52 protein-coding genes and 1 tRNA gene (1 of these 53 running past the window's edge) are annotated in these 57,671 nt (G+C 44.9%); 30 read left to right on the top strand and 23 right to left on the bottom strand.

Annotated features, from left to right (window positions below; translation table 11 throughout):
• Positions 1 to 499, top strand: partial view of a sensor histidine kinase gene (locus J7529_RS07840; RefSeq protein ID WP_318728525.1) — the final stretch only. Its footprint begins 1,757 nt before the window's first position; only the last 499 of its 2,256 coding nucleotides appear in the window; its start codon lies beyond the left edge, outside the window; its stop codon occupies positions 497 to 499.
• On the opposite strand, the gene J7529_RS07835 is transcribed toward J7529_RS07840, so the two are convergent.
• Positions 489 to 674 (bottom strand): hypothetical protein, encoded by a 186-nt coding sequence (locus J7529_RS07835; RefSeq protein WP_318728524.1) that lies wholly within the window; start codon positions 672 to 674, stop codon positions 489 to 491. The genes J7529_RS07840 and J7529_RS07835 overlap by 11 nt on opposite strands.
• A 68-nt stretch (positions 675 to 742) precedes the next feature.
• On the opposite strand from J7529_RS07835, the gene J7529_RS07830 reads away from it, so the two are divergent.
• Positions 743 to 1,579 carry a DUF2993 domain-containing protein gene (locus J7529_RS07830; protein WP_318728523.1) on the top strand — a complete coding sequence of 279 codons (837 nt, stop codon included), beginning with the start codon at positions 743 to 745 and terminating at the stop codon, positions 1,577 to 1,579.
• Positions 1,580 to 1,710: 131 nt separating this feature from the next.
• Positions 1,711 to 2,307: a GerMN domain-containing protein gene (locus J7529_RS07825; protein ID WP_318728522.1), complete on the top strand. Its 597-nt coding sequence runs from the start codon at positions 1,711 to 1,713 to the stop codon at positions 2,305 to 2,307.
• Here J7529_RS07825 and J7529_RS07820 read toward each other — a convergent pair.
• Positions 2,304 to 2,663 (bottom strand): ArsR/SmtB family transcription factor, encoded by a 360-nt coding sequence (locus tag J7529_RS07820; protein WP_271944434.1) that lies wholly within the window; start codon positions 2,661 to 2,663, stop codon positions 2,304 to 2,306. The genes J7529_RS07825 and J7529_RS07820 overlap by 4 nt on opposite strands.
• 108 nt (positions 2,664 to 2,771) lie before the next feature.
• Between J7529_RS07820 and J7529_RS24650 the strand changes: the two genes are divergently transcribed.
• The gene (locus J7529_RS24650) at positions 2,772 to 3,119 is read left to right on the top strand and encodes a hypothetical protein (RefSeq protein WP_413038836.1); all 348 of its coding nucleotides are present in this window, start codon (positions 2,772 to 2,774) and stop codon (positions 3,117 to 3,119) included.
• A 55-nt stretch (positions 3,120 to 3,174) separates the two neighbouring features.
• Here J7529_RS24650 and J7529_RS07815 read toward each other — a convergent pair whose 3' ends face one another.
• Positions 3,175 to 5,283 (bottom strand): TIGR00300 family protein, encoded by a 2,109-nt coding sequence (locus J7529_RS07815; RefSeq protein WP_318728521.1) that lies wholly within the window; start codon positions 5,281 to 5,283, stop codon positions 3,175 to 3,177.
• A 287-nt stretch (positions 5,284 to 5,570) separates the two neighbouring features.
• Here J7529_RS07815 and J7529_RS07810 point away from each other — a divergent pair, with 287 nt between their 5' ends.
• Positions 5,571 to 6,692 (top strand): saccharopine dehydrogenase family protein, encoded by a 1,122-nt coding sequence (locus tag J7529_RS07810; protein ID WP_318728520.1) that lies wholly within the window; start codon positions 5,571 to 5,573, stop codon positions 6,690 to 6,692.
• Between the two features lie 72 nt (positions 6,693 to 6,764).
• On the opposite strand, the gene J7529_RS07805 is transcribed toward J7529_RS07810, so the two are convergent.
• On the bottom strand, positions 6,765 to 7,664 hold the full coding sequence (locus tag J7529_RS07805; protein ID WP_318728519.1) for an HpsJ family protein: 900 nt from the start codon (positions 7,662 to 7,664) through the stop codon (positions 6,765 to 6,767).
• A gap of 89 nt (positions 7,665 to 7,753) precedes the next feature.
• On the opposite strand from J7529_RS07805, the gene J7529_RS07800 reads away from it, so the two are divergent.
• The gene (locus tag J7529_RS07800; RefSeq protein ID WP_318728518.1) at positions 7,754 to 9,148 is read left to right on the top strand and encodes an adenylate/guanylate cyclase domain-containing protein; all 1,395 of its coding nucleotides are present in this window, start codon (positions 7,754 to 7,756) and stop codon (positions 9,146 to 9,148) included.
• Between the two features lie 42 nt (positions 9,149 to 9,190).
• Here J7529_RS07800 and J7529_RS07795 read toward each other — a convergent pair whose 3' ends face one another.
• A complete protein-coding gene (locus J7529_RS07795; protein ID WP_318728517.1) occupies positions 9,191 to 10,015 on the bottom strand; it encodes a hypothetical protein in 825 nt (274 codons plus the stop codon).
• A 212-nt stretch (positions 10,016 to 10,227) separates the two neighbouring features.
• Entirely contained in the window at positions 10,228 to 10,617 is a 390-nt protein-coding gene (locus tag J7529_RS07790) for a hypothetical protein (RefSeq protein ID WP_271944527.1), read from the bottom strand.
• Positions 10,618 to 10,814: 197 nt separating this feature from the next.
• On the opposite strand from J7529_RS07790, the gene queA reads away from it, so the two are divergent.
• Both queA and J7529_RS07780 read left to right on the top strand, forming a co-directional pair.
• The gene (gene queA, locus J7529_RS07785) at positions 10,815 to 11,939 is read left to right on the top strand and encodes a tRNA preQ1(34) S-adenosylmethionine ribosyltransferase-isomerase QueA (RefSeq protein WP_318728516.1); all 1,125 of its coding nucleotides are present in this window, start codon (positions 10,815 to 10,817) and stop codon (positions 11,937 to 11,939) included.
• Positions 11,940 to 11,987: 48 nt separating this feature from the next.
• On the top strand, positions 11,988 to 12,650 hold the full coding sequence (locus J7529_RS07780) for a tetratricopeptide repeat protein (RefSeq protein ID WP_318728515.1): 663 nt from the start codon (positions 11,988 to 11,990) through the stop codon (positions 12,648 to 12,650).
• Here J7529_RS07780 and J7529_RS07775 read toward each other — a convergent pair whose 3' ends face one another.
• The gene (locus J7529_RS07775) at positions 12,651 to 14,645 is read right to left on the bottom strand and encodes a response regulator (protein WP_318728514.1); all 1,995 of its coding nucleotides are present in this window, start codon (positions 14,643 to 14,645) and stop codon (positions 12,651 to 12,653) included.
• A gap of 496 nt (positions 14,646 to 15,141) precedes the next feature.
• On the opposite strand from J7529_RS07775, the gene J7529_RS07770 reads away from it, so the two are divergent.
• The 7 genes from J7529_RS07770 (at position 15,142) to J7529_RS24645 (ending at position 22,031) form a co-directional block, all read left to right on the top strand.
• On the top strand, positions 15,142 to 17,205 hold the full coding sequence (locus tag J7529_RS07770; protein WP_318728513.1) for an adenylate/guanylate cyclase domain-containing protein: 2,064 nt from the start codon (positions 15,142 to 15,144) through the stop codon (positions 17,203 to 17,205).
• A 26-nt stretch (positions 17,206 to 17,231) separates the two neighbouring features.
• Positions 17,232 to 17,918, top strand: coding sequence for a DUF3386 domain-containing protein (locus tag J7529_RS07765; RefSeq protein ID WP_313898688.1), 687 nt, complete (start codon positions 17,232 to 17,234; stop codon positions 17,916 to 17,918).
• Between the two features lie 74 nt (positions 17,919 to 17,992).
• The gene (locus J7529_RS07760; protein ID WP_271944454.1) at positions 17,993 to 18,247 is read left to right on the top strand and encodes a NifU family protein; all 255 of its coding nucleotides are present in this window, start codon (positions 17,993 to 17,995) and stop codon (positions 18,245 to 18,247) included.
• Positions 18,248 to 18,555: 308 nt separating this feature from the next.
• A complete protein-coding gene (locus tag J7529_RS07755) occupies positions 18,556 to 19,191 on the top strand; it encodes a MerR family transcriptional regulator (RefSeq protein WP_318728512.1) in 636 nt (211 codons plus the stop codon).
• 5 nt (positions 19,192 to 19,196) lie between these two features.
• Positions 19,197 to 21,020, top strand: coding sequence for a macro domain-containing protein (locus J7529_RS07750; protein ID WP_318728511.1), 1,824 nt, complete (start codon positions 19,197 to 19,199; stop codon positions 21,018 to 21,020).
• Between the two features lie 218 nt (positions 21,021 to 21,238).
• Positions 21,239 to 21,835: a Uma2 family endonuclease gene (locus J7529_RS07745; protein WP_318728510.1), complete on the top strand. Its 597-nt coding sequence runs from the start codon at positions 21,239 to 21,241 to the stop codon at positions 21,833 to 21,835.
• Between the two features lie 85 nt (positions 21,836 to 21,920).
• Positions 21,921 to 22,031, top strand: a complete 111-nt coding sequence (locus J7529_RS24645) for a hypothetical protein (RefSeq protein WP_413038835.1) — start codon at positions 21,921 to 21,923, stop codon at positions 22,029 to 22,031.
• 425 nt (positions 22,032 to 22,456) lie between these two features.
• On the opposite strand, the gene J7529_RS07740 is transcribed toward J7529_RS24645, so the two are convergent.
• From J7529_RS07740 to J7529_RS07725, 4 genes are all read right to left on the bottom strand, one after another.
• Positions 22,457 to 22,750 (bottom strand): hypothetical protein, encoded by a 294-nt coding sequence (locus tag J7529_RS07740; RefSeq protein WP_318728509.1) that lies wholly within the window; start codon positions 22,748 to 22,750, stop codon positions 22,457 to 22,459.
• A gap of 56 nt (positions 22,751 to 22,806) precedes the next feature.
• Positions 22,807 to 23,265 (bottom strand): hypothetical protein, encoded by a 459-nt coding sequence (locus J7529_RS07735; RefSeq protein ID WP_318728508.1) that lies wholly within the window; start codon positions 23,263 to 23,265, stop codon positions 22,807 to 22,809.
• Positions 23,266 to 23,440: 175 nt separating this feature from the next.
• Positions 23,441 to 24,514, bottom strand: a complete 1,074-nt coding sequence (gene rfbB, locus J7529_RS07730) for a dTDP-glucose 4,6-dehydratase (RefSeq protein ID WP_318728507.1) — start codon at positions 24,512 to 24,514, stop codon at positions 23,441 to 23,443.
• A gap of 183 nt (positions 24,515 to 24,697) precedes the next feature.
• Entirely contained in the window at positions 24,698 to 25,762 is a 1,065-nt protein-coding gene (locus tag J7529_RS07725; RefSeq protein ID WP_318728506.1) for a bifunctional heptose 7-phosphate kinase/heptose 1-phosphate adenyltransferase, read from the bottom strand.
• A gap of 244 nt (positions 25,763 to 26,006) precedes the next feature.
• Between J7529_RS07725 and J7529_RS07720 the strand changes: the two genes are divergently transcribed.
• On the top strand, positions 26,007 to 27,107 hold the full coding sequence (locus J7529_RS07720) for a peptidylprolyl isomerase (protein WP_318728505.1): 1,101 nt from the start codon (positions 26,007 to 26,009) through the stop codon (positions 27,105 to 27,107).
• A gap of 37 nt (positions 27,108 to 27,144) precedes the next feature.
• Here J7529_RS07720 and J7529_RS07715 read toward each other — a convergent pair whose 3' ends face one another.
• On the bottom strand, positions 27,145 to 27,981 hold the full coding sequence (locus tag J7529_RS07715; RefSeq protein ID WP_413038837.1) for a prephenate/arogenate dehydrogenase: 837 nt from the start codon (positions 27,979 to 27,981) through the stop codon (positions 27,145 to 27,147).
• Between the two features lie 79 nt (positions 27,982 to 28,060).
• Between J7529_RS07715 and J7529_RS07710 the strand changes: the two genes are divergently transcribed.
• Both J7529_RS07710 and J7529_RS07705 read left to right on the top strand, forming a co-directional pair.
• On the top strand, positions 28,061 to 29,638 hold the full coding sequence (locus J7529_RS07710) for a pentapeptide repeat-containing protein (protein WP_271944478.1): 1,578 nt from the start codon (positions 28,061 to 28,063) through the stop codon (positions 29,636 to 29,638).
• Position 29,639: 1 nt separating this feature from the next.
• Complete coding sequence (locus J7529_RS07705) at positions 29,640 to 29,990, top strand: translation initiation factor (RefSeq protein ID WP_318728503.1); 351 nt, start codon at positions 29,640 to 29,642, stop codon at positions 29,988 to 29,990.
• Here J7529_RS07705 and J7529_RS07700 read toward each other — a convergent pair.
• Complete coding sequence (locus J7529_RS07700; protein ID WP_318728502.1) at positions 29,971 to 30,660, bottom strand: HEAT repeat domain-containing protein; 690 nt, start codon at positions 30,658 to 30,660, stop codon at positions 29,971 to 29,973. The genes J7529_RS07705 and J7529_RS07700 overlap by 20 nt on opposite strands.
• 264 nt (positions 30,661 to 30,924) lie before the next feature.
• On the opposite strand from J7529_RS07700, the gene J7529_RS07695 reads away from it, so the two are divergent.
• The 3 genes from J7529_RS07695 to J7529_RS07685 all read left to right on the top strand — a co-directional run bounded on the left by J7529_RS07695 (position 30,925) and on the right by J7529_RS07685 (position 32,615).
• Positions 30,925 to 31,527 (top strand): DUF3011 domain-containing protein, encoded by a 603-nt coding sequence (locus J7529_RS07695; protein ID WP_318728501.1) that lies wholly within the window; start codon positions 30,925 to 30,927, stop codon positions 31,525 to 31,527.
• 15 nt (positions 31,528 to 31,542) lie between these two features.
• A complete protein-coding gene (gene surE, locus J7529_RS07690) occupies positions 31,543 to 32,229 on the top strand; it encodes a 5'/3'-nucleotidase SurE (RefSeq protein ID WP_318728500.1) in 687 nt (228 codons plus the stop codon).
• 185 nt (positions 32,230 to 32,414) lie between these two features.
• Positions 32,415 to 32,615, top strand: a complete 201-nt coding sequence (locus J7529_RS07685) for a hypothetical protein (RefSeq protein ID WP_318700612.1) — start codon at positions 32,415 to 32,417, stop codon at positions 32,613 to 32,615.
• On the opposite strand, the gene J7529_RS07680 is transcribed toward J7529_RS07685, so the two are convergent.
• Entirely contained in the window at positions 32,605 to 34,533 is a 1,929-nt protein-coding gene (locus J7529_RS07680; protein ID WP_318728499.1) for a serine/threonine-protein kinase, read from the bottom strand. The two genes, J7529_RS07685 and J7529_RS07680, sit on opposite strands and share 11 nt — an antisense overlap.
• 289 nt (positions 34,534 to 34,822) lie before the next feature.
• On the opposite strand from J7529_RS07680, the gene gvpA reads away from it, so the two are divergent.
• The 4 genes from gvpA (at position 34,823) to J7529_RS07660 (ending at position 37,731) form a co-directional block, all read left to right on the top strand.
• A complete protein-coding gene (gvpA, locus tag J7529_RS07675; RefSeq protein WP_271944488.1) occupies positions 34,823 to 35,041 on the top strand; it encodes a gas vesicle structural protein GvpA in 219 nt (72 codons plus the stop codon).
• 131 nt (positions 35,042 to 35,172) lie between these two features.
• Entirely contained in the window at positions 35,173 to 36,186 is a 1,014-nt protein-coding gene (locus tag J7529_RS07670; protein WP_318728498.1) for a hypothetical protein, read from the top strand.
• A gap of 11 nt (positions 36,187 to 36,197) precedes the next feature.
• Entirely contained in the window at positions 36,198 to 37,295 is a 1,098-nt protein-coding gene (gene gvpN, locus J7529_RS07665) for a gas vesicle protein GvpN (protein WP_318728497.1), read from the top strand.
• A gap of 97 nt (positions 37,296 to 37,392) precedes the next feature.
• Positions 37,393 to 37,731 (top strand): gas vesicle protein, encoded by a 339-nt coding sequence (locus tag J7529_RS07660; protein ID WP_271944494.1) that lies wholly within the window; start codon positions 37,393 to 37,395, stop codon positions 37,729 to 37,731.
• A gap of 105 nt (positions 37,732 to 37,836) precedes the next feature.
• Here the strand turns inward: J7529_RS07660 and J7529_RS07655 are convergent, their stop codons facing one another.
• The 8 genes from J7529_RS07655 to J7529_RS07620 form a co-directional block, all read right to left on the bottom strand.
• Positions 37,837 to 40,494 carry an ATP-binding protein gene (locus J7529_RS07655; protein WP_318728496.1) on the bottom strand — a complete coding sequence of 886 codons (2,658 nt, stop codon included), beginning with the start codon at positions 40,492 to 40,494 and terminating at the stop codon, positions 37,837 to 37,839.
• A 116-nt stretch (positions 40,495 to 40,610) separates the two neighbouring features.
• On the bottom strand, positions 40,611 to 41,780 hold the full coding sequence (locus J7529_RS07650; RefSeq protein ID WP_318728495.1) for an ABC transporter substrate-binding protein: 1,170 nt from the start codon (positions 41,778 to 41,780) through the stop codon (positions 40,611 to 40,613).
• A gap of 142 nt (positions 41,781 to 41,922) precedes the next feature.
• A complete protein-coding gene (locus J7529_RS07645; RefSeq protein WP_318728494.1) occupies positions 41,923 to 44,379 on the bottom strand; it encodes an ATP-binding protein in 2,457 nt (818 codons plus the stop codon).
• The gene (locus J7529_RS07640; RefSeq protein WP_318728493.1) at positions 44,376 to 47,072 is read right to left on the bottom strand and encodes an ATP-binding protein; all 2,697 of its coding nucleotides are present in this window, start codon (positions 47,070 to 47,072) and stop codon (positions 44,376 to 44,378) included. Before J7529_RS07640 ends, J7529_RS07645 begins: the two co-directional genes overlap by 4 nt.
• A gap of 104 nt (positions 47,073 to 47,176) precedes the next feature.
• Positions 47,177 to 48,631: an ABC transporter substrate-binding protein gene (locus J7529_RS07635; RefSeq protein WP_318728492.1), complete on the bottom strand. Its 1,455-nt coding sequence runs from the start codon at positions 48,629 to 48,631 to the stop codon at positions 47,177 to 47,179.
• A gap of 135 nt (positions 48,632 to 48,766) precedes the next feature.
• Positions 48,767 to 50,020 (bottom strand): hybrid sensor histidine kinase/response regulator, encoded by a 1,254-nt coding sequence (locus tag J7529_RS07630; RefSeq protein ID WP_318728491.1) that lies wholly within the window; start codon positions 50,018 to 50,020, stop codon positions 48,767 to 48,769.
• A gap of 25 nt (positions 50,021 to 50,045) precedes the next feature.
• Positions 50,046 to 50,807 carry a response regulator gene (locus tag J7529_RS07625; RefSeq protein ID WP_318728490.1) on the bottom strand — a complete coding sequence of 254 codons (762 nt, stop codon included), beginning with the start codon at positions 50,805 to 50,807 and terminating at the stop codon, positions 50,046 to 50,048.
• A 10-nt stretch (positions 50,808 to 50,817) separates the two neighbouring features.
• The gene (locus J7529_RS07620) at positions 50,818 to 51,246 is read right to left on the bottom strand and encodes an esterase-like activity of phytase family protein (protein ID WP_318728541.1); all 429 of its coding nucleotides are present in this window, start codon (positions 51,244 to 51,246) and stop codon (positions 50,818 to 50,820) included.
• Between the two features lie 471 nt (positions 51,247 to 51,717).
• Between J7529_RS07620 and J7529_RS07615 the strand changes: the two genes are divergently transcribed.
• Entirely contained in the window at positions 51,718 to 52,860 is a 1,143-nt protein-coding gene (locus J7529_RS07615; protein WP_318728489.1) for an AbrB family transcriptional regulator, read from the top strand.
• A gap of 49 nt (positions 52,861 to 52,909) precedes the next feature.
• The gene (locus tag J7529_RS07610) at positions 52,910 to 53,422 is read left to right on the top strand and encodes a hypothetical protein (protein ID WP_318728488.1); all 513 of its coding nucleotides are present in this window, start codon (positions 52,910 to 52,912) and stop codon (positions 53,420 to 53,422) included.
• Positions 53,423 to 53,515: 93 nt separating this feature from the next.
• Here J7529_RS07610 and J7529_RS07605 read toward each other — a convergent pair.
• Positions 53,516 to 53,588, bottom strand: a tRNA-Met gene (locus J7529_RS07605).
• Positions 53,589 to 53,802: 214 nt separating this feature from the next.
• On the opposite strand from J7529_RS07605, the gene J7529_RS07600 reads away from it, so the two are divergent.
• From J7529_RS07600 to J7529_RS07590, 3 genes are all read left to right on the top strand, one after another.
• A complete protein-coding gene (locus J7529_RS07600; protein WP_318728487.1) occupies positions 53,803 to 54,489 on the top strand; it encodes a hypothetical protein in 687 nt (228 codons plus the stop codon).
• Positions 54,490 to 55,905 carry a hemolysin family protein gene (locus tag J7529_RS07595; protein WP_318728486.1) on the top strand — a complete coding sequence of 472 codons (1,416 nt, stop codon included), beginning with the start codon at positions 54,490 to 54,492 and terminating at the stop codon, positions 55,903 to 55,905.
• A 508-nt stretch (positions 55,906 to 56,413) separates the two neighbouring features.
• Entirely contained in the window at positions 56,414 to 57,658 is a 1,245-nt protein-coding gene (locus J7529_RS07590; RefSeq protein ID WP_318728485.1) for a hypothetical protein, read from the top strand.
• Positions 57,659 to 57,671 lie beyond the last annotated feature (13 nt).

Here is a 57,671-nt window from a genome sequence, read left to right as displayed (position 1 = left end):
ACCTGAAGAACTAGATCATTTATTTGAACCTTTTTCACGTCATGTTAAGACGGGAGACTTTCAAGAAGGAATGGGATTAGGCTTACCTATATGCCAGAAGTTAGTTAAGCAAATGGGCGGCCAAATTCAGCTTGAGAGTCAGGTGGATATAGGAACAACGGCAACCGTTATTCTACCCTTCCAAAAGCTGGAAGAAAGTGCTCAGATGCAACTTAACACTCAAGAAGAAAAGCAAGAACAACAACCCAGTAACCATTTCATTCGCAGTTCTGTGGACTCTTGGGAAAAATTGAGGGAATTCATGCAGTCTATATCGGTGACTTGGCTGGAAAAAATGTATAAAGCCTGTTGTGAAGCTGACGATCAAAAAGTGCTAGAGCTGCTGGATGAATTACCTGAATCTGAAGTAGAAATTAAAGATCAAATCGGCGAACTCGCTCACAATTATCGGTTAGATAAAATTCTGGATCTAATTGAACCTTTGTTACTTAAGGATTAGGCGGTTTTCGACGATCGCGCCCTGCTTGAAACCCCAACTCAACTAATCCTCCGATCGCTGCTCCCCAGACTAACATAGACCAGTTGGCTTGAGTCCAAAAACTCATCGACCCATAAGCTAAAAACGCTGTAATCACCGCATTCCGAAGAATCCGAGTCCAATCTAAAGTTTTCATCAAGACCGTGATAAAACCCTGTTATAGCATTGTATAACATCAAGGAACCTCTTACTGAAGATGCAGTCATGGAAGGCCTAACCCTTATCTTATCGAGTTTATTCCTAGTGGGATCGCCTTCTGGACTATTGGTCGATCAAATCACCCAATCTCTGCTTAAATCTACCTTTGATAGGGCAGAAACTTGGCATGTGCGAGTCGATAATGCTCCCGTTCATCGACTGCTACAAGGTCAAGCGGAACAGGTAAGGATTGCTGGCAGAGGGATTTGGCTCACTGACGACTTACAAATGGCTAAACTAGAAATAGAAACCGATGCCATTGATTTAAATCTAGACGATTTGAGAAATCGCCCCAGCTTTTCCCTCCTAGAGCAACCCTTACAAGCGGGAATTAACATTGGCTTCACAGATGCAGCGCTCAACGAGTGGTTAAACTCACCCCAAATGAGTGACTTTCTGCGTCAACTGGGAATTTCTTCCCTCCCTCGCCTGGCAGCCGCCCAACTGGAGCGCTATCATATCGTTAACCCAGAAATCACCTTTTTAGACAACCGGATACGGCTTCAAGTCCAACTCCAGCAAATCCCCAACTCGGACACTGAATCCTCCTCCCAACCCTTTGAACTTGAGCTTGCTGTTGAATCCGGTTTCACTATCATAAAAGGGTGGGGTTTAGAACTCGTCGATCTGGAGGTCACCGTCAACCAAGAACCGGTTCCTCCCCTAATCACAAACCTGATTCAACGGGGAGTTCGCGAACAAGTTGACCTCCGGACCCTCGAATCAAACTCCGTAATCCTGCGCCTATTGCAGATGCACATTACTCCAGGTCAACTGGAAATCGCTGGATTTCTTAGAATTCAGCCCTTTGAGCCTTCAGACAATCCTGATTTAGAGGAGTAGACCTCGATCCATATCATATGTTGGTAATGGGCAGAAGGGAAAACCTGGTTTACCCTATTTCCTATTCCCTATTCCCTATTACCTATTCCCTCGTGTATTCAACATCGCGCAACTCAATAAGGACGGTAATTATGGAACAACCCAAACAAAATCGCGGTATTCATATTGGCCTAGTCGTCGGACTATCGGCCTTAATTCTAGGGTCTGGAGGGGGTACAGCCTGGTGGATGATTAATTCTATGCAGGCCCCTAACAGTTCATCTTCGATCCTAGAAGAAGTCAAACCTATCCCATCGGACAATAATATCCCTCGAGCCTATTGGCTTAAAGATACGGGGAATAGTTTAGAGTTGGTCTCTACACCTGTGCAGATGAAAACAATTGGGTCATCCGAAGAGCAGTTGACCCTGGCCTTGAAAACGGTTTTAGAAGCTCCTGCCGGTCCGGAAATGTCGAGTACTATTCCCCCAGGCACAACTGTGTTAAGTTTAGAGCAGAAATCTGATGGTATTCACCTGGATTTTTCCCGGGAATTTACCACAGGAGGCGGCAGCGCCTCAATGACAGGACGATTAGGGCAAATTTTGTATACAGCCACCAGTTTAGACCCAGATGCCCAAATTTGGCTGTCTGTTGAAGGTGAACCCTTGGAGTATTTAGGGGGTGGAGGCTTGGAAATTCAGCAACCCATGACTCGCGCAGTCTATGACCAAGAGTTTGCCCTTTAGGAGATCAGTTGTTTGCCCGTCATACTAAAACTTCGGAAGTGACGGGCTTGTTGTTCAATCCGACTGGCGATGCGATCGCAGACTAAATTACACAATTCAAAGATTAATTCGTCTTTAACGCTATAGTAAGCAGATGTTCCTTCCGATCGTCGTTTCAGAATTCCTGCTTGTAACATCAGTTTGAGGTGCTTGGAGACGTTCGCTTGACTGGTTTGGGTGGCTTCGACTAATTCTTGTACACAATGCTCGCGATCGCGCAATAAGTTTAAAAGCTTTAAGCGCATCGGTTCTGAGAGAATACTGAAATATTCAGCCACTTGATCGACGACTTCTTGGGGAACCTGTTGGGATGCCATGTTGATTAAAGTCTTAATGACAATGAATGGGCAGTTGTTCCTCAAATTGTAGCAATTTATTGATCAATGGCAATAGGGTCATGAAGTAAGGGCATTAAGGCTAAACCGATGCAAAACTTCCAGTCAGTATCAGACCATCAGCTAGAAGGAATGGTTTTGATGATTCCGACAAAATATGGTGGTAGAAAGGCCTACGTTTACTCTGGCTACCGAGGCCAGTTCTTCTGGCAAATCAACAACGAGTCATGTACAGATTGGCTGGCACGATTCTACTTTGAGAATGATCCTCTCAAACCAGGTGAATCCAGCAATGTGAAAATTCAGCTTGCGGGGACAATAATGGAATTGGGCAGGAAGACGGGTATGCCCGCAGGGAGACAGTTTGGCCTACGAGAAGGATCGAGGATAATTGGAGTAGGGGTTATCACTGCTTCCCTATACCCAGCTCCCCAATGAAAAAAACCTTCTTTTGTCAAGTGGTAGGGTGGGCAGCCCACCCTACTGGCTTAGGCTACGAAACGGTTTGATAAACGGTGGTTAGTTTATGGAGTTGGTTCACGAGCAGACTCAGGAATAAGCCGACATCAGTAACCACACCAATCGATTCTAACGAACCGCGATCGCTTAATTTGGTCACGACGGCTGGACTAATATCCACGCAAACCATTTTTACACCCGCAGGAGTCATATTGCCGACACCGATGGAATGGAGCATGGATGAGAGCATCAGCACCATATCCGCACCTTGTAGGAGTTGGGCATACTCTTGTTGGGCCGCGATCATATTCATTTGGGTATCGGGTAAGGGACCATCATCGCGGATGGAACCCGCTAAGACAAAGGGTACTTGATTCTGGACACATTCATACATCACCCCTTTGGTTAAGACTCCAGATTCTACCGCTTGGGCAATGCTGCCACAGCGACGAATCTTATTAATCACCTTCAGATGATGACGATGCCCTCCTTGTACGGCTACGCCTTGATTCATATCCACACCCAAGGACGTTCCCATTAGTGCTTGTTCAATATCATGGACGGCGATCGCATTTCCACCCAGTAGCACTTGTATATAGCCTTCCCGGATCAGCGTCGCTAAGTGCTGTCCGCCACCAGTATGAATAACCACCGGGCCAGCCGTTACCACGACTTTACCGCCTTGATCGCGAATATGGCGCAACTCCCAAGCCACCTGCTCAACCATTAATTCTACGCGGCGCTCGCTGGAGACACCACCACTCATAAAGCTAAATTCTTGAGGGGCTTTTTGATCCCGGTTTTCCACCTTATGCAGTGTACGAATGCCACGAGTACCGACAATTACATCTTCACCGATGACCAGGTCTCGTATTAATTTACATTGAGCCACTGGTCCTTCATCCGTATAGGTGACGGCGATCGAAGCATCCATGCGTTGTTTTTGTACCTTCACCCAAGTACCATTTATCCGCACTTCTGTGGGATAGATGGTACTGACATAGAAATCATCTGGTGCAGTTCCGGGTTGGGGAACCGGTTCGCGTCGCGATTCTTGCTCGTCTTCAGATGCTGGTATTGCCCCCAAGTCAATCAATTGGGACATAATATCATCAAGCACTTCAGCCGAAGGAGCAGACACTTTCACATCCGCTTCGGAAGGACTTTGCCGTTGTTCGCCCAAATTGAAGTTCAAAACCTTGAAGCTACCGCCACCATCCACGATCAAATCTAACGCCCGGTTCATTAATCCTGCATCGAGTAAATGGCCGACCATGTGAATGGTACGGGTATCAATTTGCGTGGTAGCGTGGAGTTCCGTGCGTACCGGTTCCGTAATTCGCAGGGTGAGACATTTCGATGCGCCCCCAGCTTTCAAAAATTCCGTTAACGGGGTTTCAATGACTCGGAAACCGGCAGCTTCTAAGCGATTTCTTAAATCTTGACTGGCTTTATTGAGAATGACAATATCGTTAATATTGACCGCATTGCAAGCAAAAGTAACGGCATCGGGTTCACTAATGGCAATCCGTTTTTCGGCCGGAACCCGCATTTCAATCAGGCGATTAGAATATCCATCAAAGGCAGGTGGGTAGTAGAGCAGATAGCCACCGCTTAAGGGACAGAAACAGGTATCGAGATGGTAGAAGCGCTCATCCATTAACCGTAAGGAAAGAACTTCCACATCTAACCATTCAGCGATCGCCGGATGAGCATCCAATTCAGACCGGAATCCATACCCAGCCCACAACCATCTTCCTTCCCGGTCAAATAAAGCATCACCTGCTCCTTCAAAAGGTACATCTTTCGGTAATTCATAGACAGTAAATCCTTGAGATTCAAACCAGGTCTTAAAATGAGGTTCTTCTCCTTGTCGTTCAGGGTGATAAAATCGGCTAAGAACAACCGTCTTACCCAGTACTAAACCTGCATTAGCGGTAAACACCATATCCGGCCATCCCTGTTCCGGTTTGACCAATTCTACGATGGCATGTTCTTTAATAATATGGTGAAGTTTGGTCCATTGTTCTACAGCTATAGAACGAGAGGATTTGTGAATATTTCCTTCCATCCAAGGATTAATGACATAATCCACATCATAGTGTTCAGGATCACACATTAAAAAGCGAATTTGATCGGTCATAATTCAATTTAAGATAGGGTAGACGCGAAGGGTAACCAGTCAAGGAAGGAGGCAAGAGGCAAAAGGCAAAAGGCAATGCAAGAAAACGGGATTCCACACTTTCCTTGAATAGCCTATATAAGCGTCTCATTCAATTGCTTTACCCCCATTTGAGTCTATCGGTTTTCTGTTTTTTAGGCTGAAAACGGTTAAGATGGTTAAGCCTTATGCCAACCCAATATCTTATCATAGTTAAAACCATTTCTTGGGAAAGAGTCAGGATTTCATAACGAATTGAGGTAAAGACGTTGGCTAAAGATCAAATCTTAATTGTGGGAGGAACCGGAAGAATTGGTCATCATGTGGCCCAAGATTTACAAGGGCGTATGGGGGCAAAGATTGTAGTTACAGGTCGTCAGCGTCCGAGGCATGATTGGGATTTCATTGGGCAATTTTTGGCTCTTGATTTAGGGAACCGGGAGCAGCTCAAAGAGGCGATCGCCGAAAGTCAACTGGTAATTCATTGCGCTGGGCCGTTTCACCATCGGGACGCTAGGGTTCTCAAGAATTGTATTGAGCAAGGGGTGGATTATCTGGATGTTAGCGATCATCGCTCATTTACCCAAAAAGCATTGGCCTTAGCCCCCGCAGCTCAAGAAGCGGGAATTACTGCCATTGTCAATACGGGAGTTTTTCCGGGCATTTCTAATGGCATGGTACGGCAAGCGGTAGACCCATTTGATCGAGTAGAAACGATTCGCCTATATTATGCCGTAGGAGGGTCTGGAGGCGCAGGAATAACGGTGATGCGAACAACATTTTTAGGCCTGCAACATCCGTTTTTAGCCTGGATAGGGGGACAATGGCAAACGATCGCCCCCTACAGCGATCGCCAAATTATTGACTTTGGTCCCCCATTCGATCGCCTGGGAGTCTATTGGTACGATGTCCCCGAAGCTTGGACATTAGCGGAAAGTTTCCCCGTAAAGAATGTGATTACTAAATTCGGCTCTGCACCCGATATTTACAACCGTTTAACGGCTCTGATGACTAAATTACCCGAATCTTGGATTAATCATCCTTGGGTCATTGAAGGACTCTCCCAAATTAGTTATCGCATGACCCAAGTTAGCGATCGCTTCTCTGGTGTCGGTATTGTCATGATTGTCGAAGTGGAAGGAGAGCGCCAGGGTAAACCGGCCCAATATCAAAGCCGATTTTACCATCCTCATACAGCGATCGCTGCCGGATGGGGCACAGGAACCTTAGCTGAATGGATTTGGCAGGGAAAACTGAAAAAACCAGGGGTTTGGCCCGTTGAACAAGCCATCAGCTCAGACGACTTCGTCGAGATGATGCGATCGCGAAGTGAAACGGAGTTTTATCGCGCTAGCAATCTAGATTTCCAAAACACTTGGAGAGATCTTTAGAGCATTTTATCAACTGTAGGGGCAAAAATTTTTTTGCCCCTACAAATCATTCTTTTAGACCCATTACCCATTTCAACGCAATCGCACATGACGGCTCCAACGAGTCTTATTCCAAAGCCACAAAAATGCCACCCCCCCTACAATTGCCCCCAAATTCCACTTAACCGACTTTTTCATCAGTGTCAACCGTTGTGCTCTCCTCTGACTTCTCAATTGCCCCTCCCATGCCCGTTGGGTTTGTACCAAATCCTGCTGTAATTGTTTCTTAAATTCTTGGGGATTATCACGGATAGGCAAGACCCGATTCGGAAATATCCAAACCCTTAATTCATTTAAATCTTCGATGGATTGGCTTTGTTGAAGACGCTCCTGAGCATCGGCAAAAACCTGATGGTGTTCAAGGAGTTGGGACTGTAACTGAGCCTGATTCATCCCCTCGATTTTCCAAGTTTGACGAATTCCCACAGGAACCATCAATAAATAACCCAAACCCACCAACAACATCATCCGAGATAAAAAACGCCATAACCTTAACTCCCAACGATCCACATAACCCCAGCGACCATAAAGAATACACACCAATCCCAATAAAGGAAACCAGCATCCCTCAACCAAATGTCCCATCGTCTCCAATACCCAAACCGGATTGAAGGGTTGGAAAGGAATAAACAGAATAATTGTATTAATCACTGTTAAACCCAAGAGCGTGTACCCTACCATAGGAAGTAGCACAAGCGTGCGGTTAAAAACAGCTTCAGAAAGAAACAATCCTGAATCCTTGGGATGGAGAGGATCTTGGAACCAGGGAGGAGCTAATTTCTGAGTTGGGGGATTGGGCTTGGGTTGTTGCTCTAGCATAGGAATAGCAATGGATGACTGAGGGTGAAAGGCTTCTAGAACCGATAAGATACACTGAGGTTGCTCTAGACTTATGGTAGCTGATCCTGAATTCTCCTCTACATCTGCATCCATTCAGCAGTCATTTAACTTTGGGTGACATCATGATAAATAAGGATCTCTGATGTAGAGATCTCTGAGCTTGTACTCTTAGGATCTGATGGATGTCTATTCAGTTTTCCACCCTAGTCAACCTATTGAGCGCCCAGTTATCCCGTAAGATTGCGGGTTGGGTGTTTGTAAGTTTAATGGCGATCGAAGGGCTTATTTTAATTCCGTCCTATTCTCGGCAAGAACAACAGGAGTTAATGCAACTTGAAGAAGTCTCTTCAGCGGTTATTGATTCTATTGTCCGTTTAAGCTCACTGGGAATGGATAACGATCCAGAGTTTTATCAAAAGCTAAAAACGATAACAGAAGATTCGATTATTGTGGGAGTTACCATTTACGATCGCACTGGAAAAGCCATTTCTGAGTTTGGCGAGTCACCCGAAATTTCCTTTAAGCAAACCCAACAGGCGGACATTGTCCGCGATCGTAACTGGAATGGACTGCGCTATGATGTGGCTTGGTCTGGAGACTATTTAGGCATTGAGTATACTTTGGTTGCTCGCCACAATGCTGAACGGATTCAACCCTTGCTCAATGCCTATAAATGGCGAATCCTGGGATTAGTGATCATTATCGCGATCGTAGTCACATCCTCAACCTTATTGGTTTTAGGGATAACTGTCATTATTCCTATTCTACGCCTGAGAGATGATTTGATTGCCGCAGGAGAAGCCTTATCGAATCCGGATCATCACCCTGTTAATCTTCAATTTTATTCTTTTTCTTCTAGCCAACGCTCTGATGAATTAGGCGCAGTCATGCAAGCCTTTCATCAAATGTTTGTTCGAGTGTATCAGGAGCAAGAAAAATCAGAGCGCTTATTGCTCAACATTTTACCCCAGGCGATCGCCTCTGAATTGAGAAATGGCCACTCGACTATTGCCAATGGTTTTGCTGAAGTTACCATCCTGTTTGCTGACTTAGTGGGGTTTACCCAACTGGCCGAGCGGTTTTCACCGTCTGAATTAGTCGGGTTTCTCAATCAAATTTTTTCTCAGTTCGATGCTCTGACTCAAAAGTATCATCTAGAGAAAATAAAGACTATCGGTGATGCTTACATGGTCGCTGGGGGAATTCCCATAGAGCGATCCGATCATGCAGAGGCTATTGCTAATATGGCCTTAGAGATGCAAGAGGCGATCAAGCAATTTAATCACCAATCTCAAGAACAATTTAAGATCCGCATTGGCATCAATACTGGGCCAGTTGTTGCTGGAGTGATCGGTACAAAAAAATTTAGTTATGACTTGTGGGGAGATGCTGTCAATACAGCGAGTCGTATGGAATCCCATGGTCTTCCTGGCATGATTCAGGTCAGTCAATCTACCTATGAAAAACTCCAGGGAAAATATCATTTTCAAGAGCGGGGAGAAATTCCTATCAAAGGCAAAGGTGCACTGAAAACCTATTTTTTAATCGGTAAACTGCAACAAAAAGGGCTACCCTAAATTAATAGGATAGCCGCTGACAAAAATTAAATTAGGGAATAATTAGACTGTGCCATCAACAAAGCGGCCAAAGAAATCAGATCCCAGATTTCGCTGGAATGGAGTGAGTGTCTGGACATCAAACCTATCGACACCCAAATTATAGTCTTGAAGGACTGCCAGAACCTGGTTGTTCAAGTTGTTGAAAATAATTGTATCGTTAGCGGTTCCTCCAACAATGTTCTGGCCGGTATCGAATCTCAAGTTAGCATAGACTAGACCACTGTCTAGACCTATCTTATCTTGTTGAGGATTGAAATCAGTAATCACATCAGCATTCAGGGGGTTAGCTGGATCGACTGTGCTGTTGGGCACTCCTCCAATCACTGTATCAAATCCATTGCTACGAATAACAAAAGTATCGGACCCTGCTCCTCCGGTTAACTGATCTCTACCAAAGTCACCGAAAAGCCAGTCGTCACCAGCACCACCATTAAGCTCGTCATTTCCTCGACCACCTCGTAGGGTATCCTCATCTTGATTCCCCGACAGGTTATCGTTACCTAGATTGCCGAGAAGCAAGTCTCTACCAGAAGCACCAATTAGACGGTCATTTCCTTGGCCACCAGCAAGTTTATCTTGATTATTGCCGCCATTAAGCCAATCATTGCCTGCGTTCCCTAGAATTCGTTGGTTACCGACACCACCAATCACGGTATCATTTCCATTAAGCATCCAGAGTCCACCAGGACCGGTGGCAAAATTAGCCCCCAGACTCACAAAATCATTCACTGGTTGTGTATTTGTACCGAAAGGGGTCGCAACAGTTCGAGATAAACCATTAACTCCAAAAGGGTCGTTGGTTAATACAGTAGGTATGATTCCCATAATCAATCACTCCTCACGTTAAATAGCTATGGTTATGGCGTACGCCTAGAAGATTATAGCAGTAGTCTCCCTGAAGTGTGTCAATCCCTCTCACGAATCTCTTAAAATTGCTTCTAGGTAAATGATTCGGAGGACAGATCCAAAATAATCAATCAGGTCTTCTTCATCGCTGGCTGCATTATAGCTTGACGAGGTTATTGATAGGTTAGGAATTAGGCTAAAGTTTCTGGACAGTATCCTAGTCCCATCACAAATTGTTTGCGAAAAGTTTCTATTTCGATGCGATTGGGTCTTCCATGGGATACGACTGCTACTTGGTAGCGACGCATGACATGGGTGGGGGATTGACCGGTTTCTAGACTCCATAGGGCCATTTGCACACGAATCTCTGGTTGATATGCAAATCCTAATTCGTTCAGGACGGCACGGAAGTTACCCGCTTCTTGTGAATTGAGTTCTCGGGCCAGCTTGATCCGGACGACCCAACCATCAATTTGATGAATAACGGTAACAAAATCGACCTGAAATTGAGGTAAAAGGTTTAGATATTCAATAATCCGGAGGGTTAAGCTGGCATTCGCGAGGTAGTAAAGATAGTCCATAAATTTTCCTTCAGTCACCTGGCAAATGCTACAGTTCCATTGTCTCTGGATAGCGGAGATCATGAGTAGGGGAAGGTTCCCCGATATGATCTGGGTAGATTCCCCCAATTTTGGTGGGGGAGTGGGGAGATGGGGGACACTGGGCACGGAGACACGGAGAATGGGGTATCTTGAAGAGTGTTGATTGGAATTGAGTGATGGATCGAGAGCGCGAATTAAGGGATGATCAGGATTATGATTTGGATGCGTATGATTACGTTCTCCCAGAGGAGTGTATTGCCCAAAATCCAGTTACTCCTAGAGATAGTTCGCGGTTGTTGGTGGTAGATTCATCCGCAGGATGTCATCATGGAGTGTTTCGCGAGTTGCCCCAATGGTTGCGGCGCGAGGATTTATTGGTAATGAATGATACTCGTGTGATTCCGGCGCGGTTGTATGGGTATAAGTCTACGGGGATGGAGATGGAGGCGCTGCTGCTGGAGAGAGTGGAGCGTCATGTATGGTTGGCACTGGTGAAGCCGGGACGACGGTTGAAACCGGGGGCTGTGGTTGAGTTTTCTGCCCATGGCGGTGAAGATTTGCCCCCATTAAAGGCAAAGATTCGAGGGACGGATGAGGCGACTGGGGGGCGGTTTTTGGAGTTTGAGTTATCTGGAGATCAAGAGTTACAGGATCTGTTGGATGATTATGGTCATGTGCCGTTTCCCCCTTATGTGACGGATACGCAGGCAGAGGCGGATCAGTATCAGACGGTGTATGCACAGGCAGCAGGTTCGGTGGCTGCGCCGACTGCGGGGCTACATTTTACGCCTCGGCTCTTGGAGGAGTTGGAGGATTTGGGAATTGAGCGGGCAATGGTGACGTTGCATGTGGGGGTAGGGACGTTTCGCCCGGTGGAGGTGAAAGATATTCGCACCCATGAGATGCATCAGGAGTGGTTGGAGGTCTCTGGGGAGACTTGGCAGAAAGTACGGGAGACTCAAAAGCGGGGTGGACGAGTCATTTCGGTGGGCACAACCTCAGTGAGAGCGTTGGAAGGAGCGGCTCATTGGTGGAAGTCCCAGGATTCGCTAGATCCGAATTCCGTAGGAGCGGGATTTTATGGCAAGACGGATTTATTTATTTATCCAGGGTATGAGTGGCAGGTGGTTGAGGGATTAATTACAAATTTCCATTTGCCTCGTTCGAGTTTGTTGATGCTGGTGAGTGCTTTGGTGGGCCGATCGCGACTAATACAGTTGTATCAGGAGGCGATCGCCGAGGACTATCGCTTTTATTCATTTGGCGATGCGATGCTGATCTTACCGGAAGCTCGGTTCTGAGCCTGAACAAGAACATCAGTTCAGTTCAAATTGGAGAGCAATATAATAATGAATACTAATGGTGTGGTTTGGGGAACGGTAGTGGCGATCGCCCTGGTTATGGGTTTTCCAGCGCTCTCATCCGCCGAGGAGCCGAGCGCAGATGAGTTTTATCGCTTTGGGGTGGTCTTGCAGCAAGAGGGGTTATTGGAGGAAGCGATCGCCCAATATCGGGAGGCTTTGCGCTTAAATCCCCAGTTGGCCCAGGTGTATGTGAATTTGGGGGTTGCCTTGACAGATCTCGGAGATCGAGAGGAGGCGATCTCCGCCTATCAGCAGGCGTTGCGGGTCGATCCGGGGTTGGGGGAGGCTTATTTTAATTGGGGTAATGTTTTGATTGGTCAAAATCAGATTAACCAAGCGATTGAGAAGTATGAACGGGCGGTTCAAGTGCAGCCCAATTATGACAAAGCGTATTACAATCTGGCCAATGCTTTGGCGTTGGTTGAGGAGTTTGAGGGGGCGATCGCTGCGTGGAATCAGGCAATTCGGATCAATCCAGAGTTTGCCCAAGCGTATGCCAATTTGGGGGTAGTCTTGCATCAGCAAGAGCAAATTCCTCAAGCTCTGGCAAGTTTGGAGAGGGCCTATACATTGTTTCAACAACAGGGGAATTTAGGGCAAGCGGAGAGGATTGAGGGATATTTACAGCATTTACCCAATAATGAGTGATTAATGGTCTGAGTTGGCGATCGCCTCGGTAACTTCAGTAATGGTCTCGAAGTCAAAGTTCTTGACTAGAGTCGTTAAAGTATGAGCGAGAGGGCGATCTCCTTCTTCAATTTCAGTAATTAAAGCCAGGAGCAAGTCGCTGTCTGCTTCAGTGGCGGCTTGATGTAGGCGATCGAGCCAGGATTTAGGCAGGGGGGTGAGGCGATCGGGGGTAAGGGCGATCGCTTCTCTAGCTAACCGTAAATCATCCTCACCGATCCCTTTTTCTTCTTCATAAACATACTCAATATCAAGATAACGAGCCATCTTTTCCAGCAACTCTACTTCATCAAACGGTTTACTCAAATAATCATCACAACCACTGGCTAACATCTTTTCTTTATCCTGGACAAAAGCATGCGCACTTAAGGCAATAATCACCGTTGATTTCCCCCCTGGAAACGACTTAATTTTTTCAGTTGCTTCATATCCATCCATCACCGGCATTCGCATATCCATCCAGATCAAATCCGAATGCCTAGTTTTCCAAATCTCAATAGCTTCGAGTCCATTCACCGCTTCCTGGACTTCAAACCCAACTCGTTTTAATAAATTTACGAGCAATATCCGATTCGGCCAATGATCCTCAACCACCAAAATCTTATACATGGGTTGGCCTTTAGCAATACCGATGATTTTTCGATTTTTCTGGAGTGAACTTTGACTTTCAGGATCAGCAACTTTGACTGGAATATAAAACTCAAATACGGTTCCTTCACCCAAGGCGCTACTTACCCAAATATCTCCACCCATCAACTTTATAAATTCACGAGTAATCGGTAAACCTAGTCCTGTACCTTGATTCAGTTTTATACTCTGATTAACCTGAAAAAATACATCAAACAAATTTTCTAGATCATCTGGAGAAATTCCTATACCAGTATCTTGTATTTTAAACATCAGACACCTATTTTCTTGCTCACTTTCTGGGTCTTCATCTGGACAGTATTGGTCAACTTCCACTTTAATCCACCCTTGTTCTGTAAACTTAATCGAATTATCAATTAAATTAATCAAGATCTGTCTTAGTTTTCCTTCATCAGTCTTCAAAAATTGATCGACATTATCCAGAGGAGCAAATATTAAATTCAAGTGTTTCGATCGAGCCTTGAGAGACAACATTTTATCAATACTTTTAAGGAATTTATATAAGTCAATGTTGACCTCATAAATTTCTGATTTCCCTGCTTCAATTCTAGATAATTCCAGAATATCATTAATCAACTTCAACAATTGTTGACCACTGTGAAGAATTACCTCTAAATATTGATTGCGATCTTCAGACGTTATATTTTCTTTTTTTAAAATCTGTGCGAACCCTAGAATGGCATTGAGTGGAGTCCTTAGTTCATGGCTCATACGGGCTAAGAATTCACTTTTAGCACAATTGGCTTGTTCGGCCTCTTCTTTAGCAATTTGCAATTCCAAGGTGCGAGAGTGAACTCGACTTTCAAGTTCTTCTGTAATTTTTTTTAAAGCGACTTCTGCCAGCCTCCTTTCTTCAATCTCATGGTAAAGCTGTTGGTTTTTTTTCACTAAACTCTGATTTAATAATCGTAGTTTTAGATGAACTTTAATCCGAGCCAATACTTCTTCTTGACGAAAAGGTTTCGTGATATAATCCACTGCACCCAGAGCAAAACCCTGCATCTTATCCTCAATTTCTCCTAATGCAGTCGTAAAAATAATAGGAATATCTTGAGTTGAAGGAGAAGACTTAAGGCGACGACAGGTTTCAAAACCATCAATGCCTGGCATCATCACATCTAAAAGAATTAAATCAGGCTTGGCATATTCCACTTGTTCAATCGCACTTTCTCCATCAACGGCTACTAAAATTTCCCATCCTAAATCTTTGAGAGTATCCGATAAAACTTTTAAGTTCGTTGGATTATCATCTACAATTAGAATAACGATCTCTTGTAAAGCATTGTGACTATGGGGAAAGAAATGCATTAGAGTATATCAATCTTGTCTAAACTCACGATATCAAGACTATATCTAAATATTAGGTCAAAACAGATATGATCACAACAGTCAATCACTATGGTTCTGCTCCCCCGTGTACAGGGTTGAGAGATGAGTCTGATACTTTATAATACATGAAAAATAGATTGACTACTCCGTTCATCATACTCTATCTATCTGTATATATTGTTGTATAAAGGACTGTGCTTTAGCGATTGATACTGGTTATTCGTAAAAATCCTGGTGTTGACTCACGTGATTCATTAAACTTGTAAAGTTTTATGACACTGAATCCAAAAGGTTCAAAATGGACAGTTAGTCACTAGGATAATATTAGGTCGGATAAGGGAAAGCGTTATAATAAGAGTTAGACTACTCTCTACCCATGGGTAGAGAGTGACACTGAGGGTTCATCAAGCTTACAATTATTAACCATTATCAATAATCCATGGTGGAGACCAATCTCAAGCTGAAGGACACAAGTATGACAGAGATTGAAGAGAATGAATCCTTACAAAATAAGTCGTTAGATCCTGAAAGAAATAGTGAAATTTCTAGACTTCAATCGCTGAATTGCTCTCAAGATATTCCCCTGAGATTACTCTTAGTCATTCCCTTTATTGTACAAATTGTGGGAGCAGTGGGATTAACGGGATGGTTATCTTTACGCAATGGTCAACAAGCGGTGCGGGCAGTGACATTACAACTTCGAGATGAAGCCAGTGCTAGGATTAGGCAACATTTGGATGATTATCTAGAAGTGCCTCGGATCGTTGCCCAAGTGAATACAAACAGCTTAGAATTAGGACAATTAGATACACAAGATCCATCTCGTTTAACTCGTACCTTTTGGCGACAGAGAAATTTGTTCGATCCGATTGAAGTTTCAGCGATTTATTTTGGCACAGTAGAGGGAGCATTCACGGGTTTAGGATTTCAGAACGATCAAACTTGGCAAGTGGGAATATCTGGTGAAGAGACAGATTTTCATTTTTATAGTTATGCGACAGATGATCGAGGAAATCCAACTGAACTTCTAGAAAAGGGAAATACTTACGATCCGAGGGTGCGTCCTTGGTACAAAAAAGCAGTAGAGGCTCAGGAGGCAACTTGGAGTGATATTTATGCCGATTTTAAGGAACCGAGGTTGAAAATAACCCTAGCTGAACCGGTATTTCAAGAGTCGGGAGAATTGTGGGGAGTGTTAGGGGTAGACTTTGTGTTATCGCATATTCGTAATTTTTTGCAAGCGATTAGAATTGGTGAATCGGGAAAAACGTTTATCATGGATCGTTCTGGTTTTTTGGTGGCAACTTCTACTGAAGATCTACCTTTTATGATTAAACCAGATACGGTAGAGCGATTGCCAGCCGTTGAGATAGAGAATAGGGTAATTCAAAAAACAGCCCTATATTTGTATGATCGTTTTGGAGATTTTGAGAAAATCAAAGAGGCGTTTAATTTAGAGTTTAATCTTGATAGAGAGCGTTATTTTTTACAAGTTGTTCCCTTTAGTCAAGGACAGAATCTAGATTGGTTAATTGTGGTCATAGTTCCAGAATCTGATTTTATGGGACAAATCAAAAAGAACACTCAACGGACGATCGCCCTCTGTCTGGTTGCTCTATTCGTGGCGACCTGCTTTGGATGGATAACGGCGAAGTGGATCACCGATCCGATTATGCAGTTAAGTGATGGGAGTCGTCGGTTAGCGAGTGCGGCTCTGACACGCTGGACTCATGAAAGTTTAGCTCAAAATGTAGCGGTGAAAGGTGTAGCTGAATTGAAAATTTTAGCTGAATCGTTTAATCAAATGGCTAATCAGCTCCAAGAGTCGTTTACAGCTCTAGAAAAGAGTAATGAGGAATTGGAGTTACGGGTAGAAGAGAGAACTGCTGATTTACGTCGAGAGCAGGAAAAATCGGAAACGCTGTTGTTGAATATTCTGCCAGAGGCGATCGCCAAACAGCTCAAGCAAGAAGCTCAGGCGATCGCTGAACATTTTGAATCGGTGACGATCCTATTTTCTGATATTGTCGGCTTTACCTCTTTATCTTCCCGCATGGCTCCCATTAACTTGGTCACTTGGCTCAATGAACTGTTCTCTAGCTTTGATTATTTAGTCGAAAAACATGGATTAGAAAAAATTAAAACCATTGGTGATGCGTATATGGTGGTTGGAGGTCTACCTGTTCCCCAACGTGAGCATCAAGCAGCGATGGCAGCGATGGCCTTAGAAATGCAGGAGAGTATGCAACAATTTTGTTTAGAGAATGGAGAATGTCTACAAATTCGTATTGGTCTTCATACCGGCCCAGTGGTTGCAGGAGTGATTGGTGTGCGCAAGTTTAGTTATGATTTATGGGGCGATACGGTGAATGTGGCTTCACGGATGGAGTCTTCGGGGATGCCGGGAAAAATTCAAGTCAGTGAGCAATTTTATCAGAGTCTTAAAGACCAGTTTGAGTTTGAAGAACGGGGAATCATTTCGGTCAAAGGCAAGGGGAAGATGAAAACCTATTGGTTGGAAGGAGTCGGGAGAATCTGAGCCATTAGGGATTAAGATCGGGATATGTGCAAAATTACGATACGAATCAAATTGTAGCGAAAATGACTCAAACCACCAACGCTCGTGACCTTTTCCAAAGCGCTTATGAAAATCGTTATACCTGGGATGACGAGTTTCCGGGAATGAGTGCTGAGATTGATATTGAACAAGGCAATGAAATCTATAGTGGTTCCATTCAGATTAACCAAGATCTAACTATTGAAATCTCTGGTATTGAGAATGAGATGGTGAAAAAATCGGTAGAAACCCAACTTAAGGATGTGGTTACTCACCGTAAGCGTAGAGCTTTTGAGGAGACCCATGGGAAAAATAGCTTTACTCTGGGTGAAACGGATGATTGCGGTGCAGTAGGAATCCAGGTTTCTGGTGCAGCGATGGGTTCAGAATATAGAGTGCGCGATCGCGTGATTTGCTATGTGCAACGGGTGGTCGGTCAAATGACGTTTTATATTGATACCCATGAAACTTTGGATACGGGAGAGGGATATCTACCCACCCGCTATGAGGCCGTGTTCCGTAATACGGAGACAGAGGAGATGATCCAGCAGGTGCAGTTTGAAGACCGCTATCAACTGGTTGGGGATTATTTTTTGCTTACCCATCAAACTTTGCATACGGAACGCCCAGATGAAAAAGTGACTACCCAGTTTACGTACTCTAAGATTAAACTGTTAGAGCCAAGTGTGGTTTAGGGCGATCGCTGAATTGCAAGAATCGAGTTAAGATAATTTAAGGAATTTTATGTCCATTGTGGTGAATCAAACCTATGTCTAGCACTTTAACCCCTCCCCTGGAATTAACCCCGGACAATGTAGAAGCTGTTTTAGATGACCTCCGTCCTTACCTGATGGCTGATGGGGGGAATGTAGCGCTCGAAGAAATTGATGGCCCCATTGTGAAACTGCGTTTACAAGGTGCTTGTGGATCTTGTCCGAGTTCGGCAATGACCCTGAAAATGGGAATTGAGCGTCGTTTGCGCGAATTTATTCCAGAAATTGCTGAAGTTGAACAGGTTCTCTAGCGCACTGCGCTGGTAATGGGTTATTGGAGGTTATCAACCTCTGTGCAAGTCAATTTCAGCCATTACTGACCATCGATAACCTAACTTATACCTGAGCTGCTACTGCTTGCTCTATATTCCGAAGATGGGTTGGCCAAGGGGCTAACCCATTTTTTCACACTCCAGTAAGTGAGAGCACTGTGTGCTGTTATGGAGTATAGCGCTGCGCGCTAGGGAATAGGTCAGGGGCAAAGGGCTTAAGCCCCTTGTTTATTTTTGCATTTTATTTTGATATTGACAATTTTGATTGTAATTGTTAGACTTGAACTATGAAAACATTGCAACAGCTTTCACGAGAGCAGCCCCTCTGGTCTCTGGAGGAATTTGCTCAGGTGTTAAATGAGTTGTTGCCTCAATTCTTACCAGATCAAAAATCCCAGTCTCGGCGATCGCGTGAAGAGGTCAACCCTCGTTTAGTACGTCATTATGCCAGCCAAGGATTACTGGATGAGCCATTAAAACAGGGGAGGAGAGCCAGCTATACTTACCGCCATCTGTTACAGATGTTGTTAATCAGACGATTACTCAGTGAGGGATTCGGCATTAGTGCCATGCAATCGTTTGTAGTAGCAAAAACAAATACTGAGTTAGAGTCCCTGTTACAGGGAGGAATTCAACTATCCTTAGAACCAGCAAATCCGGCTTTAGCCTTTCTGCAACAAGTGAAAGAGCGATCGCCAGAAGCCTCCCCTCCGAACCAACGGAACCTCAGTCCCCCTAGTCAAAAAATCACACGGGTTTCCGAGGCAACACAATCAGCCCCAGAAGACTGGAAACACCTAGAAATTTTACCGGGTTTAGAAATTCATCTGCGCTCAGATGTCACCTTACCCACCAGCCCCCAAGAGCAGGAAAACCTGGTGCAGGCGATCGCCCAGGCCCTCTTAGCTCTGCGTTACCCCTAATTGCTTTGGAGAGAGTTTTTATGCAACCGGCGATCGAATTTATCCCCCTACGTGCAGCTTTATGCACAGAAATCCCCACCACCTTAGATGTTTTAATCCGCCTTACCCCTCCTGCCCCCCAAGTGACCTCCGAACGGCCCCCCATCAATCTCAGCTTAGTGCTAGATCGCTCCGGTTCCATGGCAGATCGGAACAAAATCACCTTCACCAAACAAGCGGCTGCCTATGCCGTCAATCAATTGCAATCGAGCGATCGCGTTAGTGTTGTTACCTTTCAGAGCCACATCAACACCCCCGTTCGCAGTCAACTCGTACAAAACAAACGCTATATCCTGCAACAAATCGAACAAATTAATGTCGGGGGAGGAACAGCCCTTCATGCCGGTTGGATTGAAGGAGGCGTACAGGTCAGTCAACATCTCAAACCCAATTCCCTCAACCGGGTGATTTTGCTCTCAGACGGCATTGCTAACGTGGGCGAAACCAACCCCGATGTGATTTCCACCGATGTCCATGGACTCGCCCAGAGAGGAGTCAGTACAACAACAATGGGCGTGGGCGATGACTATAATGAAAGTTTATTAGAGGCGATCGCTGCCAGTGGCGATGGCAACTATTACTACATCGAAAGTCCCGACCAACTGCCCGACATTTTCGCCATGGAATTGCAAGGCCTGATGGCAACCCTGGGCAAAAACGTCACTTTAAGCTTCACTCTCCCCTCCCAAGTACAACTGCTCGATATCTTCAACGACTTTGCAACCCTTCCCAACGGCCAATATCAACTGCCTAACCTCATTGCTGGCAATCCCTTTACCCTTGCCCTGCGGCTCAAAGTTCCCGCCCAAACCCTCCCCTCAATCCTCACCCTGCACCTTTCCTGGGATGATATTGAAACCAGTACACGCCAACAAATCGATCAATCCCTCAGCTTACCCTGGATTAACCGTCAAAGCTTAAACGAATTTCCCTTTAACCCAGAAGTACAACAAGAAGTTGCAGCTCTCCTCGCCGCTCGTGCCAAAAACGAAGCCGCCGAGCAAGCCAGACTGGGCCAATATGACCTCGCCGAACAAACCATCGCCAAAGGAATGGAACTCATTCAGGCAGCTCCTGCATCCACCGCGATGAGTCAAGAATCAGAGTCCTTACAATCCTTAAGTACCAACTTGAAACGGCGGGAATACGAGCAATTTCAAAAGCGCAGTCATTTTGAATCCCATAGTCGCTCTCGGGCGTGGGGACAGTCCCGCTATGAAGAATATCAACAAGAGCGCCAAAAGAGAGTAGGGACTTCAGGACAGGCAGCAAAACCTTGGCAACAGATCCAAGGACGAATTAAAGTTGTTAAAGGAGACATTACCCAAATTGCAGTCGATGCCATAGTCAATGCCACCAATCCTCTGATGACCGGCACATTTGGGGTAGATTCCGCCATTCACCGAGCCGCCGGGGCAGAATTACGCCAAGCCTGTAACGCCCTCGTGACCTGTGATGTGGGAGAAGCTAAAATTACTCCCGCCTTTAATCTTCCTGCCCAAGTTATCATTCACACAGTTGGCCCTGGTTGGCAAAACGGGCGCGCTCAGGAAGAAGAACGGCTGACTAACTGTTACCGCAATTCTCTCAATTTAGTCGTACAAAAGGGATTAAAAACTGTCTCTTTCCCTTCCATTGCCACTGGTGCGTTAGGATGTCCCCCAGACTGGGCTGCCTCTATCGCCCTACGGACTATTAGCCAAGTCTTGCAACAACAGTCCTCAATCGAGCAAGTCATTATTGTCTGTTGGGACGATCGCAATTACCAATGTTATCAAGCCATTTTGTAATCTATAGTACTGGGCGCTAGGGAAGAGGGAATAGTGAACACGCGGTTGTTCCTATTCCCTCTTCCTTCTTACTTGTTTATGTCCGCAAAGCAGAAAGCACTATAAAATAGAGCCACAAGCAACGGGTGCCGATCGCAGACATGATTTTTAAACAGTCTAATGAGCTAAATGAACTCTGCCTTAATGATTTTGAGGGAAAGCTAACCCAGACTATAGTTTTGTCCCCTATTAGTTGGTCAACCTATCAAGCCATGCTTAGGGATATGGGACAAAACCGGACAATTCGCACTGCCTATAGTCAAGGTATTCTCTCCCTAAAAAGTCCTTCTAGAGTGCATGAAAAGATTAATCGCTTATTAGCTGCCATTGTCCAAATCTTAAGCAAAGAACTCCATTGCCAAGGACACAATTTAGGCTTGAAAACCATAGAATGTCCAGACATGGCTCAAGCTATTGATCCAGATAGTGGATTCTATTTCAATTCTTCCGTCCCCGAAACTTCAGAGGGTGGGGAAGAGAAAACCGGACTGCCAGATTTAGTCATTGAAATTGATCTGACCAGCCCCTCAACCCAACGAATGGATATTTATTCTGCTTTAGAGATACCCGAAGTTTGGCGCTATAGCAAACGTCGAGGTTTAGTAATTTGTCAGCATCAGACCTTCGAGTATATCGAATCAGAACTTAGTCACATTTTCCCTAAGGTAACTGCCACTCGATTAAATAATTTTCTTATTTTGCGCCAAACTCAACCTCACAATCGAGTGATTCGAGCCGTGCAAAACTGGAGTTGGAAATTGGAGCAGCGAAAATGATTCTGAAGACTTAGAAAAAAAGAAATACATCTACGCTCAATCTGGTATTCAAGAATACTGGATTTGCAATCTCCAAAATCAGCAATTGTATGTCTTTTTCAACTTAGCGCAAGGTGATTATCAAACTACCTTGAAATTCGATCAGGGAACCGTTTCACTCCAATGTTTTCCAGACATTTCCATTGATATTCGATGACTTTTGAGTTAAATCAGCTACGGTTCGGTTGTTCTTGGAGTATTTTCCTGGACAAAAATAGCTAATACCATTTCTCTTTAAGTTTGCAACTCATGATTTCTATTGAGGCAATTGTCTGAGAGTATTCATTAAGCGTAATATCATGGAGAAATGGGATAACCCTCTTCTATCAAACTGGGAAAACACTTGTCTTGACTGAATTCTAGAACTCTTACAGTATCGGCGATCGCGACAGTTTTTCCTAACAGAAACTCGAAAATCCAGTCAGATCAGTACATGTCTCTCTCCATAAGGGATACAGCGATCGCGATTTCCGAAAGTGATAGAAGAGGGATAACTCCTGCCAGTTTCAGTTGGTCAGGCACATCGAATTTTGTTGACACACCCCTGAGTTTAGCTGAGGCAAGTTTCTCCAGTCTATGTAATCAATCATTCTCCAACAAGTTTAGATATTCAGGGATACTAAAAGATTTGTTACCATTCATCCACGCTTTCCTAAATGCATTGTAAACCCGATCTCTTGTGATCTCATCTTTAAAATTATCCAACATTTCGATTTCATTTACTTCCATGCATTCACTGGATTTATCTACACCCATACCTCTTATGCGCCGAGCATGGATTGCATAGGTTCCACCTTCATAAAGTGAAAAACCTCTATAAACACAATCGAATCGGTTTAAATTAAAAAGATCAAGATCTTGATTTTCTACAATCATTTTATTCTCCTCTCTTGTTGATACTGTACTTATAATATTCCCTTCGTATTATTAGTTTAGACAATATCCGATAAATCGACCTTGGTATGGTTGTTGAGTTTCAAAATTTTATCGTCTTCTACGCGATGGAGGGAATAGTAAGACTCACCATCTAATGTAACTTCTACGATTTTTGTTTCGATACCTTTCTGACGATAGGGTTCAATCGAATCTTCTACCAGTTGACGGTCTTTGACCACTTTCAATTCATTATTGTCTAAAACTCGTTCAATGGCGCTTTTATATTCTAGACCGCAGATATAATTAAGTCCCGAAACTACGACATCTAAATCACATCCGGCATCAAGGAGCTTGGCTAAGTTTCTTTTCTTTAGGACTTTCCTGAGTTCACGCAATTCTTCTTCAATTCTTTGGGTCTGATTTTCTAATAAAACCCAATAGGCTTCATCCTTGGGAGAAACTGGAGATTTTCCCGCTTTTTGATTCCATAAGGCGATTCTTTCGTAGGGAGTCATGGGTGTTATAGCGCTTCGCGCTAGGGAATAGATTCTAGTCGTCTTGATGTGTAGGTTGGTTATCCAAACGTGCATATCTGCTGGTTGAAAATCTAACGTATTTGTTGGATTTACGGTAGGCTTGACGGCGTTCAACCCAACCTACAGGAAAATAGCGAAGGTCTGTAAAAGTAGCTTACCCTTCGTAAACTTTGCGGTAATAGTCCTGATATTCTTGGGATAAGAGAGGCTGCCACCACTCTTGATTGTCTAAGTACCATTTTAGGGTTTGACGCAATCCTTCCTCGACGGTAACGGAGGGTTGCCAACCGAGTTCGGTTTTAATTTTAGTGGCATCGATCGCGTAGCGGCGATCGTGGCCGAGTCTATCTTTAACAAAGGTAATCAGGTTGCGACAGGGACGAACGGGAAGCTGGGGCGCGAGTTCATCCATGACATCACATAAAATGGTCACCAAGTCAATATTTTTGACTTCATTATTCCCCCCCACATTGTACGTTTCTCCTGGTTTCCCTTGATGAATAACCACATCTAAGGCACTGCAATGGTCAATCACATAGAGCCAGTCTCGGATATTTTGCCCATCTCCATAAACGGGTAGATTTTTGCCGATTAAAGTATTGATCGCCATTAAGGGAATCAGTTTTTCTGGGAACTGATAGGGCCCATAATTATTGGAGCAATTGGTAATAATAGTCGGTAAATTATAGGTATGATAATAGGCACGAACTAAGTGATCGCTCCCTGCTTTCGAGGCAGAATAGGGACTGTTGGGAGCATAGGGCGTGGTTTCTTGAAACGCTGGATCGTTGGACCCCAAAGACCCGTAGACTTCATCGGTAGAAACATGCAAAAATAGCCCTTTTTGGTCAGGTAGGGTAGGATAATGCTGGCGGAAGGCTTCTAGGAGGGTAAAGGTGCCGATGACATTGGTTTGCACAAACGCCCCTGGGCCAAGGATGGAGCGGTCTACATGGGATTCGGCGGCAAAATGGGCAACGGTATCAATGCTCTCTTCGGCTAAGAGTTGGTCAATCAGGGAGCGATCGCCGATATCCCCTTGTACAAATCGAAACTGAGGATGCTCCTTAACTGGCTCTAAATTCGCCAAATTCCCCGCATAGGTAAGTGCATCTAATACAACTATGTGGTCTTCCGGGTAGCGATCGCACCAATATTGGACAAAATTCGAGCCAATAAACCCCGCACCACCAGTGACCAAAAGACGACGAGGATTACGATTTTCCATACGATTGAATATCCTTAAATTTACCGCTTATATGGGGCACATTGGGGCGGATTTATCTCTAGTTTCCAGGATAACGCTTTTAACAATTGGCTCTAAGCCCCTTGCCCCGTTGCCGGTTACCTAGATCTGGGACAACCCGCCCCTACACCCCCGATCACTATAGCAACCACAGGGATCTATTCCCTATTCCCTATCAGCCGCTTCATTGTCCAGCATATCCGCTAAAGCCTGTTTCATCTCTTCACCCTGAGTAGTTGCCGTTCCAAACTGGCGCACGACCAAAGAAGCCGCCAAATTACCCAAAACCGTTGCCTCCCAGAACGAAGCGCCCACACACAACGCCAGAGATACGGCTGCAATTACCGTATCCCCAGCCCCAGTTACATCAAACACCTGGCGACGATTAAACGCGGGAATATGAACCATCGTTTTTTGGGGCGTAAACAAGCTCATGCCTTCATCCCCGCGAGTAATCAAGAGATGACTAGCTTGAGTCATTTGTAACAAATCTTTCCCCGCTTGGATTAACTGCTCATGAGAATTAATCGCATAACCCACCGCCTGTTCTGCCTCCGGTAAATTGGGAGTAAATAAAGTCACCCCTTGATAGCGCGGCAAATCCTTCTGTGCATCTACCATCACCCGCTGGTGGCCTAACACGGCTGGAATTACAGGAGAGAGCGTCCCATCAGGTTGAGTCCGAAAGACTCCATCGCCATAGTCCGAACAAATCACCCCATCGACTTGGTCTAACTGAGATTGGATATACTGAGCTAATGCTTGTTGTAAAGGCAAGTCTAGCAACCGATCCGATTTGCGATCGATGCGCACAATTTGCTGCGTTACAGACTGACGAGCATGGCCAGAAATGCGAGTTTTGGTCACCGTTGGCCGGGTTTCATCGACTACAATTCCTTGGGTATTAATGCTCACCTCCTCAAAAATCCCCCGTAGGGCCTGGCCTTGGTCATCTTTCCCCACGATACCCACTGCCTTAACTTGACCCCCCAATTTCGCCAAATTATAGACGGCGTTGGCTCCCCCTCCAGGAATTTGGCGGGTTTCCTCATGGCGCAAAATCACCACAGGGGCTTCTCTCGAGAGCCGTTCTACTTGACCCGTGAGAAATTCATCTAGGGTCAAATCACCAACAACTAGCACTTTCGCTTGGCTGAAGCGATCGATAAGATCGGTTAAACGGGTTTGGCTCTGTTTGAATTGCCTAATGAGGTCGGCGGGTAAGGTCATATCAATAGGGGTTGAACGTTCAACCTTACATTACTCTACGATCGCCTCGGCAAACTCCCGTAACTCGGAGATCGGGGTAACTGGGGACATCTTTTGACGCATTTTTAATTTTTAATTTTTATATTGATCTGGGGCTTTGTTGTAGACTCTGATCGTACACAGCCCAAGTTCTCGATCAAAAGCTTGAGGGTGAACCCAGAGCTGATAATTGTGACGCGATCGCCATAAGATAGATAAAATTTCCATGATCCATATCCTAAAGTCCTTATTCAAGACCACCTTGCTGTTTTTCCTCGTCCTAACCTGTTGGGTAGGACTGAGTACCCCTACCCAAGCGGCTCCTGACCGAGAAAGTCGCCTCCCTGGAGGAGATGCCATTACCGAGGGCGATGCCATTCTGCGCTATGCTCTGCCCATTGATAATGACACCATTTTCAAGATCCAAGGGGATATTGAATCGATTATTGCTCCGATTCGGGGAAGACGCTGGAGTGCAGCGACTTCTAGCCTCAGTGAAGCCAACTTTTTGTTATCAACCCGTAGTGAAAAGATTTTAGCCAGCATTGCCGAAGATCGCCGCTCTGAAGCTCAAGAAGCTCTAGAACAATTGAGCACCGATCTCAATATCCTTCGGGAGCAAGTCGCGGAACAAGACAAAACCGCCGCCTTTGAGACCCAAAAAAGTTGCCTCTCTGAGGTGGAAACTCTAGAAAATCTGATGGTGCAAGGGTTTCCCTATGAAGTCCCCTCTGAATATAGTGCCCTACCTCAATTGAAAGGACGAGCAACGGTAGAAATTGAAACTGAAAAAGGAAGCTTAACGGTTGTCGTTGATGGTTATAATGCACCGGTAACGGCTGGAAACTTTGTGGATCTGGTGTCTAGGGGATTTTATGATGGTTTACCCATTACCCGGGCGGACGAATTCTATGTGTTGCAACTTGGCGATCCTCCTGGCCCAGAAAATGGGTTTGTAGACCCTGCAACTGGAGAGGAACGCACAATTCCTTTAGAAATTAGAGTTAAAAGTGAAGTTGAACCGATCTATGAGTTTACGTTAGAAGAAATTGGACTCTACCGTGAAGAGCCAGTTTTACCCTTCTCTGCCTATGGAACCCTAGGTATGGCTCGCCCAGATAACGATCCGAATGGAGGTTCGTCTCAGTTTTTCTTCTTCCTCTTTGAACCGGAATTAACCCCTGCGGGCTTAAATCTCTTGGATGGTGAGTATGCAGTATTTGGCTATGTTGTTGACGGTGAGGACGTGTTACCTGAACTGAAAAAAGGCGATCGCATTACTTCAATGAAAGTGATTGAAGGCATGGAGAATTTCCTACCTGGATAGGGAGATAGGGAATCTCCCTATTCCCCATTCCTCATTCCTACAAAAAACTGGGTCGCTCTTGTTGAGTTTTGTGTAAATACTCATCAATGGCGGCCCAATTTTCGTCTTCAATCCAAGTGAGAACTCGATCTAAATTTTGGCGATAACTTAAGAGAGATTCCCTCAGAGCATCTCGGTTGTATTCTGCCATCATTCGACCTAACTCTGGATTGCCTCCTCCTACCCGACTGGTATCAGCAAAGCCGGAACTGGCGAGTTTTTGGGCTAAATCTCGCACAGTGTCCAAAGATGGATCGCTACAAGTCGTAATTAATCCAGCACTGGCGAAAACGGGTAAATGGGAAATCAAAGCCACTGCGCGATCGTGTTGTTGGGGAGAACAATGATAGACTCTCGATCGCAGCGATCGCACAATTTCCGTCACCTGCCCCAAAGACTCTGGTGGGGTAGTTGGAGTCGGAGTAAGAACATAGGGACGATCTTCAAATAACCCGAACTGGGCTGCTCCTAACCCTTGTTCGGCGGTTCCTGCCATGGGATGACCACCCACAAAATTGGGCCAAATTGGGGCAAGGGACTCAACAATTGGGGTTTTAACCGACCCGACATCCGTTACAATTGTGGCCGGAGAGAGCAAAGGAACCAATTGTTGAGCAATCGGTACAATCAGACCGATAGGAGTACAAATAAAAATAATCTCCGCTGGGCTGACTTGGCTCAACTCAACGCTAGCTTGATCCACAACCCCTTGTGCCACGGCTGCCTCACAGGTACGCGGATTACGACTAGTACCCAAAACTTCCCAACCGAGCGATCGCAAAGCTAATCCTAACGACCCACCAATTAACCCTAAACCAATAATGCCTACTTTCATCACCCTAATGCAGCTATCATAACGAATGGGAAACGTATACCAACGCCAGTTTAACTCAACCAATCTCTAGGAAAAAGCCATGGATGAAGAGGAAGTGCTTAATCGGTACGAAACCGGAGAAAGAGATTTCATGGGCATCTTGCTCACGGAAGCGAACCTGAGTGGGGTTAATTTGAGCGATGCCAACTTTAGTGGTGCTAACCTCTGTGTGGCTAACCTCAGTGGCGCTAACCTGCAAAGTGCCGATCTGAGCAAAGCTAAACTGAATGTTGCTCGGCTCAGTGGTTGTAATCTGACCAAAGCCAATTTCAACCGGGCTATCCTTAATGTAGCGAATTTAGTACGTGCCGATCTCAGTGGGGCAAGTTTAGTTCAAGCGGGACTGATTCGAGCCGAACTGATTCGCGCTCAACTGAGTAACGCGAACCTCAGTAGAGCCAACCTAACTGGAGCGGATTTGCGAGAAGCCACCCTACGTCAAGCCAATCTCAGTGGTGCGAATCTGAGTGAAGTGGATTTGCGTGGCACATCCATGATTGCAGCGAATCTCGAAGGGGCAAATCTCCATGGAACTGATCTAGGACGGGCTGATTTAAGTGGTTCAGACTTGCGTGATGCCGATTTACGCCATGCTAACCTTAGCCGGGCGAATTTAAGTGGTGCAAATTTAAGTGGTGCGAATCTGCGCTGGGTGGATTTGAGTGGAACCAATCTCAGTTGGGCTGATTTGAGTGAAGCGAAGTTGAGTGGAACGAATTTAATTGGCGCGGATTTAAGCAATGCGAATTTGGTCAATTCTAGTTTGGTTCATGCAGATTTGACCCAATCGAATTTGATTCAAGTCGAATGGAGTGGCGCAGATTTGAGCGGCGCGACTTTAACCGGGGCAAAGCTTCATGGGGTATCCCGATTTGGCTTAAAAACCGATGGTATGGCCTGCGAATGGGTGGATTTGAGTCCGGATGGAGATCATACCCAGGTTTATCATTTTACGTCTGAAGAATTTAAGCAGTTTTTCAACCCTACTCCGCCTACAGTCAGTATTACGGTAGATGCTCAACTTGACCATGCAGCGAGTTTTGTTTTAGCAGGGTTCTATTATCAGATTGCTGGGCAATATCCGGGGATGAATCATCCTCCAAGCATTAAGGTGGGCTATCGCCGCACTACGTTGATTTTCCGTTTAGATCGGGATGAAGAGCTGTTGCCGATCGCCTATTTGGCCATTTTACCGTTTAAGGATAGTACCGTCACTCAACGCAATATTACGGAAGTCATGGAGATTATCCGTTCTCCAGATATGGAGGATTATTTGACGATTCGAGACCGAAAACGAATTAAGCAAATCAGTAAGTCTCTCAGTCAAGTCATGAGTCGAGTGGTACGGGTGAAAGTAGGTGGCGATCTGCCTAAACCCCCAGGTGCGCAAGAGTTTTTTGCCATGCCAACTCAGGTGAGCTTGACCAATTCGAGCGATCGATCCCTGAATATTTATTATCATCCGTCTTTTGGTAAGCGTTTGGTTGATTCGGCTGCTTATTTTCAGACGAGTGAAACTACTACGATGAAAATGCAACAGTTGTCTGTACCTACGGCGGAAGTAGTAGCGGATTTTATTCGCGGGTTTTATGTTTTGGAGAAGCTAGGGAATAGTTAATATGGCCTCTAAGAGTAAGTCAAAATCGGGCGATCGCTTTGTTTATCAAGAGTTTGGCTATGATGGGGATACCGAGGATCGAGACTCAGTAGAGCTTGATGTCGCGCCTAATCAACAAAATCTTAAGGTAGAAGTATCTCGCAAAGGACGCAAAGGGAAAACCGTTACTGTGGTGCAAGGGTTTCAACATTCCCAGGAAACGTTGTCTGCTCTCTTGAAGCAATTGAAAACTCACTGTGGCGCTGGAGGAACCCTGAAGGAGGCAACTGTAGAAATTCAAGGGGATCATGGACAGAAAGTGATGATTTTTTTATCACAGAAAGGGTATAAAGTCAAGCGTTCTGGGGGTTGATTTGGGAAAAGGAAAGATTGTCTAGGGCTAAGGCTGCCGCCTGGGCTACATTGGGGTGGGGGTCTTTGGCAAGGTATTTGAGGGCGGATTGACTTTTACTACAGGGTAAATGGCCTAAGGCTTCCGCTAGACGCTGACGGACGAGCCAATCTTCTGAGCCTGCAAATCTCAAAATGTCGCTAACGGCACTGAGATCTTTAATTTCCCCTAAAGCGGCGATCGCAGCCTGTTGAATAAGCACTTCTGCACTGTCTAAAGCTTGTAATAATACATCATGGGCCCGTTGATCTCGTAGATTACCTAGGGAAACCGCCGCACTAAAACGCACTAACCAATCGGGGTCTTCATAAAAAGCTCGCACTAGAGGTTCAAAGGCCCTTAAATCCCGCAAATAGCCTAAAGCACCAGCAGAATCAGCTCGAATACCATAATCAGGATCGGTTTCTAAAAGATTGACGAGCAGCGAAAAAGATTCTTCTGTGGGCTTAACCCCTAGGGCAAAAATAGCCATAGAGCGCACTTGCTGATTGCGATCTTGAAGTGCTTTTTTTAGCAATGGCATCGCTTTCTTTGGGGAGAAATTGCGTAGTGCCAACAGAGCCAGCTTGCGATCGCGAAGATTATCACTATCGAGTTGGATCTTCAGTTCTTTTAAGCTGGAAGCAGTCATAATCTTCATAATGATAAATTCACTTTAAAGATTAAGCTATCTTAACGGATTATAGCAACCGCTATAGCGCTTTACGCTATACACAACACTTTTCTCTACGATGAAGGACATTAATAATTGTTTTTTATGATCGCTAGAATAGCAGTCTACTCCTTCCCCAATTCCTCAATCATAGCCCAACGGACTGTATTCTCGCCTCTGGCACTCACGGCTCAGAAACCCGTCAACAGTAGAGAATGGTAAAATCAACTCGGATTCTCTATCATGCTGATTAACCCAACTATGCGTCGAGTCCTGCAATCTTGTCTGACAGCAGCCCTATCCTCTAGTCTGATGGTAGGCATAAGCGCAATTAACGTGCAACCAGCTACTGCCCAAAGATCCCCTCAATCTGTACGCTGTGAAAGTCGCGATGCTCAACCGGCTAACTGCCCCGTCGATACTCGTAATGGGGTAACGTTAGTTGAACAATATTCCACAGCCTCTTGCATAGGAAATTGGGGGTTTGGGAATGGATTTGTTTGGGTAAGAAATGGTTGTCGAGCGCGGTTTGAAACTAATTATGCCCAAAATCCGTGGGAAAACCCGTGGGAAAACCCGTGGGAAAATCCGTGGGATGGTGTTTTTTTTGGCCCTCCAGGGGTGGATTATAACGATCCGGTACGTCGAGGTTCCCGCGAACGAGTTACAGTTACTTCGAGCATTTATAATAATCAGGGCGATCGCATCCGCACCGTTTATCGAGGCGAACTGATCATCATCAACTGGAGAAATAGTTTTTACTACGGTCGCCAAGAATATGTACGAGTTCGCACTCAAGACGACTTGGTGGGCTGGATGACTGTCGGTGACAATTATAGACAATAACTGATAATTTGACGGATGATAATTTTAACCAATGATGATGGGATTGATGCTCCTGGTATCCGTGCCCTCCATGATGCTGTTGAGGGTGAGGGGATTATCGTTGCTCCCACAGTACAGTATTCTGGGTGTAGCCATCAAACGACGACCTATAAACCCCTGAAGATGGAAAAGAGATCGCCAAGTGAATATGCTGTTCAGGGTGCTCCTGCCGATTGTACTCGATTGGCGATCGCCCAATTGCAGCCCCAATTGAATCAGGACATTGATTGGGTTCTCTCTGGGGTGAACGCTGGGGGGAATATGGGGGTGGACGTGTATATGTCTGGAACCGTGGCTGCGGTGCGGGAAGCCGCTTTTCATGGAATTCCTGGTATTGCCATTTCCCACTGGATCAAGCGTCCTTTAGAGATTGACTGGGAACGAACGACGCAATGGACAGCCCATATTTTATCCAAGCTGTTTTCCCATCCTCTGGAGCCGGGATGTTTCTGGAATGTGAATATTCCGCATCTTGAAGCCGGTTCTCCAGAACCAGAAATGGTATTTTGTCCCTTGAGTAAGAAACCGTTACCGCTCCAGTATCGAATCAACGGGGATGAGTATATCTACTGTGGAAATTATGATCGACGCGATCGCACTCCCGGCACGGATGTAGATGTCTGTTTTTCCGGTAAAATTTCTGTGACTCAAGTGCCAATTTGAGATCCCACTTTCTCTTCAAGATTACTTTTGGAGAGGGCGATCGCTTGAATTGACTGGCAGTTTTTACCGTACTTCGTGCTATGAAGGCCTATTAATAGCGAAGTGACATAAGGAAAAAAACGCATCTTCCGGATCGGGGTAATTGTGCCCGTAAAGAGAGTATAGAAGCTTTCTGATGGCATCTAATGCAAACTCTGCTCTCTTTACTGGTTTCCCCCCTGTTCTTGGTGAATACAATCGCCATGACTCCACTCTCTTCCTCCGAAGTATCCACTCTATCGGTTGATACCTCCGAGTCCACAGAAATCCTCTATGGATATAGATACAACCGTCGAGGAGGTGAAACTCCGAGAGGGGGTACAGGAAGACGGCGGATTATGGCTTAACCTCTCCAGAAGAAGGTAATTGATCCAATTGATATGTCGCATCTTCATAGCACCCGACTCTGCCCATACTCGAACAGAGTTGGGCAGTTTTTTGTAGATCTGAAATCGCCTTATCCGTTTGCGTTCGCTTCACATAAGCTAATCCTCGGTCATAATAGGCAAGGGCAAAATCAGACTTGCGTTCGATCGCCCGGGTAAAGTCAGAAATTGCCCCTTGAGTATCCCCTAAATCCAACCGCGTTAAGCCCCGATTATGATACGGAACTGGATCGTCGGGATCGAGGCGAATCGCAATATTGTAATCCTCGATCGCCCCCTGAAAATCTTGTTTTTTCCGCCGGGCTAACCCTCTATTTTGATAGGCCAAACCATCTGTGGGTTCTAGATTGATAGCCTGGGTACAATCGGAGATCGCCCGGTCTTGATCTCCCACATTTGACCAAGATAAACAGCGATTCAAATAGGCTGCACTCAAAGTTGGCTCCAGTTCTAGGGCTTCAGTGTAGTCCAGAATAGCCCCTTTATCATCCCCTAAATCCGACAATACGCTACCCCGATTCACATAAGCCGGGACAAAACTCGGATCGAGGGCAAGGACTTCAGTATAATCAGCTTTGGCTCCTTGGCGATCGCCCAATTCAAATCGAATATTGCCCCGCTGATAATAGGACTCGGTGAGGTTACTCGAGAGCAAAATTGCCTGGGTAAAGTCCTCCAAGGCGGCCTCAAGATTATCTCGATCCTGATAAGTCAAAGCACGTTGATAATAAGCCTCTCCCTTTTTTGGGTGTTTGGCGATCGCCTGATTATAGGACTTTAGTGCCTCATCTAGATTCCCTTCTTGGGCATACTTTTGAGCCTCCTTCAGACTATTATGACTCAACCCTGATAAAGAGAAACGACTCGATCCCAAGGCGATTCCCAGCAAAATCAAACTGCCTAAGACTACACTTAAGGGTAATAAATAACGCTTTGCCTGGAACGGATTCACGGGAGTCACGGAAGTTACCTCCTCATAATCAACTTTAGGTTCCTGGGGTTGTCCTTGGGGAACCAATGGAGGGATTTCAGAGCGCACTAAAGGCGCACTCACCTTACCCGGTTGCAAATTAGCCAAATCCTCTAAGATACTGGTGGCTAATTGATAGCGTTCTTTTGTGTCCGGAGCTACCATTTTATTAAGAATAGAGATCAAGTCTGGATTCGCTTTAACCCTATCCTGCCAATCTTGGGTTGCTTTACTCCTCAATGTCGACAATTCTAAAATACTTTGACCACTGAGTAATTGAATACCAATTATACCTAACGAATAGAGATCGCTATTAAAATGGGCTTGTCCTTGGTCTTGTTCTGGGGACACATAAACCACTGAACCATTTCTTTGAGCTTTCAACAGTTGTTGTTGAGAGCGCATCACTTGAGTACCAATCTCCTTAAAAATACCAAATCCGGTTAGCACCATGCGATCGTTTGATTTACGGCGAATTAAATTGGAGGGTTTAATGGAGCGATGAATCAATCCACGACTATGGACAAAAGATAAGATTTGTAACACTTCTTCCAGCAAGCCGATCACTTGAGCTTCTGTCCATTGGGGCTGAGATTCCAATTGATCGCGCAAAGAAGTGCCAACAATAAACTCTTCCACTAGATAAAAACTTTGGCCCTCTTCAAAAGAATCGAGCAGTTTAGGGATTTGGGGATGAGTCCCAAGACTTTTGAGGGCTTCTGCCTTCTTATTGAGTAAAATTAAACTGAATTCTAAGGTTTTGGGATTATTACCAGGAAGCTTTAATTGCTTGACGACACATCGAGGATGGCCAGGAAGATGGGTATCGCCAACCAGGTGAGTTTGACCCAGCTGGTTGGAGCCAAGGGTTTTAATAAATTGATATCGTTGGTTAAGCAGCCGTTCCATGGAGCTTGTTTCTGGGTTTGCTGGGGTCGGAGGATGTGAGTTCATTCTGACATATAGTGCTTCGCACGAATAGCAATAGGCAGGAGGGAAAAGGCACTCTAGCAATACAAATAATGAATTTAAGTAAAGTGTAGGAGAATTTTCACAGATATTCCTCCATTGTCCGATAAAATAAATAACTATTGAGCCTAATTCAGGTCATTGGTGATCCATCAAGAACACTTTTACCTAAGCGGTACAAGCTTGGCTCTCGGAACCATCGCCCAATTCAAATAGGGGAGGATTAATTATGGCTGTTGAAAAAGTAAACTCTTCATCGAGTCTCGGAGAAGTAGTCGATCGCATCCTTGATAAAGGGATTGTCGTTGATGCTTGGGTTCGGGTCTCCTTAGTAGGAATTGAACTGCTGGCCATTGAAGCGCGGGTAGTTATTGCTTCGGTTGAAACTTACCTCAAATATGCTGAAGCAGTGGGTCTAACGGCTCAAGCTGCTGTCCCAGCCGTTTAAGATTCGGGATTAAACTGGCTTTCGAGAGGTAGGTCTACCCTTAGAGGAAATAGAAACGGATTTCTATTTCCTCTGAGTTTTAGAACGGCGGTCTGATAACGAAGCTCTCTAGGGGAGGGGATCAAAAGACTATGGCGCTTAAAGATGAGTGGCGATCGCAAAGAGAACAACGCCAAACCGAAACACGCTGGCGATCGGAGGCAGTGCAAACTCAGATTAAAACCCTAAATGACCAGCGTCAAGCAGCAACAGCACAACTCCAAAACCAACTGCGGCAATTTCGGACAACCTTAGCTCAAGCTGAAGCAGCTCGACGTTTCCAGGGGCAACAGCAACAGACCGCCCGGCAAACCTACACCCAGGATTTGCAGGACTCGATCGAAGACTTTTTGGAAACTTGCACCACAGAACGGTTCTTGATGAGCGATCAGATCGCCACTACCCTCCAAGAAACGATGGAGCGTTTGCAAACTGAAACCCGAAACTTGTTGAAGACAGCTCGCCAGAGTCGTCAACAGCGCTACGGAGACCTTCAGGAAGATCTCGCTGAGTTTATCGAAGATCTTCATCTGCAAATGGACAGCTATCGCCAACACCTCGAGCAAAAGCGTCAGGAGCGGATAGCTGAGATTCAGACCCGCAAAACAGAGGTGAAAAAAACGCTACAGGACAATCGTCAACAACAGCAGGAGAGCTACCAAGTCCTGCAAGGGGAACTTGATGAGTTTATCCAGAGCTTACAAGCGTATCGCCAAAATCTCTACCAAGCGGTTTGGGGTGATCCACCGGTGGCAGTGCCAGCACCAGCCATTAAACCTAAACCCATTTTTAGATCCAAGCGATCGATTTCGATCGCCAAAAGAGCAACGCCTAAACCAGCCGTCGCTCTTCCCAAACCGGTTCCCATAACAACCCCTCCCCCAACCCCAGAACAGGTACTGCAAAAAGCGGATAAAAAAAATGTAAACTATCTTTCTACGGAAGAAGAACAAGTTTATAATTTCCTACGCAAGGCTCCCGCATCGCGATTAACGGTGATAGAAGAAGCCCTAGGGATTAACCGTGTACAAGCAGTCGATACTTTGAGATCGCTGATCAAAAAAGGCATGGTGACTCAGCGCGATCGCCTGTACTCCGTACTCTAACGTAACTCCCTATGCCTACTTTACTCAATGCCCGTTCTAAGGGCTTTGTCAATACGCCCACCATTGAGCGACTGACGAACCGCGCTCTGCGCTATCTTCAGTCTGGGTTTTCTGTGCATTTGCGCGGCCCCGCAGGAACGGGAAAAACGACTCTCGCCTTACACTTAGCAGATTTATTGAGTCGCCCCATTATGCTCATTTTTGGCGACGATGAACTCAAAACCTCCGATCTGATTGGCAACCAATCCGGATATACCCGTAAAAAAGTGGTTGACAACTATATCCACAGTGTCATAAAACTCGAAGATGAACTCCGGAAAAATTGGGTAGATTCTCGGTTAACTCTAGCGGCTAAAGAAGGGTTTACCCTGGTTTACGATGAATTTAATCGCTCCCGTCCAGAGGTCAATAATGTACTGTTATCGACTTTAGAAGAAAAATTGCTGGTTCTGCCTCCGAATAACAGTCGCTCCGAATATATTCGAGTTCATCCCCAATTTCGCGCTATTTTTACCAGTAACCCAGAAGAATACTGCGGGGTTCATGCCACCCAAGATGCGCTTTTAGACCGTCTGGTAACCTTAAATATGCCCGATCCCGAAGCCGAAACCCAGACGGCTATTTTAGTGGAAAAAATTGGCATTACCCAGGAAGAAGCCCAAACCATCGTCAATATTGTGATGGAATTTCAGCAGAAGACGGGAACTCAGAAAACTATGGGTTTGCGATCGGGATTGATGATTGCTAAGATTTGCCACGAACATCAAATTGCGATCGCTATCAACCAAGAACCCTTTCAGGAAGTCTGTGAAGATATCCTGCTCTCCCGTACCGACTTAGACCTTTCAGCCGCTTACTTGGTGTTGAAAAACCTTTTTGAGCCTCAAAACGCTCTCCCCCCTTCTCCCACTCCTGCGTCTGCTGCTCCCGAAGCGCCTCAACCTGCACAAAAAGTTTACACCTTCTTACACCAAAGCCAAGGAGCCAAATTATCAGATATCGAAAGTGCAGTTGGATTAAACCGAGTAGAAACCGTCAACATTTTGCGCCATTTAATGGAACAAGGCAAAATTCGACTCAATGAGGAGCGCAAATATATCGCTCAGTAATTCATGGGGCGATCGTAAGATAAAATTAAAAAATAAATCCGATCTCTGCGTCCCCTTGTCTCCGTGTTTTCCCTGCGTCCCCTATTCCCCAATCCCCGTGCCTGCCAACTCCCGTCCCCTAACCTCAAGCCAAAGTTCAACCCTCGCTGATGTCCTCGAAAGAGTGCTAGATAAAGGGGTTGTCATTGCTGGTGATATCTCTGTTTCCGTCGGTTCAACGGAATTACTCAATGTTCGCATTCGCCTCTTAATTTCTTCTGTCGATAAAGCCAAAGAAATTGGTATTAACTGGTGGGAGAGCGACCCTTATTTAAGCAGTCAGCACAAACAACTGCAAGAAACCAATGAACGGTTGCTAGAGCGCATCGAACAACTCGAAACCCAGCTCAAAGCCTTGAAGGGAACACCTGAAGTTGAGCCTGAGATTCAAGACTGATACAGCACGTTGCTCTGTAATGGGGGGATAGGGGGAGAAAATAATAGACTGGAAAAACTTTTGGCTGTTCTAGCGATCGCTAAAAACAGTTATGAATGTATCTTATCAGAGTCGTTCTAAATGTTGTTGCAATAGAGCTTCAATTTCTTCAACCTTGAATTCATCGGCAAAATCGATAATCAACGTGGCAAATTGTTGATATTGGCCCTCCCAAGTGTGAATTTCCTGCCAAATACTATCTATATCTGCTTGGTGAGCCAACTCGAGTAATTCTTTAAGGTATTCTGGAGGAGGCACAATAACATTTTCCTCAACTTCTGAACGTTTAGACTTGCTTGTCTCAGTTAATTCTAAACCTTCATAAATCCATTCTAAATTTAAACAGTCTGAGACGATCGCATAGAGTTCTTGAGCGTTAACCGGTTTGGGTAAAAAGCAATCGCCACCAGCATCAATTGATCGCTGTTGGTCTTTTCCCGATACCGATGCTGAGGAGACCAGAATTTTCATCTCTTTCAAATCCTGACTATGGCGAATCGCGTCAATCAGTTGGAAACCATCCATTACAGGCATGGCTAAATCGGTAATCAGAAAATCGGCTTGCCATTTTCGCAATTTTTCTAACCCTTCTTCACCATTTTCCGCCTCAATCGTCTTAAAGCCCAGCGGTTCAAGAAGATTGACCAGCACTGCTCGATTTTCCCAACGGTCATCAACGATAAGGAGAGTAAGACGTTGACCGACATAACCAATAATTCGGTTCTGTTGCATTTTCTCTAGGGATTGCTCCCAGTCATCAACTTTGGCTAAGTGAATGACAAAGGAAAATTCACTCCCTTGACCGAGTTTACTTTTGACTTCAATCGTTCCGCCCATGAGATGGACAATACGCTGAGATATGGCTAGTCCTAGTCCCGTACCTTCCGATTTCTTTTGGCGATCGCCGACTTGTTCAAAGGCTTCAAAGAGCTGGGCAAGATGCTCCTTGGCAATACCTACCCCGGTATCAATAACTTGAAAAAAAAGTTGGACTTCTTTCTCAGACTCTGATAGCACATCGATGTGCAAGGTGACAGTTCCCCAGTCAGTAAACTTAATCGCGTTACCGAGCAAGTTAATTAGGACTTGACGCAGGCGCTTTTCATCCGTAGCAATACAATTGGGCAAACGGTTACTAGGTTGATAAATAAAATCAATACCTTTTTGTTGGGCCTTAATCTTGCACATTTCCACCACACTTTGAAGTAACGTGGGCAAATGGAGAGGACACGGCAAGATTTCCAGTTTGCGAGCCTCGATTTTGGCCAGATCGAGAATATCGTTAATCAACGTCAGTAAATGCTGACCGGATTGATAAATCACATTCACTTGCTTTTGTTCTGGCGTTTCTAAAGCCCGAGAGTAGGTCAAGATTTGTGCATAGCCGAGAATAGCATTGAGAGGAGTGCGTAATTCATGACTCATATTGGCTAAAAATTCACTTTTCGCGTGGTTGGCAACCTCCGCTTGTTCTTTGGCCATTTCCAGTTCGGCGGTGCGAGTTTGTACGCGCTCTTCTAGGGTGCAAATAGATTGGCGCAGTTGGGCCGTCATACTGTTAAAGGCGCGGCCCAATGCTCGGAACTCATCAGTACCGGTAATCTTAGCTTGGCATTGCAGATCGCCAGCCGCCATGGCTGAAGCAGTTTGCGTCAGTTCTTCAATGGGGCGGGTAAACTGTTTGGCAATCCAATGACTGGCCAGAAGAACCACAATCAGAACACCCGTAGCTCCCAAAATTGCGACCAAAGAGAGATAGCTGACTGTTGCTAAGGCTTTGTCTGTAGATTTTTGAACGACGAGCGTCCAACCTAAATCTTCCAAATAGGCCTGTTTCGGATTTGGGTTTAACTGGGCATAACCGAAAATAGTATCTTCCCCCTCCCGATCGCGATCGCGACACCAACCAATGGAGGTATTGGCCAGGCGATCGCGGGTTGCTAAGGGAAGTTGAGAGCCGACACGTTCGGGTTGGGAGCTATGAACGATTATCCCTTCGCGATCGACAATGCTGAGTACGCCAACTTCATTAAGAGCCGAGAAATCTTGAAAAATATCAAGACTGTTAATACGAAAGTGTGCCTTTAAAATTCCTACTGCCGATTGGGTATTCAGCAGACGAACGGGAATCATAATTTCAACCAGAGTTTCGGACTGGCCGGGTTCAACCGCTAATTGACGAGTAGAGAACTTGCTTTTTCCATCATTCCAGATTGGATGCCACCAGTCTTGGTCCCCATAGTAAAAATTCTTGGGTAATACGCCGCCAAATGTCACTAAACTGCCGAAGCGATCGAGATAGACGATCTGAGTATGGGCGGGAAATTTGCGAATAAAACGGTCAAGATAGGTTTTTACGGGATGACCCCAAATGACCACTTGCAAGTCTTCATCGTCATTCATCCAAGCCATCTCTTGGTCTTGCAATCTTTTGGCTCGTTCACGATCGCTTAACTCATTCTTGCCAGTAAATTCTCCAAAAAAGAATGAGCCGTCTTCGGATAAATTGGTTAAAAGTTCGACTTCCCTCGCTAATTCTCCCACTAAACGCTGACTGCTCGATATTGCTAAAGCTTGGAATGATTCCCCCGTTTGCTGAGTTAGAATGCGTCGCATCTGCCAAATTACCACCCCAACCAGGGTCGTTAAAGAAATAAAACCGATAGCAACCAAAGTGACCAAGAGTCGATTGCTCAACGATCCGAGAAAGCGACGAGAAAGCATTGGCCTTGATTTTGCTGTAGGATCGAGCATTAATCTAGAGAATGAGGGTAGGGTTCATTATTTCAGTTATTGGCAAATGAACCCATCGTACTTTACCTGCAAGGATTATTGCCTGTTTAAGATTCAGGTACCATCTCAGGAATGGGATTGGGCGGTAGAGGATCTCCAGCAATGTGTGCATCAATTAATTTGACTATCCACTCGAGGGTGTATTCTGCATCCGCAACTCGATTTTCCGGGGTAACGGCTAACCAAGCATCTAATGTCGTTTCATCGACGATCAAAAGTGGGAGTTCTAGAAATTTAGGGACTTCCTTGCCGGCTGAAATTTGTTGGGCGATCCACACGGCTGCACCAGTTGCTCCTGGGGTTCCTGCTGCGGAAACGGTTTGATATCCATTGGCATCTCGCTGTTCTTGCCACCATTTTAATTCTTTATAACGATTGCCCATGAGAATAATGGGCAGGGGGCGATCGGTGGCAGCAAAGGCTTGGGCAACACCATAGCCATCTCCCCCCTGAGTGACCACAGCATCAATAGAGGGAAGAGAAGGAAGAACTTTTTCAACTTCCTCTCGAGCAATTTCTTGAGTCCAACTACCGTAAACGGAAGCCACAATGTTGAGGTCAGGGAAGGTCATTAAACCGGCACGCAGAGAAGCGCTAATATCACTATCCGCGCTGGCTCCTTTGAGTCCTCGAACTTCTAAGAGATTCCCTTGTTTGAGTCGGTTGCCGAGATAGGTGGCTTGCAGGGCACCGTAATCATTCCATACATTGGTGATATTGTAAGCACAGGGTTCGCTGAGGGTATTTCCCGCACCAATGATAATCACCCCTGCTTCGCAAGCCGATCTCACAGCAGGGTTGAGTGCGGTTACTGAAGCGGCTTCCATCACAATGGCATTGTATCCCTCGTCAACCAATTGTTGAACCTGTTTGATTTGTTTCTCAGTGCTTCGCTCTGCATCCAAAACAACATACTCAGCAAGCAATCCTTGCTTTTTCGCTTGGCGAGCGGCTTTTTCAAAGGCTTCTACACTGGTTGTTCGATAGGTTGAACGATCCAAAAAGGACATGGATAGGGCAATTTTCATATCGGAGGTATCTCCCGTGACAATCCCCGTTCCATCACTATGGGTTGTCGCCGATTCTTGGGCAATGGGTTCTTCGGGTTGGGATTGACAACCAGGTAGAACAAAAGTGAAGATGAAGAAGAATAATATTCCTTGCAAAAATAAAAAACCGGGTTTCGCGCTTGCTTTATCAGGATAGCTTTTAAGCATAAATACTCGTGTTCTTTGTTTTCATCATAATTAAAGTTTAACAAAATAGAGAATAGGAACGAATGGCAATAGAACATTTCCTAACTCTCCCTTTTACGGCTATAGCAACTATCCTAAAAGCGGGTGTAAAGCTACCATGCACCTAAATCACATCTTGTGATAAATATTGTTGCAATAAAGTCTCAATTTCTTCTATTTTAAACTCTTCGGCAAGTTCGAGAAGAGGAGCAACAAACTCTTGATAGGAGCTATCCAATTTTTCCAGTCGATCGCAGATACTGAATAGATCGGCTTTGAGAGCAAGATCGATTAATATTTTGAGGTCCTCAGGGGGAGGAATAAGTATATCTCCCGTTTGTACCCCTTGTTGGTTTCTTGACAATATTTCTGATTTTTCTTGCTCGTTGTAAAGCCATTCTAAATTCAGACATTCCGAGAGTACTACCAAGAGATCCTGAGCATCGACAGGTTTGGCTAAGAAGCGATCGCCACCTTCATCAAGGGCTTTTTGTTGGTCGGCTGGGGTGACAGATGCAGAGGAGACAACGATCTTATAATGCCGTAAGTCCTCGGCAGCCCGAATGCGTTTGAGCAATTCAAAGCCATCCATTACAGGCATGACAAGGTCAGTAATCAATAAATCGGGTTGCTCTTCCCGCAGGAGTTTTAACCCTTCTTCTCCATTTTCTGCCTCAAGGGTTTCAAATCCCAGGGGTTCGATGAGGTTGGACACCACAGCGCGATTTTCCCAACGGTCATCGACAATCAGGATAGTCCGATGTTCTCCTGCATAGCTGATAATGCGATCGCGCCAGTGATGTCCAGCATTATCACACCAGCGATGTCCAGCATTATCGCTCTGGTGAATTTCCCTCTGTTTTTGTGCCCAATCCTCTATTCTGGGGACATCAATAACAAAAGAGAATTCACTGCCTTGACCCAGTTGACTTTTCACTTCAATGGTTCCCCCCATCAGATTCACAATACGCTGAGAGATGGCGAGTCCGAGTCCAGTGCCTTCTGATTGTTTTTGGCGATCGCCGACCTGTTCAAATTCTTCAAACAGTTTAGCCAGATCCCCTTCAGTGATACCGACTCCAGTATCCGTGACTTGAAAGAAAAGCTTAGTATCTGTCTCAGATTGTTGCAATACATCGATTCGCAGGGTAACAGTACCCGAATCAGTAAACTTAATGGCATTACCGAGCAAATTAATCAGAACCTGACGCAGACGTTTTTGATCAATAGAAATGCCATCTGGCAAGCGGGTACTGGGTTGATAAATAAAATCAAGACCTTTTTGTTCAGCTTTGATTTTGCACATTTCTACAACACTTTGGAGTAAAGCAGGGAAATGGACAGGAACCGGCAATATTTCCAGTTTTCGAGCTTCGATTTTTGCCAGATCGAGAATATCATTAATTAAAGTTAGCAGATGATAACCACATTGATAAATAACATCCACCTGCTTTTTTTCTCTCGGGGGTAAAACACGAGATCGCTCTAAGATTTGGGCATAGCCAAGGATACCATTGAGGGGAGTTCGCAATTCGTGGCTCATGTTAGCAATAAAAGCACTTTTGGCTTGATTAGCAACTTCTGCTTTTTCTTTTGCCGCTTGCAATTCAGCTTCTAAGACTTTGCGCTGTTCAATCTCCCGCGTGAGGGTTTGATTCCAACAGAAAATAACGATAACACCTGTCGTTCCTCCCATGGCTACAAAAATCAACCATTTAGGAATAGTTTCCTTGACTAATTCTTTGCCTCCATACCAATTATTATAAGACTCATAATAAATAGATTGTCGATCTTCTTTCCATTGCTTGAGATAACCATCAATCGTTTCACGAAGATCAGCATATTTATTTTCTGGAGTAGCAAACGTCGAGCGAGTTGGATGAAAAACGATAGCAGTTCTTTCAATTCGATACTTTTCTTCTTCAAGATATCCGAACGTGCTATTAATAACCCCAGCATCTACTTCTCCACTTTCTACTAATTCTAAAACTGTTGGTGCTTCTGCTACATCAATTACTTCAGGTTGAATCCCAAAATCACGAGTCATTGCCTTGAAATTACGATTGTGGATACTTCCTGAAACTGCGGCAACTCGCTTTCGGTCTAAATCAGGTAAAATTTTTATATCGCTATTCGGTGCGACATAAACCGTCCCCCACTTAACAGCTACAGGTTCATGAACAAAATCAAAAATTTGGTCTCGTTTTTCTGAATAAGAAATAGAAGCCAGTAAGTTAATCTCATCATTCTCTAACTTTTTGATTAAGATTTTCCAATCTTCATGTATATATTCAATATCCCATTTCTCTCGTCTGGCAATTTCTTCTAATAAATCGACAAATAATCCTTTAGGGACTCCACTCTCATCCAAAAAAACACCAGGAGGGTTATCTGTGAACCCGACCTTTATGGTTTGTCTTGCTTTGGCAAGCTCCATAAAAAAAATACCAGATAAACCAAAGACTATGATTAAAAGAATGCGAATTCGAGAAAACATGAGAGTGCGAATATAGTTTTGTTTATGCATAAATTTGAACGTCAATGTAGATAAAGATTCTGGTGCATATTTTCTGATGTTCATTCTTTTGGTTGATCTAGGTATTGTTTTAATAACGTCTCAACTTGTTCGATTTTAAACTCTTTGGTCAGTTCAAGAAGAGGAGCAGCAAACTCTTGATAGCAGCTATCCAACCTTTCCAGTCGATCGCAGATGCTGAATAGATCGGCGGTGAGAGCAAGATCGATTAATACCTTGAGGTCTTCGGGAGGAGGAATAAGTATATTTCCCCTTTCTGCCCGTCGTCTGCTACTTTTTGGTGAAAAGTTTGATTCTTCTTGCTCTTCGTATAGCCATTCTAAATGCAAACATTCCGAGAGTGTGGCAAAGAGATCCTTTACATTGATGGGTTTGGCTAAGAAGAGATCGCCACCCCCATCCAGGGCCTTTTGCTCGTCAGCCTGGGTAACAGATGCCGAAGAAACAACAATCTTGTAGTGTTTCAAGTCCTCCGTAGTGCGAATGTGTTGGAGCAATTTAAAACCATCCATCACGGACATGGCAAGGTCAGTGATTACTAAATCTAATTGTTGCTCCCGCAGCATTTTTAACCCTTGTTCTCCATTTTCTGCCTCAAGAGTTGTGAAGCCGAGGGGATTGAGGAGGTTAGAAAGGACAGCTCGATTCTCCCAATGGTCATCGATAATCAGGATGCTACGGGGTTCTCCTTTGTAGCCAATAATGCGAGGGTTGCTTTCAATCCCTCGGTAGGTTTGTACCCAATTATCAACTAAGGGAAGATCAAGGGTGAAGGAAAATTCACTGCCTTGGCCAAGTTCACTTTTGACCTTGATTTGTCCTCCCATAAGATGGACAATGCGTTCAGAAATGGCTAGGCCCAGTCCAGTTCCTTCCGCTTTTTTCTGGACATCGCCAACCTGCTCGAACGCTTCAAACAGTTTCGTCCTATCTTCTAGGGCGATCCCTACCCCTGTATCCCTTACTTGAAGCAGTAGGGTTGCTTTGGTTTCGGACAACTCCACCACATCCACCAATAGCCTCACCGAACCGCGCTCAGTAAATTTGATGGCATTCCCAAGCAGATTAAGCAAGACTTGTCGCAGTCGCTTGTCGTCGATGGATACGCTCTCTGGGAGACGGGAACTGGTTTGATAGATAAATTCAAGTCCTTTCAGTTGAGCGCGAATTTGGCACATCTGCGCCAGGTTTTGTAAAAAGGAAGGGAGATGAAGAGGTTTAGGGACTAACTCCAGTTTGCGAGCTTCAATTTTAGAGAGGTCTAAAACATCATTAATCAGACTGAGCAAATGAGTGCCACATTGATGAATGATATTCACTCCATCCCGTTGTTGTTGCGTAGGGAGTTCGGTGTAGGACAAAATTTGAGCGTAGCCAAGAATGCCATTTAGAGGCGTGCGAAGTTCGTGGCTGATGTTGGCCAGGAATTCGCTCTTGGCGTGATTGGCTGAATCGGCTTCTTCTTTGGCCACTTGCAATTCCAAGGTTCGCTCTCGTACTCGTTGTTCGAGAGTATCAATGGAAGAACGCAGTTGTGCAGTCATAGTATTGAACGTGCGAGCTAATTCGCCAATTTCATTGTCCGATACAATGTCGGCATGAGCGTTTAAATTGCCATCGGTGATTTGCTTGGCGATCGCCGTCAATCGTCGAATAGGAGACGAAATTACATTGGCCATACCAAATCCTACCCCAATAGCGGCAAGGGTCGTTCCCAAGGCGAGAATGAGGTTATTGCGGGTTTGAGTGTTTATCGGTTGGAGGAAAACGGATTTTGGGCGCAAATAAGCAACTTTCCACGGTTGGATTTGGCTCAGTGCGATCGCTCCAGCATATTCTATATTCTTTTCTTGGGAAAGAATGGTCGTGAAGTAGGGGCGATCGGGGTTAAAATTAGCAGAAAATTCGTCAAATTGTGTCAGTTGAGTTGCGAGATCGGTAGGTAGGGATGAAGGCAAGCGATACATGGCCTGTAGCTCCTGAATCGTTTCCGATTCGGGAGGGGCAAGGAACTGAAAGCGCAGTTCTTGAGGCAAGCCACCATCATCGCGATAGCCTTGGGCCAAGCGCAAATTGTGGTTATCGAGTAAGAGAGCAAACGAAAGAGAACCCGCTAAATTCTCATGTTCGAGTATGAGATGTTGAAGTTTAGCCGCGCTGTACTGACTGCGTAGGACACCCATTACTTCTCCCGTTTGGCGATCGCGGATAGACTGGCTGAAATAGAGGTAAGGTTGGCCATCAACCTCAGAAAATTCGATGTTGGAAGCCATCGGTTCTCCCGTTTCGAGAGCAATTTGGAAATAATCGCGATCCGATTCATCTTGTCCGGTCTGAAGGGAGTAAGTATCAAGGAGGTTCTGGCCATTGGTATCGAGCAGAGCATAGGACACTAAAAAGACTTTATCTTTCGCCATCAAGATATTTAAGCTGTTCAGAGCTTGCTCTTTCAGGATAGAATTGGGTGTACTCAAATAAGTAGCAAAAGTTTCTTGTTGCGCTTCCGTAGCAATAGCGGTTAAATTAGTGCGCATCAATACATCAAGAATAACTACCGTTTGGGACGCAGCAGTATTAAGGGATTGATTGGCAGATTCAATCAAGTCTGTCCGTGTAGTGTGGTAATTCCACCAAGCAAATCCTGCCAGGGGAGTTAGAGCAATAAAGCAAAACACGCCTAACAGTTGATGGCGCAAACTGTAGTGATTAAAGAAATGTTCGAGAGAGAGAGCTTTCATGATTTTCAATTCAAGCGCTACGCGCTAGGGAATCGGGAATCGGAAGTCAGGAGTTGGGTCTTTCCTCATTACCCACTCCCCACTCCCCAGCGTGAAGCGCTATTTTAAAGGGCTTCCGTTGCTCGAGCAGCAGCTTCTGCCATGTTGCACACAGTTGTTTTAATGCTTTGTTGGTCGGTCATTAATTTTCCCAGTTCTATGGGAAAGCGATTGAAACCCAGATCGATCCAATTGGGAAGGTGAGGTTCCGTTCCCATACGATTTTCAATGGCATCCAGAGTGACATCAAAATAATTAGTCACCTGGGGGTTAGCTCCAAACCCAAGTTGTAGTCGAGGATCATTGTAGGTGCTGCGGCGAACGCTGTTGGTTTGACTCAGAATCGCCGTGCGGGTAATGACATCAGGACTGGTGAGCCATTGTAGAAATACCCATGCTGCCTCTTGGTTTTTGCTATAACGAGAGAGTGCCAGGCTACTCCCTCCTTGATGGCTAATACCCGGAACTTCGCCAAAGCCGCATTCGCTGGCAGGACGCAGGGTAACTTCTTGGGGACAAGGAGCCACTGCTACTCTTCCCGATATTGGGGAGCCAGATGAGCTTTCAAACCATGGAAACCATTCTCCCCAAGAAATCATGATAGCGGCGCGACCTTGGCGAAAGGCTTCTGCTTCCCCATACCAATCCCAGGTTGTTGCAGCCGGAGGAGCATAGGGTCGTTGAGCGAGCATGTATTCGATTCCGGCGATCGCCCGATCGTCGTTAATAGCGGGAGTTCCATCTGCATAATAAATCGATCCACCATGGGCCCATAACCAAGCCGTCATACTACAATGCAAGCTGTAATGCCCTACTTTCCACTGTCCTAGCGTTCCATAGATTTGAGGCGCTTTGGCTTCGCTAATCGCTTTGATCGTCGCCAAGTAGTCTATCATTGTCGTTGGAACAGATAACCCCAATTCTTCCAAAACATCCGGGCGGTAGAACATAATAAAAATAGGGATGTCGTAGGGAATTGCAGCCAAGTTTCCTTGATAAGATGCAACATTAGCCACCAAAGACGGGAAAAAATCCTCAAAATCATAGTTGGGATATCGCAGCTCACTGTTTTCCAGCAATTCTTTGGGATTGACCCCAATATTGACAAAACGACCGATCCAAGCTTGATCCCAATACATGATGTCGTAGGTTCCCGCTTCTCTAGCTATGTCTTGCTCGATTCGTCCCAGAACGCGATCGAGGGGTAATATATCCCATTGCACGTCGATTCCCGTTAGGGTAGTAAATTCATCTTGCATTAATTCCCTCGCGGCTTTTGTAGCAGGGACATCTTCTATAATCAATCGTAGAGTTGTGCCGGAAAAGGTTTTTCCGACATCTTTGAGAAAGTAATAGGCATCGGTTCCGATGACACCTGCCGATTCCAAACCGCGCGTCTCTTCGAGGGATAATTGAAGGAGAGAAGATTGGGACAAACGGCGGCAGGCTTTCAATGCAGAAGTAGCACTCCATCCCAACGCAGCTAATGTTCCCCAGCGCAAGACATCACGTCTTTTCATAGTTTAATCTCTTGTCTCATTTTTGATGTTTCAGGAAGAGGAGTATGGGGGCTTTCGAGTTGACAGAGGATTAACCCTTGATTCCCCAAATTGACGATCGCGCCATGTTGTGGCGCTGACCAGGCTTGAAGGGTTTTAGGCGATATTTATTGAGTCGGACTTGATATTTTTCAAAGGAAGAGAAATTATCAATTCTGTGCCCTGTCCTAATTCTGAAGAACAAGTTATAGTTCCACCCTGTTTTTCTGTTACAATTTGACGGGCAATTGCCAACCCTAATCCCGTCCCTTTTCCTGTGGATTTAGTGGTGAAAAATTGCTCAAATATTCGGCGCTTAATTTGAGGAGAAATGCCCACTCCATTATCTTTAATTTTAATGCAAATAAATGGCTCTTTATTGCTTGTGTTTATTTCAGTATGGAGACTGATTTTAGGAGAATCTAGATATTCCTTTGAATACTCTTTTTCACTCCTATGTTTGGCATCAATCGCTTCGATAGCATTGACCAATACATTCATAAAAACCTGATTCAATTGAGCTAGATTGCAATAAATAAAAGGCAATTCTCCATAGTCTTTGCTGATTGTAATTGCTTTACGATGGGAATTAGCCTGCAAGCGATGAGATAATAATATTAACGTATTGTTCAAACCCTCATGAAGATCCGCTTGTTTCCATTCTGATTCGTCGAGTTTAGCAAATGAACGTAAAGAAAGCACAATCCCTTTAATCCGTTCGGTTCCAACTTGCATCGATTCCAATAAATCGAAATAATCTTGTTTTAGGAAGGGTAAATCAATATTTTCTTGCCAATCTTTAATCAAAGAAGATGAATTTTGATATTCAGTTTCGTATAATTCCAGAAGATACAATATATCTCGATGATATTGAGCAGCATGTTGAAGATTGCTATGGATAAATGTAATGGGATTGTTGACTTCATGGGCAATTCCTGCCACTAATTCGCCTAAGGTCGAGAGTTTTGATTCTTGAATTAATTGCAGTTGTGTTTTTTTAAGATTGATGTGAACTTTAATGCGAGCTAAAAGTTCGGTATGATCGAAAGGTTTTGTGATATAGTCAACGCCCCCCATTTCCAATCCTTTAACCTTATTGATAGCATCAGACAGTGCAGTAATAAAAATAACAGGGATATGTTGGGTTTGGGGATCTGCTTTGAGACGGCGACAAGTTTCAAAACCATCGATACCAGGCATTTGGATATCAAGAAGAATTAAATCAGGCTGATAGTGTTGCAAGCGTTTAAGAGCGCGATCGCCATCAAGAGCTGTGGCAACAGTGTATCCCGCATTGTGTAAGGTTTCGCTAATGACTTTTAGATTGGCGGGGGTATCATCAACCGCTAAAATTTGTCCTTTATTTGACATAATTATTCTCTTGGTTAACGTTCTCTCAGTCTAAATACTGTTGCAAAAACTCCTCAATTTCTTCTATTTTAAACTCTTCGGCAAGTGCGAAGATAGGAACAGCGAACTCTTGATAGCGGCTATCCCACGTTCCAATTTCATGGCAGATTTCATTGGTATCTGCTTGGTGAACAACCATCAGCAAGGCTTTGAGGTCTTTGACTGGAGGAACAAGCATATCATCCTCTTGTATTCTTTCTTCGTTTTCGTCTGATTGAGTTTCTTCTCTTTCTTCATAAAGCCATTGTAAATCCAGACACTCCGAGACTATGGCAAAGAGAGTATTGGCATCAACGGGTTTGGCTAAGAAGCGATCTCCGCCTCCATGAAGCGCGTTTTGTTGATCTACTTGGGCTACAGATGCAGAGGAGACTACAATCTGATAATGGTGCAAGTCCTCAGCAGCACGAATGTGTTTAATCAACTCAAAACCATCCATCACAGGCATGGCGAGGTCAGTAATTACTAAATCTGGCTGTTTTTCCCGCAGGAGTTTTAATCCTTCTTCTCCGTTTTCTGCTTCAATGGTCTCAAAAGCTAGGGGTTCAAGGAGGTTGGAGACTACGGCTCGATTCTCCCAACGGTCATCGATAATCAAGATGCTACGGGGTTCTCCTTCATAGCCGATCATGCGGTTACGCCAGTGATGCCTAGCATTATCGCTGCCTTCAATCCCTTGATGTTGTTGTACCCAATTATCGACTACAGGAAGTTCAAGGATGAAGGAAAACTCACTCCTTTGACCCAAAAATTGGGTTTCAAGCCCCGCCCTTTAGCTTCGCTGTGGGCGGCTTTTCTCCTTGTTGTTGAGCGATAAATAGACGATCGCCGGTTAAATTAAGATCGAGACCCTCAAACCCTCGATTTAATCTGCGATTGGTGTAAATTGCTGGTAACACTTGCCGCACATCAGTAGCGGCATTTAGGGATACCCCTTCAGGAACCAATCGTCTCACCATCGTTCCATTGGCAGCGATATGGGCTACACTGGGGCTGTATTCGTCGCAGAGCCAAAATGTGCCATCTGGCGATCGCGTAATCCCTTCCGTATCCAATCCATTGGGATTTAAATTTAACCGGACTTGGGCGCTAAAATCATAAGGAATTTCATCATTACTGTTATTCGGCAATCCCGTGATTGGCTCTCCATCTTGGTTGCGGATAGGAATTGCATCCAGGAATTCCAGCCGTCCATTATTGCTGGAAAGTTTTTAGATCACTGGCGTATAATCAGGCACGGGAAAAGTACGGCGTTTTTCATTGCAAACAGTGATGCGATCGTTGGGGCCGCGATCAGCGATCGCATAAAATATATTATCTGGATCATTCAGTGAATGATCTAATCCTGAAAAGAGTCCGCCGATGCGAATACCACGATCATCTAACGAAAAAACAGCATTATTATTTCCGATCGAGTTTAAGGCAGCGTTAAGATATCATTGATAAATTGAGGGTTAAGACTAAAAAAATAGCAGAAACTACTGTATCTTGATCTAGAACCAATATGGCAATCCAAAGACGTTACAAATAGAGAGTGGAGAAATATTAGAACGGGTGATTAACAAACTGGCCCAACAGAGTAAACTAGAACCCTTTGCTCCAGTCGTTATCAATATTTTACGAAATTTGGTACAAGGAAAGAGACTAGAGTAATTTTGATGAACCTCAATGATATGGTCGATGTTCCCAAACCCAATCAGCCAGAACAGCTCTCCTCAGAGGAAATGCTTCAGCATAAGCTCAAAAATAGCTTATCTTATATTGGTTTAGTGGCGATCGCCTCTCTTACCGCCGTCGTGTTAAGCCAGCTCCATATTCCTGTATCTTGGCTTGTTGGCCCCATGATTTTTGGTCTCATATATGCCCTTTTTAAAGGAGAAGCACAACCGCTCCCCCCGATTTTCTCCATTGTCGGTCAAGGGATTATTGCCCTGACGACGGCCACCCGTTTCTCCTTTGATACCCTGGTTTTAGCTAAAGAATATGCCCTGCCTCTGCTCGGCTGTATAACTATTACAGGGATATTGAGTGTATTGAATGGTTATCTTCTCAGTCGTTGGGCTGGAATAGACAAAGCAACAGGTTTTTTAGGATGCATTCCGGGAGCAGGGCCAACGTTAGTTGCCCTCAGTGAAGATTTAGGAGGAGATGCGATCGCCGTTGCCTTTCTGCAATACCTACGCATTCTCATGGTATCTGTGATTGTACCGTCCCTTGTCACCTTCTCGTCTGGCGAAACGATCAGTCAACCCGTGATTCTGCCGGAGATGTCTACCTCATCAGCAACCCTTCCCCCGATTCTCAACCTTGGTATTTTAGCCGTCTGTGGTGTTTTCGGTCTCTTCATAGGAAGGGGGATAAAATTGCCGGCCGCCGTCTTTCTTGGCCCCTTTTTCCTAGGCTTAATGACCTTCTGGATACTTCCCTATCCCCTCCATGTTCCCGATCCCATTTTTGCTGCCAGTTTGTTGCTCTTTGGATTATCCATCGGTCTCAAATTCGATCGCCAAGTTGCTCAAACTCTGGTGAAATCAGTCGTCATTCAATTGGGTTTAGTGATGATCTTAATTGCCGTTTGTCTAGGCATTGGCTATGAATTTCATCAATTGACCCATATCGACACCTTAACCGCTATTTTAGGCACAACCCCAGGAGGCATTAGTGCAATAACCGCCACGGTAATCGAAATTGGTGGCAATGTGGGCTTAGTGGTGGCGATGCAAATGACCCGCATGTTCCTGATTTTATTATTGAGTCCTTGGTTAGCGGCCTCTTTATTGTCTGCTAAACCAGGGGTTTAACCGCTGATGATCGGCTATGATTGTCTAAAAATCGTGAGGAGTAGTACACATGCTAACTCGACTCAAAACTCTCATTTCCCTTGGTCTACTGGCTTCCCTTGGGGTATTTACCCTAGCATCTAAAGCGAATGCCCAGTTTAATGCCGATCCGAATCCGGTACTACCCGATCAAGCCGTGGTCTACCAATCGATTCCCGAACTCTTTGATGCAGCTTACTATAGCAATGGTGGAGACTACTTTTATCAGCGATCGTTGACTGGTCAAGTCCAAAACTTTTTAGGCCTACCTCGATTCTCCGAGCATAATACTCGCCGGAGTGCCCAACTGGTTCATATCCTCTACAAAAATATTACCCAAGTGCAAAATACCAGCACGCCTATTGTTCGCACTCAAGATTTATATAACCCCTTCGATCAAAACTTAGTGGTTTCTCCCAGTGTGTCCATAGAATCTAATCCGATCCCTCCTGCTCCTACTCCCTTTGTGCCTTTTTCTCCTCCTCCGGTAGCTCCCTTACCTCCAGCACCACCGCCTCCTGCTCCCGAACCTCAGCTCTTTTAACTTTACAAGGTGCAGTCATTCTGTAGGGAATCTAAGGTCAATCAACAAAGAAACCCGACTCTAAACTCTTCGTGAGTTAAGGTCGGGTTTCGCTGCGCCCTACTGGAATCGAACCAGTCTGAAGGCGAATTATGAGTTCGCTGCCTCCCCAATCGGCCAAGGGCGCTAGAGATTGATAGACTCAGAGTAAACTTAGGGAGTGAACGTACTTCTGGTGTCAACCTCAATCTTATGCATTATCTTAGCACAAGGTTGGAAGAACGAGAAAATAGGGAATGGGCAGAAGTCTGTGTTACTTTACCCAAGTTAGCTTACACTAATCGGATGATTAGTATCCTGACTGAATAGACTAAATACAGAGAACACCTAGGTAGACAAAGATGAGATTAAATTCTACAGTTGCGCTAACGTTAATTTTATTGTCGATGATGTTTGGTGCGGGGATTATTAGTGCGGCGCTAGGGTTTAATATTGGTCGCGAAGCGCTCAAGGGAATTACTCAGCCGGACTCTAGCCCCACCAGCACGATGGTCAATCGTCAACCGGGAACGACGGGTAAAACTTCAGTCCCAATTTTGGAGGAAGAGGAGATCTTAAAACGAGTGGATACTTATATTGAGGGTGAAGAGGCGAATGAGTCACAAGAACAGAGTTTCCAACCCACTCCAGACTCTTCTCAGCAGGCGATCGCCGAACCTAAGGAACCGACTCTCAGTTTACCCGGTTTTCCGATCGCCACTCAAGATCGAGGCGTTACCCTAGAAATCTCGGCTGCCTATCAACAACAGGATAATTTAGAACTGGATGTGAAAATTCGCAATGATAGTCCCCAGATGGTGCGCTTTCTTTATAGTCTCTTGAATATTACAGACAATCGGGGGCGCTCTTTAACGGCAACAACCTCGGGTTTACCATCCCAAGTTCCCCCCAATCATAAAGAGTTTTCCGGTAAAGTGAGTGTACCGGTGGCTCTGTTGGCAGATGCTCAACACTTGTCTATGAAGCTCACCGATTATCCCGATGAAGAGTTATATCTTCAAGTTTCTGGTATTCCAGTTGTTCGCTAAATGGACACAGAGATTCCGTTCACTCCATTTATGGGAATACCCTTTCATCTGGCTGCATTAACCTTTGCCGATGGTTCCATTCGACTCTTATCCGTTTTCTTATTAATTGCGATTAATGCCTTTTTTGTAACGGCTGAGTTTTCCATTGTCTCCGTGAGGCGATCGCGGATTCAACAATTGGTTTCTACTGGTGATGTACCTGCCCAAACGGTACAAAAGTTACACACTAATCTAGAGCGTCTCCTCTCAACCACCCAATTGGGTATTACCCTATCCAGTTTAGCTCTAGGGTGGATAGGGGAAAATACGATGGCAACAATTTTGCAAGAGGCGCTCTCGAATTCTCCCCTTTCTCCATCTCTCCGACAAAGCTTAACCCATTCCCTCTCTATTCCCCTAGCGTTTATTATCATTGCTTACTTGCAGATCGTGTTAGGGGAATTATGCCCGAAATCCGTTGCCCTATTATATTCAGAGCAATTGGCTAGGGTTTTAGGCCCACCCAGTTGGGCGATCGCCCGCTTTTTTAATCCCTTTGTTTGCATACTCAATCGCTCTACCCGGTTTCTCTTGGGTTTGGTGGGGGTTCGCTACTCTGCCCAAACCTGGCACACCCGTGTTACCCCAGAAGAGTTACAACTCATTATCAGTACGTCTACTGAGTCCATTGGTTTACAGGCTTCTGAGCGGGAACTGCTCAATAATGTCTTTGAATTTGGGGAAGTAGTGGCTGAAAATGTAATGATTCCCCGCACCAGCATTGAGAGTATTTCCTATGATGCCATGTTTCAAGATTTGCTTGATGAAGTGGCAAAAACAGGGCATTCTCGCTATCCGGTAATGGCGGATTCCCTAGATGATATTCGGGGGATTGTTAACTTTAAACAATTAGCGGGCCCTTTAGCAAAGGGAGATTTATCCCCAGAAACGGCGATTCAAGCCTGGGTACGTCCGGCACGATTTGTGCAAGAAAATACTCCAGTGTTGGAATTATTGCGATTGATGCAGCGATCGCACCAAGCGATGGTCATTGTTGTTGATGAGTTTGGCGGAACAGCGGGATTAATTACCATTCAGGATATCGTAGCCGAAATTATCGGCGATACGGAAGAACCAGATAATGGTCAAGAACCTCTCATCCAACAGCTCGATGAACAAACCTATCTGGTGCAAGCGCAATTAGATATTGAAGAAGCCAACGATATGCTGAATTTGGATTTACCCCTTGATGATGATTATCAAACTTTGGGGGGATTTGTGATTACCCAACTACAAAAAATCCCGAATGTGGGAGAAGTCCTCAATTATGAGACTCTAGAGTTTACCGTCATTAAAGCGGAAGGGCCGCGCTTAGACCAAATTCGCATCCGTCGTGATGAGCAGTTGCTTAACCCTCCTTCCCCCTTAGAAGAATAAAAGAGGAATTTCAGGCCTGCTGAACAGCAAGACAGGGGCGATCGCCCTATCGAACAATCGAGAACTTAAAGCGGGACTGACGGGTCTCGAACCCAAGTCCTAATCAGCCACTCACCTGATCGGAGTGGCTGTAACTCTTGTCCGACATACATTCAACACACTGAACCTTGAAAATGTGTTGAAAATGTGTTGAACATGGACACCTATATAAGACAGGCGCGGAGTCTGGTTGATGAGTATTTTCACTCTAACTCTATCGAAGTATCCAAATTGGTAGACCATGAGCTAGTGAGGGCTTACCTCAAGGCTTCTCAGAAGTCAACTCCCAAGGGTATTCGGATTCAGTAGCGGTAACCGACTGTATCTCCGGTTCAAAACAGCTACCAAACCAGCAACGGTTAACAATTCGTGTAACGAGGACTTCACTCGCGATGGGTGCATCAACGCCTTAGCGAAAGCCCTAGCAGTCTTTGACAAACTCAAAGAAATTGAAACAGAGTCTGAATTTTTGTCATGGTATGAAGTGGAAATCAAGGGAGCTGTTTCTCTTGAGAATGACATCATTACCATCGGCGATGCCATTGAGATTGTGAAGAACAATTACATCAATGGCTATGACAAATGTGGTAGGGATAGGAGTGAGGAGAAATTAAAAACCAACACTCTAGCAAACTACCATTTAACCTATGGAAAGCATTACGCCAAGCTCAACTTAGAACTTAGGCTAACTGGAGAAAATATCATCTCTGAAGTCATTCAAAACTGGGGACAGTTGATTAAATCCATCTCTGGTAATCAAACCTTGTGTTCCAAAGGTTTCAGGAATGCTTATACCGGTGTTCTGAAACTTTTAAGAGATACCCAACTTGATGGAGAATTAGCTAAAGTTTCCAAGCATTTTGGAACTATCCGAGTAGTTGAAAAGACCAAACAGCAAGTCATTGACCTTGAAACTTTCCTAGATTTTAGGGCTAGAGTTTTAGGACTCAATGGCTATGAATTGACCAAAGCTCAACGAAATAACATTGAATCCCGTCGGTCATGGTTCAAGGCTATTTGCTTTAACCTACTTTACGGTTTCCGTTGCTCTGAATTCAAAGCCATTCAGAATCTTGATAAACCTGTCAAACGTGGCAACCGTGTAATTAAGGCACTCTATGACCCAACCAATGATGAAAATATTGTCATTATTGGTGATGGATTTTGGGTGACTGATACCAGTGGAAAGCGTCACTATATTACAGTGAAGACTTCTAATAGAATCGCCCGACCGATGGTGCATCCCAATTACCCTAATTTGGTTGAAATGCTGGGGATTAAAGATGCTAACGTAAAATTCCCCGATAAATCCCCAAGCCCTGATACTAAACCAGACAATCTGAAAGGATTGTACTCTGATGCTATGCGGGGTCAATTAGATAGGTATGTTGACCAAGTAGGGGAAGGGTTCACCCAAACTCATGCCTTACGGCACTTGGCTAACCATCATGGCAAACTCTCTGGCTTAACGCGCGACCAACGCGCACTTTCCCTGGGACACTCTGGAGACATGAATGATAGGTACAATGAACACCTAACTGCTGATGCTGAAATTGATTTGCTCATGACTCCTATCTCCAAAGAAGCTGAAATTGCTGAACTTAAACAGAAGCTACAGCAAGCAGAAGAAACCATTCTCTTCCTGAAGAAGGAAAACGCCAGACTCAATGAACTCCTGGGAGGAAATGACGACCTCCCTAGGATTGGAAGCTAGAATAGAATCGAGA

It is taken from the genome of Roseofilum sp. Guam (assembly GCF_017746735.1).
GTDB classification, from domain to species: domain Bacteria; phylum Cyanobacteriota; class Cyanobacteriia; order Cyanobacteriales; family Desertifilaceae; genus Roseofilum; species Roseofilum reptotaenium.
The sequence above is the reverse complement of the archived record's forward strand: the minus strand, read 5'-3'. Positions and strand labels throughout refer to the sequence as shown.

Coding starts and splice junctions, on each gene's coding strand:
- J7529_RS07835 (WP_318728524.1), bottom strand. CDS start 674: ATGAAAACTTTAGATTGGACTCGGATTCTTCGGAATGCGGTGATTACA.
- J7529_RS07830 (WP_318728523.1), top strand. CDS start 743: ATGGAAGGCCTAACCCTTATCTTATCGAGTTTATTCCTAGTGGGATCG.
- J7529_RS07825 (WP_318728522.1), top strand. CDS start 1,711: ATGGAACAACCCAAACAAAATCGCGGTATTCATATTGGCCTAGTCGTC.
- J7529_RS07820 (WP_271944434.1), bottom strand. CDS start 2,663: ATGGCATCCCAACAGGTTCCCCAAGAAGTCGTCGATCAAGTGGCTGAA.
- J7529_RS24650 (WP_413038836.1), top strand. CDS start 2,772: ATGCAAAACTTCCAGTCAGTATCAGACCATCAGCTAGAAGGAATGGTT.
- J7529_RS07815 (WP_318728521.1), bottom strand. CDS start 5,283: ATGACCGATCAAATTCGCTTTTTAATGTGTGATCCTGAACACTATGAT.
- J7529_RS07805 (WP_318728519.1), bottom strand. CDS start 7,664: ATGGATGCAGATGTAGAGGAGAATTCAGGATCAGCTACCATAAGTCTA.
- J7529_RS07800 (WP_318728518.1), top strand. CDS start 7,754: ATGTCTATTCAGTTTTCCACCCTAGTCAACCTATTGAGCGCCCAGTTA.
- J7529_RS07795 (WP_318728517.1), bottom strand. CDS start 10,015: ATGGGAATCATACCTACTGTATTAACCAACGACCCTTTTGGAGTTAAT.
- J7529_RS07790 (WP_271944527.1), bottom strand. CDS start 10,617: ATGGACTATCTTTACTACCTCGCGAATGCCAGCTTAACCCTCCGGATT.
- queA (WP_318728516.1), top strand. CDS start 10,815: ATGGATCGAGAGCGCGAATTAAGGGATGATCAGGATTATGATTTGGAT.
- J7529_RS07780 (WP_318728515.1), top strand. CDS start 11,988: ATGAATACTAATGGTGTGGTTTGGGGAACGGTAGTGGCGATCGCCCTG.
- J7529_RS07775 (WP_318728514.1), bottom strand. CDS start 14,645: ATGCATTTCTTTCCCCATAGTCACAATGCTTTACAAGAGATCGTTATT.
- J7529_RS07770 (WP_318728513.1), top strand. CDS start 15,142: ATGACAGAGATTGAAGAGAATGAATCCTTACAAAATAAGTCGTTAGAT.
- J7529_RS07760 (WP_271944454.1), top strand. CDS start 17,993: ATGTCTAGCACTTTAACCCCTCCCCTGGAATTAACCCCGGACAATGTA.
- J7529_RS07755 (WP_318728512.1), top strand. CDS start 18,556: ATGAAAACATTGCAACAGCTTTCACGAGAGCAGCCCCTCTGGTCTCTG.
- J7529_RS07740 (WP_318728509.1), bottom strand. CDS start 22,750: ATGATTGTAGAAAATCAAGATCTTGATCTTTTTAATTTAAACCGATTC.
- J7529_RS07735 (WP_318728508.1), bottom strand. CDS start 23,265: ATGACTCCCTACGAAAGAATCGCCTTATGGAATCAAAAAGCGGGAAAA.
- rfbB (WP_318728507.1), bottom strand. CDS start 24,514: ATGGAAAATCGTAATCCTCGTCGTCTTTTGGTCACTGGTGGTGCGGGG.
- J7529_RS07725 (WP_318728506.1), bottom strand. CDS start 25,762: ATGACCTTACCCGCCGACCTCATTAGGCAATTCAAACAGAGCCAAACC.
- J7529_RS07720 (WP_318728505.1), top strand. CDS start 26,007: ATGATCCATATCCTAAAGTCCTTATTCAAGACCACCTTGCTGTTTTTC.
- J7529_RS07715 (WP_413038837.1), bottom strand. CDS start 27,981: ATGAAAGTAGGCATTATTGGTTTAGGGTTAATTGGTGGGTCGTTAGGA.
- J7529_RS07710 (WP_271944478.1), top strand. CDS start 28,061: ATGGATGAAGAGGAAGTGCTTAATCGGTACGAAACCGGAGAAAGAGAT.
- J7529_RS07705 (WP_318728503.1), top strand. CDS start 29,640: ATGGCCTCTAAGAGTAAGTCAAAATCGGGCGATCGCTTTGTTTATCAA.
- J7529_RS07700 (WP_318728502.1), bottom strand. CDS start 30,660: ATGACTGCTTCCAGCTTAAAAGAACTGAAGATCCAACTCGATAGTGAT.
- J7529_RS07695 (WP_318728501.1), top strand. CDS start 30,925: ATGCTGATTAACCCAACTATGCGTCGAGTCCTGCAATCTTGTCTGACA.
- surE (WP_318728500.1), top strand. CDS start 31,543: ATGATAATTTTAACCAATGATGATGGGATTGATGCTCCTGGTATCCGT.
- J7529_RS07685 (WP_318700612.1), top strand. CDS start 32,415: ATGCAAACTCTGCTCTCTTTACTGGTTTCCCCCCTGTTCTTGGTGAAT.
- J7529_RS07680 (WP_318728499.1), bottom strand. CDS start 34,533: ATGGAACGGCTGCTTAACCAACGATATCAATTTATTAAAACCCTTGGC.
- gvpA (WP_271944488.1), top strand. CDS start 34,823: ATGGCTGTTGAAAAAGTAAACTCTTCATCGAGTCTCGGAGAAGTAGTC.
- J7529_RS07670 (WP_318728498.1), top strand. CDS start 35,173: ATGGCGCTTAAAGATGAGTGGCGATCGCAAAGAGAACAACGCCAAACC.
- gvpN (WP_318728497.1), top strand. CDS start 36,198: ATGCCTACTTTACTCAATGCCCGTTCTAAGGGCTTTGTCAATACGCCC.
- J7529_RS07655 (WP_318728496.1), bottom strand. CDS start 40,494: ATGCTTTCTCGTCGCTTTCTCGGATCGTTGAGCAATCGACTCTTGGTC.
- J7529_RS07650 (WP_318728495.1), bottom strand. CDS start 41,780: ATGCTTAAAAGCTATCCTGATAAAGCAAGCGCGAAACCCGGTTTTTTA.
- J7529_RS07645 (WP_318728494.1), bottom strand. CDS start 44,379: ATGAACATCAGAAAATATGCACCAGAATCTTTATCTACATTGACGTTC.
- J7529_RS07640 (WP_318728493.1), bottom strand. CDS start 47,072: ATGAAAGCTCTCTCTCTCGAACATTTCTTTAATCACTACAGTTTGCGC.
- J7529_RS07635 (WP_318728492.1), bottom strand. CDS start 48,631: ATGAAAAGACGTGATGTCTTGCGCTGGGGAACATTAGCTGCGTTGGGA.
- J7529_RS07630 (WP_318728491.1), bottom strand. CDS start 50,020: ATGTCAAATAAAGGACAAATTTTAGCGGTTGATGATACCCCCGCCAAT.
- J7529_RS07615 (WP_318728489.1), top strand. CDS start 51,718: ATGAACCTCAATGATATGGTCGATGTTCCCAAACCCAATCAGCCAGAA.
- J7529_RS07610 (WP_318728488.1), top strand. CDS start 52,910: ATGCTAACTCGACTCAAAACTCTCATTTCCCTTGGTCTACTGGCTTCC.
- J7529_RS07600 (WP_318728487.1), top strand. CDS start 53,803: ATGAGATTAAATTCTACAGTTGCGCTAACGTTAATTTTATTGTCGATG.
- J7529_RS07595 (WP_318728486.1), top strand. CDS start 54,490: ATGGACACAGAGATTCCGTTCACTCCATTTATGGGAATACCCTTTCAT.